Raw genomic sequence first — 54,340 nt, 5'->3', positions numbered from 1 at the left:
GTTTGTCGTTCTTTTTTTTCATTTTCTTCAACGAGTGGTGGGACTACGGGCGTTCGGGGGCCCAGGTGGGGGGCGGGACCCCCCCTTCTGGCATGGGTTCGGTACTCGCGCAAGCGATGTCAGCCGAGCACCGATTTCCAGGGTGAGGAGAGGGTGCCTGCGATGTCGTGGCCCGCGTCTTGTTCTACGAGCAGTACCGCGAGCCCGGCGTCGCTAGCGAGGGTGGTCAGGTGAGCCGATTCCTTACCGGCGAGCTCGAGGGGTGCGACCGCTTCTTCGACAGCTTTGGTCAGGACGCCCGCGGCGGGGCCCGCGTAGAGCAATGAGATCAGCTCGCTCGCTGACGCTCGTGCTGACGTAGCGGCAGGTTCGGTGCTGCCGGCGGTGGCACGCTGCGCGTCGGTCAATGTGGCGACCGTGTCGAGAATTTCGACGACTTTCGCGAATTGGGTGACGTTCTGGTCAGGCATAAGGACTCCTCGATGGCTGGTCGAACTCCAAACTCCGTCGTCGGTGAACGCGGTAACCGATGGGTGGTGCGTCCTCCGTGTTGGTACTGGACCGAATCTACCGTTCCGGCCGAGTGCTGGATGGAACCGCAGATCCCGGCGGGGGAGTCCACTGCGCAGGCTGAGTCGAACGATGGCAGGCGTGGGCCTGTCTCGGCGCGGGGCGCGCTGTCCGGTCAGTCGTGCTGCGCGCCCGCCAGCTCACGTTCGGCGACCGCGCTGAACGGACACTGCCAGTCCGCGGGTTTGGGGCGACCGGAGTATCGACGCGCTTCGGACAGAGTCTCGTACTCCATCAGATTCGGGTTGATGTCGCCCTGCAGGCTGATGTCCTGCCTGCGGATCTTGTCCGCCAACCGGTCCCACATCCCGTCGGCCTTGATCCGCGCGAACTGCTCGTGCGAGTTGAACGCCAGCATCGGAAACGGTGGACGACGCCCGAACCGTCGATGCGTCTCGTGCAGTCCGATCACGAAGAACGGATGCCCCGCCACGCTGTATCGGAACTCGCCGGACTGCGGATCGGACGAACACCCGTCCGCCCAGGCGAATCGATCGGCGTCCGCTTCGTGCAGCAGCTGCAGGTGCTCCCACAGCAACTCCTCGAACCGCAGCTCGTCCACCCCGCGCGGCTGCTCGAAGGTCGCGATGAAACTGGTGAACTTCCGCGAGCTCCAATCCGCCCCGTCGACGAACTCCGCCAGATCAGCAGCCATCAGTCGCGCCGACTCTTCGCCACCCATCACGTCGTAGTGCGAATGGGTGATCCCGCCCTGACGCCAGGCCGCGCGACCGGCCAGACAGGCGAACCGGTCTCCGAGAAGGAATTTCTCGAGCTCAGCTCGCGCATCCATTGTCATTCCAGGCGTTCCTTTGATCACAGCCGTACTCGAGCGGGAGCGCTGGCGATCCACTCGGCGTCCGCAGCAACCTCGCCCACATTGCAGGGGTGATCCTGTCAGCCGACCAGGCCGATACGCGAATCGGCCGCGTCGACACCGACGATCATTCCGGCCGCTCGACGGCTGAAACAGGCACACGGACGTGGTACGGATCACGCCCGTGCCGACGACAGCGGCCCGACTGACCGCGTGGCAGATCGGCCCTACCTCTCGGACGAACCGCTCGCCGATCCACTCCCGAGGATGCACAACGGGTTCGCCACCATGGCCGCCTGCGCCGAACCCGATGACGAACCGGTGATCCCGGCGTCGACCGGTGGCGTGTTCGGCACCGGTGCTGCCGGGTTGCCCGAGCCGCCTGTCAGCATCGACTCGCCGTCGAGGTTCGCGGGAGCCGGGACGTCGAGAAGGTCCAGGACGGTCGGGGTGATGTCGGCGAGGGTGTATCCGTTGTTCTGAGTTCCCGCCGCGAACCCCGGGCCGCGCGCGATCGTGAAACTTGCTGTCTCGTAAGCACTTTGCCCACCGTGCCCGCCGTCGGGCTTGTGTCCGTGGTCGGTGGTGACCAGAATCGTCCAGTTTTCGTTCGCATGCGAGGCCGCCCGCGCGTCCACCGCTGCCGTGATCTGCCCGACCAGACTGTCGACTCGGCCGATCGCCTCGCGATAGGCCTGTGGCCAGATTCCGCGCAGCGTGTGTCCCACGATGTCGACCTGATCGAGGTGCGTGAACAGCAGGTCGGTCCCTTCCTCGGTGATGGCGGAGACAACCTGCGCGGTGGCATCGGCATCGGCGGTGGTCTCACACACGCCCGCACCGGTGGGATCGATCTGGGTGACGGCCACCCGGTCGGCCTGCGGGCTGCCGGTGCGCGCGATCATGCCGATCTTGTCCCAGGTCCCGACGGCGGCCGTCGACAACGACGGACGCGCCCGCTCCAGCTGCGTGAAAACCGTCGGATACTGTGCGAAAGGTCCTGCGTTGCAGGTGGACTCGTTGTCGCGGATCCCGTGCTTGGTATCCCACACGCCGGTCAGCGCCGTGGCCCACGACACGCACGACATGGTGGTGTGCGGGGCGATGGAGGTGCGCGCCATGGTGCCTTCCGCGGCCAGGCGGTCGAGGTGGGGCGCATCGGCCGCCGACACCTCGCTCCACAGTGTGCCGTCGATACCGATGACCACGACCTTGTTCACGACCGGAGCCGCGGGGGCAGGCGCTGCCGTGGCGAACGGGACAGCGGCGAGAGCGACGGCCGCGAGAGCGCGGTGAGTGCGAGACATGCGGGCACCGTAGTTGCCGAGGGTCTACGCCATCCGCCGAATTGGACAATTGACCGATACGGTCCCGCCCACTGGGAAACCCCACAAGGCCGTCAGCCTGATGCGGTGCGGCTTCGTGCGCCCGATGCGCGACTTCTCGGCGACTACCGTCAGCGACGCGTTGCTGTTTCATGGAAGGGTGACGACCACTGCACCTCCCACCGAGACCGCTGCACCGATGTCCATGTCGAACCTGGGTGTCCTGATCGGCTATGCCCGACCGCACACTCGCACCCTGCTGCTCGGGCTCGTCCTCGCCCTCGGCAGTTCCGCGACGGTGATGGCGACGCCGATGGTGACCAAATCGATCCTCGACGCTCTCGGCACGGGCGCGTCGATCATGGGCCCGACCGTTGCCCTGTTGGTGCTGCTCGTCATCGGCGCGGCACTCGGGTGGGGCTACTGGATTCTGCTCGGGACCGTCGCCGAGAACATCGTCTTCGACGCACGCACGACGCTGGTTCGACGACTGCTCGGCGCGACGGTTCCGTCGGTGCAGGCGCGCCCCACCGGCGAGTTGGTCACGCGCGTCACGGCCGACACCTTGCTGTTGAAGGAGGCCGCGTCGTCAGCGGTGATCGGCATCATCAACGCCACCTTCCTGACGGTGGGCACCGTGATCCTGATGGGTGTGCTCGACATGATGCTGCTCGGCGTCACCGTGCTGGCCATCGTCGTCGTCGGCATGCTGTTCGGAACGCTGATGCCGCGAATTGCCAAGGCGGACGCGCAAACTCAGGAATCACTCGGCCGCCTCGGCGGAGTGCTGGAAGGCAGCCTGCGTTCGGTGCGCACTGTCAAGGCGGCCCGCGCCGAGCACCGCATCGCCACGTTGATCGGCGCCGACGCACGCGACGCCCGGACGCACGCGATCGAGTCGGTGCGTGTCTCGGCAACGGCATGGACCGTCGCGTGGACCGGCGTGCAGGGCGCCATCATCGCGATCCTGGCCATCGGCGCCTGGCGCGTCGACAACGGTTCGCTGACCGTCTCGACGCTGATCGCGTTCCTGCTGTACGCGTTCACCTTGATGGGACCGATCCAGGAACTGACCACACACATCACGGCCATGCAGTCGGGTATCGCGGCCGCCATGCGTATTCGGGAAATGGAGACGCTGCACTCCGAATCAGACGTGGCGCACGAGCCTGCGCCGACGGTGACCATCGAGCCCGACGCCGCCGTGCGTTTCGACGACGTCACGGTTCGCTACGCGCCCGATGCACCGCACGCGTTGAAGGGCTTGACGCTGCGAATTCCCGCGACGGGCCATACAGCCATCGTCGGCCCGTCCGGCGCGGGCAAGACAACGGTGTTCTCGACGATCCTGCGATTCGTCGAACCCGACAGCGGGACCGTTTCGGTGGGCGGTGTGGCGTACCGGAACCTCACGATGTCGGACGTTCGCGCGCGTGTCGCCTACGTCGAGCAGGAATCGCCTTTGGTGCCAGGCACATTGAACGACAACCTGCGCTTCCTGCGCCACGGTGCCACCGACGACGAGGTGGCCGAGGTTCTTCGGCTCCTCCGCCTCGATTCGGTTGTCGCGGCCCAGCCGAAAGGTCTCGACACCCACGTTCGCGACACCGACCTCTCGGGCGGCCAGCGGCAACGGATCGCGATGGCACGCGCGATGCTCGGTGACGCCGACGTGCTGCTTCTCGACGAAGCGACGTCGCAGATCGACACCCTGACCGAGGCATCGATCGTCGAAGCGATCGCGGTGCGGGCGCGCACCCACGCCGTCGTCACGATCGCCCACCGCTTGTCGACCGTGCGGCACGCCGATCGGATCGTCGTGATGGACGACGGCAGCGTTCGGGCGGTCGGGACGCACGACGAGTTGATGCGCGCCGACGAGCTCTACGCGCGGATGGTCCGCGCCGGCGGATTCGCGTAGGAGTCGAACGCTGCCGCTGGAGACGATCGGCCAGTCGCTGCTCGAAGTCGAGGCCGCGGGCCATCGAGATCGGAATCAGCAGAGTCCGGGATTCGCAGTGGTGGGGTGGCCCGTCGCTACGTGCGCGGTCCGAAGAACTCGGCTCGGGCGGCGTTGATGCGTGCCTGGGCTTGGGCGGCGCCTTGGAAGCTGACCGCGGCCGATCCGCCACCGGCGAGGCCGAGGGCGAGGAGACCGCCGATCACCGAGAGGAGGTTCGGCTCGGGGAGGATGCCGGTGTTGCTGGTGGGTTCGACTTGGTGGGTGGGAACCGCAGCACCGCCGCCGGGTGCGGGTGCGGCGGGTGGATCGCCTGTTCCGCCGGGGGTCGGTGATCCGGGTGACTCGCCGACTCCGTCGGGGGCGGAGCCGGCAGGGGGTGCGGTGCCGCCGCTGCCGGGTGAGTCGCTGCCGGGTTCGGGGATGTTCGGCTGGGCAGCCTCGGGCTCGGGCGGTGAGGGTGCAGGTGGTGTTCCAGGTGTTTCGGGGGCTGGTTCCTGAGCAGGCGCCTGCGGCGCGGGTGGATTTCCGGGGTTCGGGTTGTTGCCCTGGTTGCCGCCACCGTTGCCTTGATTGCCGTTACCGCTGCCCGGGTTCTGGTTCCCGTTGTTGCCCTGGTTGCCGCCACCGTTTCCCTGGTTGGCGTTACCGCTGCCCGGGTTCTGGTTCCCGTTGTTGCCCTGGTTGCCGCCACCGTTACCTTGGTTGCCTTCACCACTGCCTGGGCTCTGGTTGCCGTTTCCCGGATTCGAGTTGCCGTCGTTGCCGTGGTCGCCCGGACCCGCGACGAATCTGATCGCCTTGCCGAAACCAGCGTCGCCGGGAACCTCGGTGGAGCCGATTCCGCTGGTTACGGTGGTCTCGTTGCTGGGGACGACGTCCGGTTGGGCAGTCGCAAGTCCGCCGTAACCGAGAAGTCCGAGGGCACCTGTGACCCCGGCCAGCGCGGCTGTTCGTCTGATCCGACCGGCTGTCACGCGCCTTACATCCCGTCCTCGATTGCCCCGCCCACACCATTGCGGTCGGATCCGGGGCGCTCGGTGTTACGCCCGCCCGTCCCGGGACGCCCGCTCAGCGACTTCCTCCGACGATCACGGTTCGGCGAACGCGGCGTGATCGACTGCCGCCTGCGAAACAGTGATCGGCTTTTGGCCGAGAGTAGATGTCCCGCCGTCGCAGCGGTTCTCGCGGGCGCAGAACCGGCGCTGTCCTCATCGTTCAGCTCGGAAAGAGGCTGTCCCACAGTTTGGTCGGGGTGCGTTCGGGATCCATCAGGTCGTTCTCCGCCAGGAGGCTGTCCTCGTTCGCGACGGTTTCGGGGTCGAATCGGACCAGTGTGCGGCCCTCGCCGCGTAGTGCTTCGACGGTGCGCACGAGTGAGGATGTCTCGGCCAGGGTGGCGTCGAATTTCGCGGGGTCGGCGTCGAGGTGTTCGCAGAGCAGGCGGCGGCGGATGCCGAGAACGGTTTCGCGCAGGAGTTCGCCGTCGGCGGTTGTCGGGGTGACCTCGACAGCGAGGTCGCATTCGGTGTCGAAGCCCATCGACCGATTGTTGAGGTTCGATGATCCGACTCGCAGCAGGCGGTCGTCCATCACCAGCACCTTGGCGTGGACATAGATGGGCGTACCGGCGGCGGTGACCGGATAGTAGACGCCGAGCCGGTGATGGATGTCGGCTTTCCACAGCAGGTGCAGGAGGCGTCGGCGGGCGCCGTCCATCGCCGCTTGCTCGAGCCAACCGTCGGCATGGCGGGGGAGTACCAGCACGATCTCCGGGCCGTTCGGTTCGCGCAGGCGCGCGGCGATCGGCTCGGCGAGGGCGCGCGAGGCCAGATACTGGCTCTCGATGTACAGCGAGCGGGTGGCGCCCGCGATCGCCGCGCGATACAGCGCCTCGATCTCGCGGACCTCGGCGCGGTCGGCGAGCTCGGGGAGGGTCCGGGCGATCCCCACGTCGACCGACCGCATCGTCGGCTCCAGGTCCTGCGGCCACGGCCGGTCCCCGGTGATCTCGTCGACCGGGCTCAGTTCTTGCCCCGTGGCCGATTTCCATCTGGCGCGGGCCAGTTCGCCGATCGCCTTCGCCGCGGCGCCGTCCACGGCGGTGGTCGCATCGTGCCACGGGCCGTATCGGTTGCCGTTCGGCGCGGTTCGGTAGGTGTTGTCGTCGCGGTGGTCGCTGGTGTCCCAGCGGTCGACGGTCATGTCGATGCCCCCGCAGAACGCGAGTTGGTCATCGATCACGATGATCTTCTGATGGTGCGCCGAGCCGACGGGGTGCGCGCCGTCCATTTCGAAGTGCAATCGTCGGTCGGTCATCCAGTTGACGATGAAGATCGGTGTCATCCCCCGGCTGATCGCGGCGAACGCGCCGACATTCCATTTCAGCAGGTAGATCTCGAGATCCGGCCGTTGTTTCGGCAGCCAGGACAGGAACTTGCCGAGCTGATCGGGCCCTTCGAGGGTCTGGCCGTGGGGTTCGAAATGGATCCGGGTGTCGAAGTCCCAGCCGATCAGCACGATGCGTTTGCGCGCCCGCAGCATCGCGGCCTTGGCGTGCCGGAAGTAGTCCGCGGCGTCGATGATGCAGGCCAGCCGATCGGCCCTGGCGATCTGCCAGCAGGTTTCCCCGGGCGTGAGGATTTGTCGCGCGTCGCTCATGTGTCCTCAGCCCCTCATCCGGCACCCGTCGCCGCAGGTGAACGATTCACAATACTGGGTGGGCCGATGTCGAGTGGTGTGTGGAATCGGGCGGCGCGAACTTCCTGGCACAGTCCACGTGGCCGACGGCATCGTCAGAAGGTCGATGTGAGGAGCGCCCGCACGAACATGTCGGTCGATTCCGTCAGTTCCGCGACCGTGCCCGCGGCGAGAACTCGGCCCCGGTCCAAGATCACCATCTGGTCGGCGAAGCCGCCGTGGGCCAGGATCTGTACCTCGTTGCTGACCACGAGTACTGCGGCGCCGGAGTCGGCGTAGTCACGTAGTGAGCGCCACACTCCGTAGGCCGTTCCCGCATCGAGGGAGTTGGTGGGGCCGTCCGCGATGAGGACGGGCGGGGCGGGCAGTAAGGCGGCGGCGAGTGCGGCGCGTTGGATCTGACCACCCGAATGTTGACGGGGGAGCAGGTCCGAGGTGTCGGTGGGGTATTGCGCTGCGGCGCACGCTCGTTCGACGCTCCACGCCCCGTGTCGTCGTTGCAGCGACTGCAACTGTGCGCCCACTGTTGTGTCGGTCGCGAAGGCGGTGACGCCTTCTTGGGGCACGTAACCGACGACGTTCTCGCCCAGCGTCTGCTGACCGCCGACAACCGCACCGTTGATCGAGATGCGTCCCTCGTATCGCGCGGTGGTGGGCAAACGCCCAGTGAGGGCGCAGGCGAGCATGGTCTTTCCGGCGCCGGGTCCGCCGAGCACGGCGGTGATCCGACCCGGGGGCACGGTGAGATCGACGTCGGTGAGCACTGTTCCGCTCCAGCGGCCGGTGTCGATGCGGACGGTGAGGCCGGACAGTTCTGCGGTCACAGTTCGACCCTAGGTGATCCGCGCACACCCCAAGGCGCGAAGTGCGCGGAGTGATTCAGGCTCGGTACAGCTTGTCGATGTCGTCGGCGAATCGTTCGGCGACCACGTGCCGCTTCACTTTCATCGTGGCGGTGAGTTCGCCGGATTCCTCGGTGAGGTCGCGGTCGAGGACGGCGAACTTCTTGATCGATTCGGCATGGGAGACAGTGCTGTTGGCGTCGTCGATCGCCTGCTGCACTTCGGCCAGCAGCGCCGGATCCGTGCGCAGGTCGGCGATGGTGGCGTCGGCCGGGCGGTTGGCCGCGGTCTTCCAGGTCGTGAAAGCTTCCGGGTCGATGGTGATCAGTGCGGTGATGAACGAGCGACCGTCGCCGATCACGACGGCTTGCGAGATCAGCGCGTGGGAGCGGATGCGGTCTTCCATCGGGCCGGGGGAGACGTTCTTGCCGCCCGCGGTAACCAGGAGGTCCTTTTTGCGGCCGGTGATCGACAGGAACCCGTCGGAGTCGATGGCGCCGAGGTCGCCGGTGCGCAACCAGCCGTCGTGTAGCGCGGTGGCGGTGGCGTCTTCGTTATGCCAGTACCCGGCGAACACGATTCCGCCGGCCAACTCGATCTCGCCGTCGTCGGCGATGCGCACGGCGTTGCCGCCCAAGGGATGTCCCACCGAGCCGATCTTGACTGCTCCCGGCACGTTCACACAGTGCGCCGCGGTGGACTCGGTCAGGCCGTAGCCTTCGTAGACCGGCACGCCCATTCCGCGGAAGAAGTGTCCGAGCCGAGGTGTCAGCGCCCCGCCGCCGGAGATGACGTACTCGCAGTCACCGCCGAGTGCATCCCGCAGCGGGGTGTAGACCAGCCGGTCACACAGCGCGTACTGCGCACGCAGGAGCAGCGACGGCTGTTTCGCGAATCCGCCGGTGTGATCCAACGTTTCACTCCACCGAACCGCGGTCTGCTCGGCGAATCGGAACACCGCAGCCTTGACCTTGCCGCCTTCGCGCGCCGTCTTCTCCGCGCCGTCACGCACCTTCTCGAACACCCGCGGCACGCCCAGGATCGCATTCGGCCGGAAGCGGGTGAACTGTTCGGTGATCGTCTTGAAGTCCGACCAGTGCGCCTGAGTGGTGCCGGATTCGAACGCTGCGAGCGACACCGCCCTGGCGAGCACGTGCGCGAGCGGCAGGAAGGTGAGAATGCGCTGCCCGGGATGGGCGACCTCGCCGATACTGGCGGTCAGGATGCCGCGGACTTCCGAGAGGAAGTTGCGATGGGTGAGCATGCAGCCCTTGGGGCGGCCGGTGGTGCCGGAGGTGTACACCAGCGAGGCGAGGTCGTCGGCGCGCAGGCCGTCGAGCCGTTCTTGCAGGCGGTCGGCGGGGAGGTCGGTGCCGTCGGCGATCAGTGTGGCTTCGGCGCCGTCGTCGATGACCACCGTTCGTCGCAGCGTTTCCGGTGCGTCCGCGAGCAGGTCCTTGTGTCGAGTGGTCTCCACGATCGCGAGCGCCGCGCCCGAATCCTCGAGGATCCAGCGCACCTGGTCGGCCGACGACGAGTCGTAGACCGGGACGGTGACCGCACCGGCGGCCCAGATCGCGAAGTCGAACAGCGTCCACTCGAAGCGGGTCGCCGACAGCAGCACCACCCGGTCGCCGGGCTGAATTCCGTTGGCGATCAAGCCTTTCGCGACCGCCGACACCAGGCGCGCGAACTCCTCGGCAGTGATATCGAGCCAGCGATCACCGGCGGGCCGGGAGAATAGCACCCGCTGCGGGAACTGCTCGGCCTGGGTGTAGACCGAGGCGACGATGGTCTCGTCCTCGGTGATGGTGAATGTGGCCGGCGCGGTGAACTCACGCATGCTCGCCTCCAAGGGGTTGATCGGGATGCTGGAAACGCCGCAGCGCGTCGGCGAAGTCGGCGATGTCGTGGGCGGTCCAGTCGTTCATGCGCTCACTGAGCAGGGCGAGGTCCTGCTGGATCGAGGCCTCGTGCGCCTTGCGGCCCGCCGCGGTCAAGGTCAGGGGATAGCCCGCGCGCAGACTGCCCTCACCCGCCGTCACCCAGCCCGCGTCGATGCAGGTTCGCAACTGTCGCGACACCGTCGAGCGATGCACACCGAATGCCTCAGCGAGTTCGGTCGCGCGACAGCCCGGATTCCGCTCGATATACGACAACGCCGACCGCTGCGCGAACGAAGGGATTCCCTCCGTTGCGGGGTGCCCCGCAATGGTTTCGCGGACGATCTGGGTGAGCGCGTCGTGAACCGCGACGAGCTCGGGCGACCATCCACCCGACTGGTGTTGCATGATGCAACTATAACCCCGCCGCGCTACGAGAGGCAGCGACCCCCGTCTCAGCTCCGGAAATCCTCGAAATCGAAGCCCGGCGCGACCACGCAGCTGACCAGGACCTCCTCGCCGCCAGAGGGCCGGGCGGCCTGCCAGTTGCCTGCCGGGACGAGTTGCTGCACGCGATGCCCTGATTCGATGGCGGGTCCTAGGATCACGGTTTCGGTCGTGGCGGGTGCGTCGCCGTCGCCGCCGAGCAGAAGTTCCAGTGGTCCGCCGCGGTGCCACATCCAGAGTTCGTCAGAGCGCACTGCGTGCCAGATCGACTGCTCGTTCGGGGGCAGGAGGAACAGGATTCCGGTCGCGGCGGCGCGTGTGCCCGGATAGTCGGTGGGGGCGAAAGTGTGGGCACTGCGCCAGGTTTCGCGAAACCAGCCACCTTCGGGATGTGGCAGTAGATCGAGGGTTTCGGCGGTCGCCGGCCGGTGCAGGAGTTCGGTGTGGCGGCCTGCGGGGCCACGCCGTGCCCACCGGATGTCGCCGATGGATCGGTGTCCAGTGGTGACCGACGCATCGCGCGTGCCGACGAGGACCTGTTCGGTGGCGGGCAGCGTGTCGGCGATCAGGAGCGCGGACTCGTCGTCGGCGGCCCAGGTGGTCCGGTCGTCGTCGGGCAGTTGCTCACCTGCCGACCGCCAGGCGTCGAGAGTGGTGACCAGGAGTGGATCGGTGTCGGTCGCTTCGCAGACAAGGGGTTTCATGACATCGAGTGTTCCCGAAGATCGCGGGTATCACCGGTTTCCGTGCCGCAGCACCAGAGCGCTCGCCAGTAGGGCTGCGGCAACGGCGCACCACGGTATGGCGGCCCATGGGCCGTCGCTCGGCATCACGTCGACCAGGACCCCGATGACCACCGAGCCGACCAGCACGCCGATTCCGCCGATGGAGGCGAGGAGCCCGTAGTAGGACCCGAGGCGACGATTGCCGGCCATGCGCGGCACCAGATCTCGCGAGACCGGGATGACGATCATCTGCCCGAGCGCCAAGAGCAGGACGAACGCCGCGGCCGGGATCAGCCCGGCCACGCCGTGCAGGCGCGCGGGCGCGAGCAGTGCCATCACCACGAAGGCCGCGGCCATCACCGTCAGCCCCACGGGTAGGGCCGCGGCAGTGCGCGCCCGCCGGGTGACGGGCAACTGGGCGACGACGACGAACAGGGAGGACAGCGCGAAGTACCAGCCCAGCGGAGCCTGCGACCCCCACGCGCGCTCGACCTCCAGCGGCAGCAGCAGATACATCTGGTTGTATGCCACCAGTTGTGAGCTCATCGCGACCGCGAATATCAGGAAGGTCTTGTTCGCGAGGACTTCTCGCCAGCCGTCGACCCAGGTTCCGCCGGCGTGGGCGCCGGGTCGTGCGGGTAGCCACCGCAGGTGCGCCAGCAGGATCGCGACGAAGACCGCGGCCGCGACCAGGCACACGACAGCGAAATCGACCACCAGCAGCAGCGACCCGAGCAGCGGACCGGTGAACGCGCCGATCTGACCGAAGGCGGAGAACAGCGCGAAGGCATCGGTGCGGGACGGGCCGTCGCCCGCGGCGGTGGCGAGCGCGCCTTCGACAGCCGGGGAGAACAATGCCCCCGCGAACCCGATCAGGACGGTCGCGACCACGATGCCCGCAACGGAGGTGAACCACGCCAACCCGAGGAAACCGAGAATCCGGCACACGCACCCGGTGACCACCACCGGTTTCACACCCCACCGATCCGCGAGCGAGCCGCCCACGAAGAACAGCCCCTGCTGCGCGAAAGTCCGTAGCCCGAGCACCGCGCCGACGAACGCCGCACGCAGACCGAGGTCCTCCGACAGGTACACCGACAGATACGGCAGCACCATGAAGAAGCCCACATTGAACGCGAGCTGGGTGAGGACGAGCAGCCGAACGGCCGGGTTCGCGGCCGCCAGGTTCGTCAGCAGCGACCACCGGCTGCGGTGAGTGGTATCGGGCACGCCGGCCTCAGTGCACGACGACGGGAATCGGCCCCGGCTCGAACAGAATGGACAGCCGCCCCTTGGCCTCGTCGACGATCACCTCGGCGCGAACGTTGTAGACCTGGGCGATCAACTCCGACGTCAGCACCTCGGCGGGCGGTCCACCCGCCACGACGCGGCCGTCCTTCAGCACGATCACGGTGTCGCAGAACATGGCCGCGAGGTTGAGGTCGTGCAGGGCGATCACGCTGGTGACCGGCAGCCGGGTGACCAGTGCGAGCAACTCCAGTTGATGGTGGATGTCGAGGTGGTTGGTCGGCTCGTCGAGCAGCAGTTCGCGTGGTTGCTGGGCGAGGGCACGGGCGATCTGCACGCGCTGCTTCTCCCCGCCGGAGAGTCGGTGCCAGAGCCGGTCGGCCTTGGTGGTGAGGCCGGTGTGCTCGAGCGCGTCGGCCACCGCCGCGTCGTCGGCGGACTGATTTCCGCCGAACGTGCCGCGGTGGGGGATGCGTCCGAGGCGAACGACATCGCGGACCGTGATGTCGACGTCGGTGTCGGCGTGCTGGCTCACCACGGCCACCGCCCGCGCGATCTCCTTGCGCTTGGTGGTCGCGAGGTCGTTGCCGTCGAGGGTGACCACACCCGAGGTCGGTCGCACGACACCGTTCAGCAGGCGCAGCAGCGACGACTTGCCCGACCCGTTCGGACCGAGCAGACCGACGGTCTCGCCCGGCGACGGCGTCACCGAGACCCCGTCGACGACGAGCGCGCCGCCCCGATTCCAGGTGACCGCATCGGCGTGCAGGGTCATTGCGCACTCCTTCGCCGGGACAGGATGACGATGAACGCGGGGACACCGACCAGGGCGGTGCCCACACCCACCGGCAACGGGGTGGGCGCGAAGGCGACGCGCGAGCCCGCGTCGACCCACACCATGAACACCGCACCCAGCAATGCGGTCGTGGGAATCAACCGGCTGTGTCGGGGGCCGACCAGGAACCGTGCCGCGTGCGGGAGCACGAGTCCGACGAACCCGATCGCGCCCGCGACACTGACCAGAGTGGCGGTGATCAGCGCCGTGACCAGCAGGAGCATGAGCCGGACCCGCCCGACGGCGATGCCGAGCGAGGCCGCGACATCGTCACCGAACGAGAAGGCATCGAGCACATGGGCGAAGTACAGGCACACGGCCGTTCCGAGGAGAACCACCACCGCGCACAGCAGGACGTCGTCCCAGCGGACGCCTTCGAGCGATCCGAGCAGCCAGAACATCACGCCCCTGGTCTCGTCGGAATCGGCGAAGGCGAAGATGACGAACGAGGTCAACGCCGAGAACAACTGCGTGCTCGCGACGCCGGCGAGGATGACCCGGTCGTTGCTCCCGCCGGACATGCGAGCGAGCAACAGCACCAGCCCGAACGCGACCAGCGAGCCGATGAACGCACCGCCGGACAGACCGAGCGCGGCCCCGCCGACGCCGAGCACTCCGACGATCACGGCACCGGTCGACGCACCGGAGGAGATCCCTAGGACGAACGGGTCGGCGAGCGGGTTGCGCAGCAACGACTGCATGATCACGCCGCAGATGCCGAGTCCGGCACCGCACGCGGCGGCCACCAGCGCGCGGGGCAGGCGCTCCTCCCAGACGATGGCGTTCTTCGACACCCGCACCGGGACGTCGGTGAGTCCGAGGTGATTGAGCAGCACGTCGCGGACGTTCACCGCCGAGATGTCGGCCGGGCCGAGGATGACCGCGACAAGGATGGACAACGCGAGCGCGACGATGCCGCCGAGGATCAGCGCCGCGACGACCCAAGGGCGGCGCCGAACGGATTCGGGGGCGGTGTCGGCGCGGGTGGCGGTCAGTTCGGCACCTTCAGGTCGCGAAGGCCTGCGGCGACCTTCTCGAGGCCGTCGACCGCGCGGATCGACGGGTTCATCTCCGCGCCGTGCAGGGCGATGTAGCGCTTAGCGCGCACGGCCTGCAGATCCCGTGTCACCGGATCGGATTCGAGGAAGGCGGTCTTGTCGGCCAGTCGGTCGCCGGGGAAGCGGTTGCGCAGCAGATCGCCGAGGACGAGCACCTGCGGGTTGCGTTCCAGCACGGTCTCCCAGCCGACGGCGCTCCAGTCGTCGGTCAGATCCGCGAAGGCGTTGGTGGCGCCGACCGTGCTCGCGAGCAGGTTCGCCGAGCCGAGACCGCCCGCCATGTAGGGGCTCTGGGTGTCGGCGAACCAGAACGCCGTCGACACGTTCGACCGGTTGATTCCGGCGATGGCGGCGGCCTCGCGGGCGCGCAGTTCGTCGATGAGCTTCGTGCCGCGCGCGTTCACGTCGAACACCGCGGCGAGCTCGCGGATCTCCTGGTACAGCGACTCCATCGTCAGCGGTGTGGTGCGCTTGCCGCCGCCGTTGATGCTCACCCCGTTGTCGCAATCGGTGGGCGAGAGGTAGGACTCGATCCCGGTCTCGGCGAAGCGGGCGCGCTCGGCGACCCCGCCCTGCTTGAAGTGCCTGCCGAACGAGGCGGTGACGAAGTCCGGGTCGGCGTCGAGGACGACCTCATAGGTCGGTGCGTTGTCGGCGAGCCGGGGGACGGAGGCGTTCGCCGCCGCCAGGTTCTCGCGGATCGGATCCGTCCACGAGGCGGTTCCGACCACGCGGTCGCCGAGACCGAGGGAGAGCAGGATCTCGGTCGAGCCCTGATCCAGCGACACCACGCGCTGCGGTGCGGCGTCGAGGGTGATCTTCATACCGCAGTTGTCGACGGTGAGCGGGTAGCTCGTGCTGCCTTCCCCGCCGACCGCGGTGCCGGTCTCGCCGACCTGTTCGGATTGCCCACAGGCGACGAGCACACTCGCCAGTGCGGCGGTGACGCACACGAGGCCGATCCGGCCCACGGATTTCTTCACGTTCGTCAGTGCCTTCTGCTCGTCCAGTGGATGTCGCCCCGCACGATCACGCTTGGTCGAGGACCACATCCGTACCGGAGACGCACTGGGAACGTAGCAGAAGTAAACCTAACCTAACTAACCTGGGGTGCGCCCGCGTCGGCCTTCCACATTTGCATCGCAAGCCACAATGCAGCCACTGCCACGAGCGCGCCCCAGACGATCCGGCCTGCGTGCGGCAGGAAGTACTGCGGCAGCATGGTGACCAGCAGCGCGGCCAGTGGGACGCCGCTCCAGCGGTGGAGAGTGCCCGAACGCCACACCGCCATCGCGGCGAGCACCGCGGCGACCGCGATCAGTGCGAGGCCGATCACGAAGACGGAGACGGCGGTCGAGTCGTTCCGGAAAGCATTGCCGACCTCGGCCATCGTGGCATCGTTGTCGGTGACGGCACGCTGCCCGATCGCTTTGAGCCCGTACACTTCCGCGCCGTAGTACGAGATCGTCAAGGCCGACCCGATGTACCCGATAGTCGCGGCGAGAGCCGCCGAGTTCTCGTTGCGGGTGCCCTCGAAATACCTGCGCAGTGCGCCGTAGCCGAGCGGAATGAGGATCAGTCCGACAATCGCGGCAAGGTGTGCCACGGCCCAGCCCGCACTGGCCCATGACTCGGCGGCTTCGAGCGAGGTCTGGTCGGTGACGCGCGGCGCGGCCACCTCGTAGATCAGAAACAGGACTCCGGCGAACGCGAACGCCAAGGCGCCCGAGCGAACTCGTCGATTGGGACGTGATGCGAGATCAGAGACGGACAAAACGCGCTCCTCGAGATGGCCCGATCATCATTGCGAGATCAGTGCTCTCGTTTTAGAGTAGCGCCCTTCGTGACCGAGCGGTAGACACCGCCGCGAAACGTTCGGGGTCCGGTCAGTGTCGAATCGCCTGGGTCCGCAGGACGTCGACCTCGCATCTCGGCGCGTTCGGGTCGAAACCGTGCTCGACCAGCCATCGGACTCCGCGCAGGCTGCGCAACGACCACCACGCGCTGATCACGTCGAGGTCGACGTCGGTGCCGTACCCGGCGACGACGTCACCGAGGTGTTCTTCGTGGCCGAGCGTCAGGGTGGCCAGGTCGTACAAGGCATCGCCGCGGGCCGCCTCGGACCAATCGAGCACGCCGGTGACCTCGTCGCCGTCGACGAACACGTGGGCCACCTGGAGGTCGCAGTGGGTGAACACCGGCGCCCACGACCGGAGCGCGGCCTCGGCTATCCGGCGATTGTGGGCGACCAGGTCGGCGGGAAGAACCCCGTTCGTGAGAAGCCACTCGCATTCGCCGTCGAGTTCCAGCGTGAGGTCGTCGACGCTGCGACCCGGCCATGGCGGTAGCGGTGCGTCGTGCAGCATCCGCACCGCGGTACCCGCCGCGAACCACGCCGCCGACGACGCGGTCGACGGCACACCGAGGTGGCCGAGCGGCGTCCCAGGGAGGGCGGCGAGCGCGAGCACGGGCGGCTTGCGCCACAGGACTTCCGGCGTCGGGATCGGCGCCATGGCCATCGCGTCGACCTCGACGTCGGTGTTGCGCTGATCGGCGTCGATCTTCAGGAACACCTCGCCGACGCGTAAGGTCGCGCGCTCGTGGTGGGCGACAACGACTTCGACTGCTTCCACGCCGGTCATTATGGGCTCGGAGGAGGGCCGGCGTCGCCCGGTTATCGCGTGCGAGGGGCCGACGGGAGCAACCCGTCGGCCCCTGCCGGATCAGCCGGTGACGGCGCCGTGGGCGGCCGAGCTGACGAGCTTGCGGTACTTGGACAGCACGCCCGAGGTGTAGCGGGGTGGCAGTGGCTCCCAGCCGATCTTGCGGGCGGCGAGTTCGTTGTCGTCGATCTCGACGTCGAGGATGCGGTTGGCGACGTCGAGGATGATCGGGTCACCGTCGCGGACGAAGGCGATCGGGCCGCCGTCGACGGCTTCGGGGGCGACGTGGCCTACGCACAATCCTGTTGTGCCGCCGGAGAATCGGCCGTCGGTGAGCAGTAGGACGTCTTTGCCGAGGCCCGCGCCTTTGATGGCGCCGGTGATGGCGAGCATCTCGCGCATGCCGGGGCCGCCCTTGGGGCCCTCGTTGCGGATGACGACCACGTCGCCTGCCACGATCGTGCCGTCTTCGAGGGCGTTCATCGCCGCGCGTTCCCCGTCGAACACCCGGGCCGTGCCGCGGAAGACGTCGGAGTCGAAACCGGCGCTCTTCACGACCGCACCTTCGGGGGCGAGCGAGCCGTGCAGGATGGTGAGTCCGCCGGTCCGGTGGATCGGGCGATCGAGGCGGCGGATCACGTCACCGTCGAGGCCGAGTTCGATGTGGGCGAGGTTCTCGGCCATGGTCGCGCCGGTGACGGTCATGACGTCGCCGTGCATGAGACCGGCGTCCAGCAGGGCTTTCATCACGACGGGGATGCCGCCGACCTTGTCGACATCGTTCATCACGTAGCGACCGAACGGCTTGAGATCGCCCAGGTGCGGCACCTTGTCGCCGATCCGGTTGAAGTCGGCGAGGGTGAGGCCGACACCGGCCTCACGGGCGATGGCCAGCAGGTGCAGCACGGCGTTGGTCGACCCGCCGAGCGCCATGACAACGGTGATGGCGTTCTCGAACGCCTCCATCGTCATGATGTCGCGTGCGGTGATCCCCTTGCGCAGCAACCCGACAACGGCCTCGCCGGACTTCTCGGCGTAGTCGTCGCGGCGACGGTCCGGCGCGGGCGGAGCGGCCGACCCTGGCAGGCTCATCCCGAGCGCCTCGGCGGCCGAGGCCATGGTGTTGGCCGTGTACATGCCGCCACACGCGCCTTCGCCGGGACAGATCGCACGCTCGATCCGATCGACCTCGGCGGGGGTGATCAGCCCCTTGATGCAAGCGCCGACCGCTTCGAACGCGTCGATGATCGTGACGTCCTTGCCGTCGATATTGCCGGGCAGGGTCGAACCCGCGTAGAGGAAGACACTCGACAGGTCCAGCCGCGCGGCGGCCATCAGCATGCCCGGCAGACTCTTGTCGCACCCTGCGAGCAGCACCGACCCGTCGAGGCGCTCGGCCATCATCACGGTCTCGACGGAGTCGGCGATGATCTCCCGGCTGACCAGCGAGAAGTGCATCCCCTCGTGCCCCATCGAGATGCCGTCGGACACCGAGATCGTGCCGAACTCGAGCGGGAATCCACCCGCCGCGTGGACGCCGCGCTTGACCGCCTTGGCCAGCCGGTCGAGCGAGAGGTTGCACGGGGTGATCTCGTTCCAGCTCGAGGCCACCCCGATCTGCGGTTTGACCCAGTCCTCGTCACCCATTCCCACCGCGCGAAGCATGCCGCGCGCGGCAGTTTTCTCGAGTCCGTCGGTGACATCGCGGGAGCGCGGCTTGATGTCCACGGGCTGTTCGGAGTCGTGTGCCATAGCGCAAGCCTACGAGCCCGAGCTACGAGATCACTACGTCGGACGGTGTCGTTTATCCGGCGGCGAGGCTGGATGACGGAGTTCCGATAGCTCCCAGGTCGGCGGGACCGTGGGCATTGGCGATGGAACTTACTGTGGCGGTGCCGAATACGCCGTGCCGGTCGTACATCGCGGCAGTGCCTACCGAGATTCCGTCCTCGGCCATCCGGTCGAGGGTGACCAGTCCTGCTTCCTCTCCCTCGGGAAGCCGAGACAAGGTGAGAGTGGCGTCGGCATTGATGTATTCCAGGCCGCAGCTGCCGAGGTTGGTGACCACATTCGTCACATCGGCCAGCCCCGCGACGAACTGGAAGGGAGTCGGTCGTTCACCGACCACAACCGTGATCGGACGGTGCCAGATCCCGGTCCGCGCGGGGTTGTGGTGAGTGTGGGCCTGCGGACTCCACCCTTCTACTTCGCTGAAGTACACGCGATCCTGATCGGGCGAGGGCTCCCGGCCAGCAGGCGGCGGTGCGGCGGTCGTTGTCGGCGACCAGCAGCTGCCCTCCGGTGTCGGCCCGGGGCGTAGACAGAGCGCGCTGGCGCGGGCGACCGGTCGATCGTCTTGGATCAGGATCGCATCCAACAGTGCCAGGCGGCGCCCGTCTCGAACGACGTCGACGCGAATTGTGCAGGGCCGCATGAACACTGGGCGGAACAGATCAAGTGTCCACCGCACCGGTCGCAAGTCGGTCCGCTCACGAACGAACAGTTCCCGTTCCACCGCGCGAGCCAGGACCGCTCCCACCGCCATACCGCGCAACTGCCCGCCGACCCAGCCACTACCTGCCTCGGGTTCGGGATGAAGGACCTCCGTGCGACCACTAGGTACTGCCCGAAAGAATGCGTGACTCATCGGCGGACTCCTCGAAACATGGGCAGCCTCGCCGGATACGCGGCATCGATGGCACGGGACCGGCAGATGCCCCAGGTCTGCGAGTCGGCGATCTCTCCATGATGCGACCATCGGAATCGGGCGGCCACTCGGCTGTGGCAGATCACAGAGACGAACGTGCCTGTGACAATCCCGTCGGCACGTCGGAAAGCAGCGGGTTACGGTCGGTTATGGCCTACCGATCGGCAGTACTCGGGGCGATGCTCATCGTGATGTCGTTGCTCAGCGCGTCCAGTCCGTCCGGTCGAGGGGAGGACGATCCGCCGCCGGCGCGTGCGGCGGATGTGTTGGTGTCGGTGACGGAGTCGCCCGGGTTCCTGCAGACCGAGCTGGTCGGGAGTCAGCGCGCACCCTTCTTCGAATTGCGCCGTGACGGCACGGTTTTCACCACCGTGGGCCGCGGTGCCGAGCCGAGCATGCTCGGTGTCTACTGGGCGCGGCTCACCGAGAAGGGCATCGAACAGGTGCGTGCGTGGATCGGTGCTGTCTCGTTCAACGATGCCCACTACCGCGAGCGCACGACCTGGACGGACCAGCCGACGACGTCGGTGTACGCGAACTTCGACCAGCCGGTCGGTGTGTCGGTCTACGGCTTGGACACCAAGCCCGGTTCGCGATCGGACAATGGTGAAATGCGCCGGTTGGCAGGGGTGATCGACCGTTTGCGAGAACTTCCCGACAACGAAGAACTCACGGAGCAGCGACGCGCGCCGTACACGCCGGCCGCCATCGATATCGGGTTCCAGCCCGCGGTGCCCAGAGATGGCGATCGGCTGCCCGTACCGATCAGATGGCCGTTCGCTACGCCACTGACGCAGCGCGCCCTTGGCGTCGGCGGTTACGGGCGGGTGCTGTGCGCGACCATCGAAGGCTCCGAAGTGGCCACGGTGATGGAGCTGATGGCCGGACAGAACAAGTACACCCGACCCCACTGGACGACGGGGGCGGCACCGGGGTCCGGACAGCCCACCTCGGTCTTCGTGACGATGAACGCACTGTTGCGCGGTCAATCCGGTTGCAGTGCGCCGGCATCCGATCGGGCCCCGTCGGATCGTGCTGTCGTGGAACCGCTCCAGAAGGTGGTGCTCGCCGATCCGGCTACCTGGACCGGCCTGTATCCGGCGGACAGATTCGTCGGCGCGAGCAGCCTGGAACTCTATGCGGCGGTGCCGATTCTGGTCCGTGAACTCGAGGCCAGAGATGCGAGCGACACCGGAAACAGCACCGAATTCCACGTGCCGACCGGGTCGACCCTCTCCTGGTACGACTACCGATTCGTGGCCGCCGAAGTGGACGGTGCTCGCTATATCGACCTCGAGGCCCGCTACCAGGGCAGTGCTCCCGATCGGTGGAAGCCGCCGACCTGGCACGCCCGCATCGCACTCGGTCCCGAGACCGTCACCGACCTAGACCTGCGATGAGCGCGCTCAACGCAATTGGATCGGGCCGCGGAGTTGGCGGGCGACCGCGGTGAACCAGCCGAGGTGATAGTTGCTGCCTTCGGCGTCGAATCGGGTGCGCAGTTCGTACCAGCGCAGGCCGGGGTGTCGGTGATGCACGTCGTGGAGGTTGAAGCTGAGGGCGAAGTGTTCGAGTGTGCGGGGGAGACGCAGGTTCATTGCCGCTCTGGGTGATTCGAGGTCGGTCGCGTAGTGGTAGGCGTTGTCGGAGAGGGAGATGATCAGTGCGCGGGCGCCGATCGCGGCGAGCAGCATCCAGCTGTGCGGGCCGTAGGCGAGGAAGGCGGCGGTGTGGACGGCGACGATCGCGGCGGCGTCGGTGCGGAACTTTCCCAGCACCGCCGGTCGCGCGACTCGTTCGAGCACCAGGCCGCCGATCGAATCCGGTGCGTCCACCCAGCGTCCCAGCGCGCGAATGGCGCGTTCAGGCAGCACCCCGAGCAGCAGGGTGACCACTTCGAGCGCGTATAGGCCGCCGAAGAGGGTGAGATAGAAAGGGACAGCGGCACGCCGTCGACTGATCTTCGCCGGATCGTAGATCTCGCTGCGCTCGCGGACCCGGCTGTAGCGATGATGCAGCAGGTGGCCGACTTTCAGCATCGCGAACGGTGACCCGTACACCACCGCCAGCAGTCGTCCCATCTGGTCGTTGCGGGTCCGATCCCGTAGCAGCGACCCGTGTACGGACTCGTGGATCAGCGACCAGAACGGGGTGGTGGTGAACGCTAGCGGTAACAGCAGCCAGCCCCACGCGGTGTCACGTGGCAGCAGCACCAGCGGGACAACGAACAGCTGAATCGCACCAATTGTCAACGCCAGCACGATGAGTCGGATATTGACCAGGTCGCCGCCGAGTGTTCGCAAGCTGCCGGAGGAGCCCGGTCGGCGGGTTTCGGTCATGGTGCAGCGTCGCTCCGTGTAGATCAGCCAACTCCCACCCCCATCGTGCCACCAGCGGACGGTCGGCGACAGGTTCGAAGGCGCGATGAACCAGGTGTTGGCCGAGAATTCAGAATCGACGTGTCAGGGGCCGGGCGCTAGTCCTGGAGGTCGGTGTCCAGTGCGAGAACGGGAAGCTGGGTCACGGTCCAGGCTGCCAGTGCGGTCGATGCCAGCACGTGCACCAGGTAGATCGAGCACACCAGGCCGATGCCGTAGTCGCGCATCCAGGCGCCGAGCGGTATCAGGGCCACCAGATCGAGACCGAGCATCAGGATCGACAAGAGGAGGGCAGGGGCTGCCCACGAGGGCGGTTCCGGCGCGGCGGGACCCTGGATCTCGGGTACGGGCGGGCTCTCGGGTGCGGGGGATGCGAGCGGGGTATCGCAGTGGTTCTCGGTGACCATTGTGTCCTCACGGGCAGTACCGGTGGATGCGGTCGACACCACGTCGTGTGCGTCCGGCGCAGGGATGCTGTGTACTTGCTGATCTGTCAAATATTCGATGTCGCGGATGTCTTGGATCGGCGTGCGAAGTGAAAACTTCGGCATCTGCAATCTGTTGGCAACTCTACCAAGACGGCCCGTCAGGCGGCTGTTCTGTGTGTGAAAACTGTTGTCCCACAGTGCAGCAACCACTCGCGGCTGGACGCCGATCGGGTCGCCCTCCGGATCGGAAACCGGGAAGGTGCGGTTTGCCGCCGGTACAGACAGTGCGGGTGTGCCATGATCGGGAGGGTGGACAGCGTCGATGATTCCGCTGCTGCGCGCGCCGAGTTCGATCGCCTCGTCGGTCCGCTGCGCGCGGAACTGCACGTGCACTGCTACCGGCTCCTCGGCTCGGTGCACGATGCCGACGACGCGCTGCAAGAGGCATTGCTGCGCGCGTGGCGCTCGCGCGAGAACCTCGCCGATACACAGAAGTTCCGGCCATGGCTGTACAAGATCGCCACGAATCGCTGCCTGACCATGCTCGAGCGGCGTGGCCGTCGCGAACTTCCCATGGACACCGCACCGGATTCGCCTGCGGCCGAACGGATCTGGCTCGAACCCTATCCGGGTATCGGCGCCGAGCCCGGACCGGAAGCCCGGTACACCGCGCGCGAGTCTGTCGAATTGGCCTTCGTGGCCATGGTCCAGCAGCTTCCTGGAGTGCAGCGCGGTGCGTTGCTGTTGCGCGATGTCCTCGGGTTCACGGCGAGTGAGACCGCCGAATTGCTCGACGTGACCGTGGCCGCAGCCAACAGCGCCCTGCAACGCGCCCGCGCCGGTATCGGACAGAATGCGCCGTCGCAAGCGCCCGACGATCCGCAGGCCCGACAACTCGCCCAGCGCTACGCCGCCGCCTGGGAGGACGCCGACGTGGACGGCATCGTCGCGCTGCTCGCCGCCGACGCCCGATACGCCATGCCGCCGCTGCCCGAATGGTTTGCCGGGCACGCCGCGATCCAGGACTTCCTGGTCACCGGCCCGCTGCGTTGGCGGTGGCGTTTCCTGCCGACGGTGGCGAACGGCCAACCCGCGTTCGGCACCTACTGGTGGGACGACGAACAGTCGGTCTTCGCGGCAATGGCCCTCGATGTGCTGACCCTGCGCGACGGCGCGATCACCGAGGTGGTGTCGTTCCTTGACCCGGCGCTGTTTCCCCGTTTCGGGCTTCCCGCCGTCGTAGCCGAGTAATTTTGCGCCCGACGATTACTTCGGCGCCCCACGCGGGGTCATATCGGTAGTGGGACCTTCCCACCTGCCGAGACCTCGGCACACCGAAGGGAGACCGTCATGTCGCACGACGAAACCCAGATCCGCACCCTGATCCACGAGTGGGCCGCCGCCGTCCGCGAAGGCGACCTCGACACCGTGCTGGCCGACCACACGTCCGACATCGTCATGTTCGACGTTCCACCCCCGCAGAACGGCGTCCGCGGCATCGACGCCTACCGCCGGACGTGGCCACCGTTCTTCACCTGGCTCGCGAACGGCGCGGCGTTCGACATCGTCGAACTGGAGGTGACCGCAGGCGCCGACGTGGCCTTCGCGCACGCACTACTGCGGTGCGGCTCGCCGGAAGAGCTTGCCGCCGAACCGGATACGCGCCTTCGCCTCACCCTCGGCCTTCGCAAGGAAGGAGACCGATGGGTGATCGCCCACGAACACCATTCGTTCCCGGACACAACCGCCGACCCGACCGCCGACGTCGAGGAGATCCGCGCCCTGCACCAGCGGTGGTTCACCGCGACAGCGCAAAAGGACCTGGACAGCCTGATGGTCGAAATCGCCGACGACGTCGAATCCTATGAACACGACGCGCCGCTGCGCTACACCGGCGTCGACAACGTTCGCGAGGTATGCCGCCGCGGACTCGAGTCCGCACCCGGTCGCGTCACCTGGGATGTTCCCGAGATGCAAGTGCAGGTCCGCGGCGATCTCGCCGTGGTGTGGGGTCTGAACTTCATGACCGCCGAAGGCGCGAACGGCCACCTCGACCGCTCCTGGTCACGCGGCACCCGGGTCTTTCGCCGCCGCGGCGGCCGCTGGGTCCTCGTCCACCAGCACGTGTCGTACCCCTACGACTCGGCGACAGGCGCGGCGGTCACCGATCTCGTGCCTGACGGAGAGGTGTTGCAACAGTAGGGAAATCGCGACGCTTGCCGCTTCAGTGCGATTCACCCACGGCGGCAGGCCTCGCGATGAGCTGGTGCCGGAAGGTCTTACCGAGGCTGTCGACATCGACCTCCCGTGTGTCCATCGGTGGCCGCGGGCGGCGAGCTCGATGGCGTCGAGGCCGTTGCCGCCGGCGACATCGAGTACCCGCAGGCCGGTGCGGGGGAGATGAGGCGTCAGATTGGCGGCCGCCGTGGTGTATCGGAGTTTGCCCCAAGGGCCGGCTTGCCACTGACGGAAGGTCGTCAGCTTCTCGACTCGTCGTCGCTTCCCCCTTCTACTGTATACACGATTTCAGGCCCTCATGAGACGCTGAATCGTGGTCCATAATCGCTCGCGAAAGACCGAATCGGCAGGTGAGGAGTGGCGAGATGGTTTATGTGCTCGGGTTCGGTGAGGTCGATGCGACGCAGGGGGCGATCGTTGGAGGGAAGGCGGCGAACCTCGGTGAGTTGTCGCGCATCGGTGGGGTGGAGGTGCCTGCGGGATTCTGCGTGACGACGGAGGCGTTCGCGCGCACGGTGGCGGGAGTGGACGGGCTCGATGATCGGCTCGACGAGTTGTCACGGCTCGAGCCGGGGGAGCGGGAGGCGATTTCGATGGTGAGCGGGCAGCTTCGGCATGCGCTCGAGGAGGTGGTCGTTCCTGACGAGGTGGCGGCCGCGATCCTCGACGCGCATGCCGGGCTCGGCGTCGACGGCGCCTATGCGGTGCGGTCGAGTGCGACGGCCGAGGATCTGCCGACGGCATCGTTCGCCGGTCAGCAGGACACGTACCTGAATATTGTGGGGCCGGAGGCGATCCTCGAACATGTCAAGCGGTGCTGGGCTTCGTTGTTCACCGAGCGGGCTGTGACCTATCGGCTGCGAAACGGGTTCGACCAGAAGAACATTCAGATGGGTGTGGTCGTGCAGCGGATGGTGTTCGCGCGCGCCGCAGGCATTCTCATGACGGTCGACCCCGTTACCTCCGATCGGCGGGTCGTGACCATCGACGCTGGTTACGGCCTCGGCGAGGCGCTGGTGTCCGGTCTCGTGAACGCCGATCTCTACCAGGTCCGCGACGACCACATCATCACCGCGACGATCGCCACCAAGAAGGTCGCCGTCGAGCCGGTGCCGTCGGGCGGAACGCGTGTGCGCGACATCGCACCGGAGCGACAGAACGAGCCGGTGCTCTCCGGCGACGAGGTGCTGCGGCTCGCGCAACTCGGCCGCCGCATCGAAGCGCACTTCGGCACACCCCAGGACATCGAATGGTGTTGTGACGGAGAGCAGTTCCGCATCGTGCAGAGCAGGCCGATCACCACCCTGTTCCCGATTCCGCACGCCGACGACGGCGAGAACCACGTCTACGTGTCGGTCGGCCATCAGCAGATGATGACCGACGCGATGAAACCGCTCGGCCTGTCGGTGTGGCAGTTGACGAGCAATGCGCCCATGCGCGACGCGGGCGGTCGACTGTTCGTCGATGTCACCGCGATGATGTCCTCACCGGCGAAAGGCGCCGCCCTGGCTGCGGGCCTCGGCAAGTCCGACCCGCTGATGGGCGACGCACTGCACACCGTGCTCGACCGCAAGGATTTCATTCGCCAAGTGCCAGAAGAGCATTCCGCCGCACCCGAGGGCGACGCACCGCCACCGATCGAGACCGATCCGGGCATCGTCACCGAGCGGATCGCACAGAGCGAGGCCTCCCTCGCGGCACTGAAGCACGACATCGGCGACCTGTCCGGACCGGCGCTGCTCGACTTCATCCGATCCGACATCCAAGGCGAATTGCGACGAGTCCTGTTCGCACCGCCGGGATTGCAGATGATCACGGCCTCGATGGACGCCACGGAATGGCTCAACACCCAACTGCTCGAATGGCTGGGGGAGAAGAACGCCGCCGACGTGCTCAGCCAGTCGATTCCCGGCAACGTCACCGCCGAAATGGGCCTGGCGCTGCTGGATGTCGCCGATGTGATCCGCCCGCATCCCGAGGTGGTGACCTACCTCGAGCAGATCGACAACGACGACTTCCTCGACGGGCTGACCGACTACCCAGGCGGCGGCGAGGTACGCGCCGCGGTCGAGGCATTCCTCGACGAATACGGCATGCGATGCGCAGGCGAAATCGACATCACCCGCCCACGGTGGGCCGAAAGTCCCAGCACCCTCGTACCGACAATCCTCGGCAATATCGAGAACTTCGAGCCCGGTGCGGGCAAGCGGCGTTTCGATGACGGCCTGCGCGCCGCCGAACACTGGAAACACGAAGTCCTGCAACGCCTGCGCACCCTCCCGAACGGAGAACAGAAGGCCGCCGAAACCGCGCGAATGATCGAGCGCGTCCGCACCTTCGCCGGATATCGCGAATACCCGAAATACGGCATGGTCAGCCGCTACTTCGTCTACAAGCAGGCCCTCCTGCGCGAGGCGCAACGGCTGGTGCAGGCAGGCGTGCTCCGCGACCCCGACGACATCTACTACCTGCGATTCGACGAACTGCACGAGGTGGTGCGCACGCACCGAGCAGACCAGGAGCTCCTCGACGAACGCAAAGCCGCGTTCCGCTCGTACCAGTCGCTCAACGCACCGCGCGTACTCACCTCCGACGGCGAGGCCCTCACCGGCGTGTACCGGCGCGAGGACCTACCGACCGGCGCACTGCCCGGCATGGCGGTCTCGGCCGGGACGATCGAAGGCCGCGCCCGCGTGCTCTCCGATATCGCCCAGGCCGCCCTCGATCCCGGCGACATCCTGGTCACCGCCTACACGGATCCGAGCTGGACCCCGCTGTTCGTCGGTATCGCGGGCCTGGTCACCGAAGTCGGCGGCCTGATGACCCACGGTGCGGTGATCGCGCGCGAATACGGACTCCCCGCGGTGGTCGGCGTCGAACACGCCACCGAGCTGATCCGCGACGGGCAACGCATCCGCGTCCACGGCACGGACGGTTACGTGGAAATCCTGGCGCAGAGCCGCTGACCTCCCGGACGGCACGCCGGTCGAACCGAAAGCCGAAGGCACGGGCTCACGCCCGGTGCCGATGCCGAACCTTGCGCGAGCCCCGGAATTCGTCGAAGACTCGATTGGAGGCGGCTAAATCCCGCAGGTCGGGGCATTTGTGCGCCAGAATGTCGCCATGCGGACATTCGCCAAGATGGTGCACGCCGTCACCGCCGGAGTTCTGATCGTCGCTGCAGGTCACGGTGTCGCCGGTGGTGCGCCGTCGGGGAGTGCTGATGGTCTGCTGCCATGGCCGGCGGGCGGGCCGGAAGGCGTGCAGGCGTCGGGCGCGGCGCTGGCCGAGGGGCTCACTGGGACGGTGGTGTGGTCGCGCGAGGCGAACACCCCGGTCCCGATCGCCAGCATCGCGAAGGTGATGACGGCGGTGGTCGTGATCGTCTCCGGCGACCTCGAACGACCGGTGACCGTGCCGCAGGAAGCGGGCGCCTACTGCGCCAGGGAGAACGGCAGCACCGCCGGGTTGGTGGCGGGCGAGGTGCTCACCGCGCGCCAGCTCCTGTACGCGCTGCTGCTGCCCTCGGGCTGCGATGCCGCCTACGCCGTCGCCGAGTCGTTCGGACCGGGCCAGGGTGGGTTCCTCGCCAGAATGAACGACACAGCACGCGTAATGGGTCTGGCGGGAACACATTTCAGCGATCCGGCAGGCATGCCGTACCCCACCGACAACTCCACCTATTCCACCCCGGCCGACCTCGTGGCACTGGGCGTGCGGGCGATGAACCTGCCGCTGTTCCGCGAGATCGTCGGCTCACGCCACTTCCACGTCCCCGCCGGACCCGCCAACCGCGAGCACCACTGGGAAACGACGAACCGCATGCTCGACGAGTACCCGGGCACCATCGGCATCAAGACCGGCAGCACGAACGCCGCGGGTCACTGCCTGCTGTTCGAGACGGTCCGCGGGGGCATTCCGATGATCGGTGTGGTGCTGCACAGCTCCGATCACAGCAGCGCTGTGGCCCGCGACGATGCCGCTCGCATGCTGAACTGGGCCTACGACCCCATCCTGCGCGTCCTGCAACCGCTCGGCGGCTGACAAACCCGCACGATCCGGGGGCAGCGCTTAGCATTCGGGTGTGCGCCGAGGGTTGCTGGTCTTGATCTGCCTGGTCGTGCTGGGCAGCACCGGTTGCGTGGGCGCGGTGGACCGGGCCGATTTCGAGGACCGGATCCGCACCCGCGGTGGCGGTTTGGTGAGCGCGCTCCCGCAGGAAGCCATCGCCGCGCTCGCCCAGCGAACCGGCGCCACCGACCTCGAAGTCAACGTCATCGTCCTCACCCCGCCGAATTCGACCCAGTTCCGGCTGACGTTGAACAACCAACCCGCCCAGATCACCAGGTTCCTCGCCGACGACGAAGTGCTGGCCGCCCGATCGCCCACGGTCCGCCTGCGTGTTCGTCCGCCGGATCGCTCTCGGCAGCTCGACGATTACTCGTTCACTCTCGGCGCGCTGAGTGCCCCGCGCCCGGTCCGGGTGTCCGCGTTCGACGACCTCGACGGCGAGGATTTCACCGTCAGCGAGGTGCCGGGACTGTCGAGGATCGAGGAGATCGTCGACACGGCCCTCCTGCGGAGCGAACTGCACGACGGTCAGGTAACCGTCCTCGTGGTGAGCCGGTTCGGTCGCGAGATCCGCATCGTCGCCAATGTCTTGTCGCCCCGCTCGGAGATGGTCGCCGAATTCGACCGCGCAGGCGCGTTCCTGCGCATCGAGCAGGTGTAGCGCATGCGACGTGTTCTGACATCAGCGGTGTCGATCGTCGTCACCGCGGCGTTTCTCACGATTATCGTCGCCGTCGCGATCTGGCCGGGCGAAGCGAAACTCACCGCACCGCTGTTCTGCGCGCCCCCGGCGACTGAACCCGTGGTCGTCTCGGACACGTTCCACGACTCCGAGGGCACCTCGACCAACTACACCCTCTACTGCGTCAGCGATCGCGGCGTTCTCACCGACGAGGGCTTCGCACTGCCCATGCTGGCGCTCCTCGTCGCGCACGCACTGATCTTGACCGTCGTATTCCTGCTCGCCTCGCTGATCGGTCGTGTCGGACACCGACCCGACGAGGTCGAGCGTTTGCGCGACAGCTGACGGCTTCTCAGCCGATCGCGGGAACTTGCTCGGCGGGCATCGGAGGAGGCGGCGGGGTGCCGTCGCCGAAGGGCCGCCCACCCAGTTCCTCGCGGTGGTGCGGGGTCAGCCAATTCGACAGCTCCGGTCCCGCGGGAATGATCCCGGTGGGGTTGATGTCGCGGTGCACGGCGTAGTAGTGCTCTTTGATCTGCCCGAAGTCGACCGTGTCGCCGAAGCCGGGTGTTTGGAACAGGTCGCGGGCATAGGCCCACAGCACCGGCATTTCCGTGAGTTTGGTGCGGTTGCATTTGAAGTGGCCGTGATAGACCGGGTCGAAACGGACCAGCGTGGTGAACAGTCGCACGTCCGCTTCGGTGATGGTGTCGCCGACCAGATAGCGCTGGGTGCTCAGCCGCTCGGCGACCCGGTCCAGCGCGGCGAAGAGCCGGACGTAGGCAGCGTCGTAGGCGTCCTGATCGCCGGCGAAACCGCACCGGTAGACGCCATTGTTGATGTCGCGGAACACTTCCCGGTTGATCTCGTCGATCTGCGCGCGCAGCGGTTCGGGATACAGCTGCGGTGCGCCCGGCCGGTGATAGTCGGTCCACTCGGTGGAGAAGTCGAGGGTCATCTGCGCGTAGTCGTTGGTGACGACCTGCCCGGTCGCGATCTCGACCATCGCGGGCACGGTGATGCCGCGCGGATAATCCGGGAACCGGGCCAGGTAGGCGTCGCGCAGGTGGTGGATGCCGAGAACCGGATCGACCTCGCCCGGATCCAGATCGAAGGTCCAGCTGAGCTTGTCATGGGTGGGCCCGCACAATCCCAGCGACAGCACCGGTTCCAGCCCGAGCAGCCTGCGCACGATCAACGTCCGATTCGCCCACGGGCATGCCCTTGCCGCGACGAGCCGATACCGCCCGGGTTCGACGGGATAACCGTCGCGCCCGTCCGCGGTGATCCGCGTGGTGATGTAGTTGGTGTCGCGCCGGAATTCGCCCGGCTCGACATAGCTGCCCGCATCAGCATCGTTCACCGTCACAGTCTCGCATAGTCCCTGGTCGACGAGCTGCCTCCGCGACCGCAAGTCGAAACCTGAACCACCGCGGCGGGATTCGCTGATTGCCTCACCGAATCCCGGGTAGGCGGTCTATGGGTCCCACGGACGGCCCACGACCACCACGGTGGTCGAGCGATCTGTCTGGAAGGAACAAACTATGAGTCTCGCGGACAAGGCCAAGCACAAGGCCGAAGAGCTCGTCGGCAAGGCCAAGGAAGCGACCGGCAAGACCACCGACGACCGCTACCTCGAGCACGAGGGCCGCACCGATCAAACGAAGGCGAACCTGAAGGGTGCGGGCGAAAAGGTCAAGGACGCCTTCCGCGACTGACCCGCTGTACCCCCGGCCTCGGTGGTGGACTGTGAAGTTCCACTACCGAGGCCTTCGGTATTCCAGGTGGTGACGCCAACTTTTCGGGCCACGTTTACCCAAACCCTCCAGCGCGCATCGGGCGCGGACTTCGGTTCGCACCGTGGGGAATTCACCCAGTACCCTGTGGCCGTGAGACCGATGGGTAAAGCGGGGGGCGGGGTGGCGCGGCCGCGCGTTGCTCTGACCGCAGTTGCTGTAGTTGTGTTCGTGACCTTCCTCGACACCACGGTGGTGAGTGTGGCGTTGGGGGACATCCGGCGCGATCTCAGTGCCGATGTGACGATGCTGCAGTGGGTGGTCAATGCCTACACCGTGGTGTTCGCCGGGTTGATGTTGGCGGGTGGGTCGCTGGGGGACCGGTTCGGGCGTAAGCGGGTGATGATCATCGGGCTGGTGATCTTCTGTGCCGGGTCGGTGGTTTCGGCGTTGGCCAGTAGTGTCGCGATGCTCATCGCCGGGCGCGCGATCATGGGTCTCGGAGCGGCGGCCTCGGAACCGGGGACGTTGTCGGTGTTGCGTCACGTGTTCCCCGATGATCGGGCTCGCGCGAAGGCGATCGGTGTGTGGGCGGCGGTGTCGGGGCTGGCGTTGGCGGCGGGGCCGGTGCTGGGTGGGGTGCTGGTTCACGCGTACGGGTGGCGTTCGATCTTCTGGTTCAACCTGGTGATCGCGGCGGTGGCACTGGTTGCCGCGATGTGGTCGGTTCCGGAGAGTGCCGATCCACGGCCCGAGCCCATCGACTGGGCTGGCGCTGTGCTGGGCGCACTGGCCTTCGGGTCGGTGATCTATGCCGCGATCGCCGGGCAGGATCGCGGCTACACCGCGCCGTCGGTACTCGCACTGTTCGCGGTCGGTGGTCTCGCGTTCGTCGCGTTCATCTTCGTCGAAACACGTGCGCGCGCGCCGATGCTCGACTTCCGCTACCTGCGTCTGCCCGGCGTGCGCAGTGCGCTGGTGGTCGCGTTCGCCGTGTACTTCGGCATCTTCTCGATCTTCTTCTTCACCGCGCTGTATCTGCAAGTGATGCAGTCGTATTCGGCTGCGCGCACGGCGGGTGTCTTCGCGCCGATGGCGGTCACGATCGTGATCGGGTCGCTGGTCGCGGGCTATTGGGTGGCCAAACGCGGCGCGCGCATGCCGATGATCTTCGGTTGTGTGGTCGGTGCGGGCGGCATTCTGCTGACCCGGTACATGCTGGCGGGCGAACTCCACGATCCGTCGCTGGCGGCCGCGATGGGCCTGGCCGGCTTCGGATTCGGGATCGCGGTGGTGCCGCTGACGTCGGCGGTGATGTCGGGCGTGCCGTCGGAGCACTCGGGAATGGCTGCGGCAGTGACCAATACGATGCGCCAGGTCGGCTCGGCCTTCGGTGTCGCGGTGCTCGGCGCGCTGGTGAGCGGGTTCCTGTCGGCGGACCTGAAGGCCCGCATGACCGAACTCGGCCTGCCGACCTCCCTGCAACCCGACGCCATTCAGGCCGTGGAACTCGGAAAGATCCCCGAAGGCGTCGACATCGGCCCGTACCTGAAATACCTGTCGAAGGTGACCGAGGTGCTCAACACGGGCAAGGCGGCGTTCCATCACGGACTCGACGTGGCACTGCTGGTCTCGGCGATCATGATCCTCGCCGCGGCGGCCTTCACCGCGCTCGATCGTGGACGGCGCGACGAGCGATCGGATCAGGCCGGTCCGCCGACGGGTCCGGCCACACCGAGCAAGGTCGTCTGAACCTGCAACAGGTGGTCGATGTCGCCGTCGGCCTCGGTGACGGCATTGCTGTAGAGGAAGCTCTCGCCGAGGCGGACCAGGGCGAAGGCCAGGGTGGTGCGGTCGATCGGCGGGCGGTAGCCGTCTTGCTCCTTGGCACGCTGGATGAGACGTTCGACCAGCGCGACCGAGCCGCGGTGCACGGGTCCGTCGGCCTGGGTCACCAGCCGCAGCGCCGCTGGTGATTCGTTCTGGAGGTAGGTCCGCAGCGCCGGGTCGGCCGCCAACCGGCGCAGCACCTGGTCGAACACCTCGGAGATGCGGTGGGCGCCGCGGCTCGTGCAGCGGCTGTCGACGGTGGTGAAGACATGTTCGAACTGGCGGGCGATGACCACTCCGAGCAGGTCTTCCCTGGTGCCGAACCGGCGGTAGATCGTGGTGCGACTGATCCCGAGTTCGGTCGCCACCGCGTGCAATTCGATGCGCTCGCCACGCAGGAACATGCGGATCGCCGTGTCCAGCACGTCATTTCGAGGGGGCGCGTGCTGCAGCGGTGTCAGCTCGCCGGTCGGCGGCGCACCAGGTTCAGCGGCCGGTCCGGCATCGGCGTCGACCGCGCGCACAGCGGCGGGATCGAGATGGCGCATCGCCGCGACGATGATCGAGACCGTCAGATCCGCGGCCGCGGTGAAATCGAGGTCCTGTGCCAGCGCCTGCTGCACCCCACGCACGCCGATATCGGTGATCGCCGCCGCGCAGAAATCGGCGCTGGCGCCCCACGCGAGGTCGGCGCCACCGTATTCGTGCCGGATCAGCTCGGCGACGGTGTCGGCCACCGATCCGATCGCGGCGGCCCGCACCTCGTGGGAACGCCCCGCCGTCGGTGCGCCGAACAGGACGTGGAAGCCCTCGGCGTGGGTGGCGGCGAAATCGAACAGCGCGCGCGTCGTCGTTGCCACGTGCCGGTCGAGATCGAATCCCCGTGCACGCCGGTAGCTTTCGCGCATCCACTCCAACAGGCGCGCGGCCTCCCGGCGCACACAGGCGTCGAAGAGTTGTTCCTTGGTGCCGAAATGCGCGTACAGCGTCGGTTTGGAGGTTTCGGCCGCGGCGGCCAGTTGATCCATGGTGACGTTGTCGAAACCGTGCGCGGCGAAGACCGAGAGCACGCCGTCGAGCAGCGTGTCGTCGGACGGCCGCACCGCGGTGGAGCGGCGGCGCGGCCGGACGTCGGCCGGTTCCGAATCGGACCTGGTCATGATGGAGCAGACTACCGTCAGCCGTTGCGGGGTCGGCCGGCCTTCGGCACCTTCTCCGACATCGACCGGGGTCCGAAGATCGGCTCGGTCGGCAGCGCGACACCGTTCACCCGGATCGAGGTTCGCGACGAGGCAGGCGATGCGTGCCCGCCCTCGACCGTCGGCGAGATCTTCATCCGCGGTGCGACCGCCGCGCACTCGTCGAAATCGGCACGCAGTAACCGTGTTACTCTCTGTCGGCGCTGGTGTGACGGGCATCATGATCTGCTTCTCCGGCGACCTGAGTCACCGTGGCGACGATGCCGGTGGTGGTGTCGACTGAGAGGTTCTCGATGAAGCGACAGAATCGGCGATGGGTGCGGGCCGGGCACGTCGGCGCGGCATTGATCCTGGCTACCGCCACGGTGGTGGCCGGGGTGGCGACGCGTGAGGCGGCGGCCGAGCCGATGAGCTCGTTCTACACACCGCCGGATCGGATTCCGCAAGAACCGGGCGCGATCATCAAGACCGCGCCGATGTCGTTGTTCGTGACCCCGCCCACCGAGCAGGGGTGGCCGGGCCGCGCGCAGCACGTGATGTACACCTCGCGGTTACAGGACGGGTCGGCGGTCGCGGTGAGCGGGACCTACCTCGAACCGACCGGACCGTGGCGGGGTGCGGGATCTCGTCCGACCGTGGTCATCGGCCCCGGCACGTCCGGTCAGGCCGACCGCTGTGCGATGTCGGTGGCCTTCTCGACCGGTGTGTCGGTGTCCGCCGAACCCCTTGGTCTGTCGGCGAACCAGGAACTGCCGTCGTCGACGGTGTGGAGCGGGCTGGGCGCGCGGGTGCTGGTGACCGATTACGTCGGCCTCGGCATCCCCGGCATCCACACCTACGCCAACCGGTTCGAAAGCGGACACGCCATCCTCGACGGTGTCCGCGCGGCCAACAACTTGGCCGGCGTCGGACCGGAGACACCGGTCGTGCTCTGGGGCTACTCCCAGGGCGGTGGCGCCACCGCGGCCGCCGCGGAGATGCAGCCGACCTACGCGCCGGAACTGAATCTCAAAGGCACCTGGGCCGGGGGACCGGTCGCCGACCTGGCCGCGATCCTGGAGAAGATCGACGGCGCGCTGATCGGTGGCGCCATCGGCTACGCCGTCAACGGCATGCTGGCGCGCTACCCCGAATTGCAGCGCGCGGTCGACCAGGTCACCAGTCCGGCCGGTCGCGCCATGCTCGAGACGCTGAGCGATTCCTGCATCGCCGACGTGATCACCCACCACCCGTACCTGAAGACCACGTCGCTCACCAAGGACGGTCGATCGCTGTCGGCCCATCTCGCCGAATTGCCCGAAGCCGCACCGGTACTGGAACAACTGCGCATCGGCAATTCCACCCCGGCCACACCGGTGCTGATCACGAGCGGTCGCAACGACGACACCGTCCCGTACGGCCAGGCCCGCCGCCTCGCCGAAGACTGGTGCGGCAAGGGCGCGACGGTCACCTTCCGCACCAATGACCTGCCGCCGATCCTGCCCGGCACCACCATCCCGAACCATTTCGGTCCCGAACTCATCGACGGATTCGGCCCCGACAACGCGTTCACCTATCTCCTCGATCGTCTTGCCGACAAACCGGTTTCCGGCTGCAGCCTGGACTGACCAGCGTCGAATCGGCTCGGTGGCAGGACAAGTCGAATGGATTACTGTGGCGTGGTGGCCAAAAAGGGCGAAGGTGATCCCGCGCGCAAGATCACCGAGACCACCCTGTCGCTGCTCGAATCGGAGGGTTACGACGCGGTTCAGCTGCGCCGGGTGGCCCGCGTCGCGCACGTCTCGCTGACCACGGTCTACAAGCTGTATCCCACCCGAGACGAGCTCGTCCTCGCCGCTGTCGCCCAGTGGATGGCCACCAACACCTACACCGAACTCGACCCACCGCGCGTCGGCGAATCACTCGCCGACGTGCTGAACCGGGTGACCCGCTACGTGTTCGAACCGTGGGAGCGCCACCCCCGGATGCTGGCCGCCTACTCGCACGCCCGTTCCGGACCGGGCGGGCAACGGCTCGACGCGCAGGGTTTCGCCGCGGTGCTGCCCGCCGTCAGCACGATGTTCGCCCGGCTGGATTCGGAGTACGCCGCCGATCTCGCGCTTGTGCTCACCAATCTGGTCTACGCGCTGCTGGCCCGCTTCGCCCACGGCGATCTCGCGATCACCGAGATCCTGCCCGCCCTCGAACGCACCATCGCGCGATTGACCCAAAACAACGAGCCCTTCGCCGCGGCCGCCGAACGGAGCGCCGATCCGGATGCGGCGTTCGAATGGGTGGCTGGATTCGGCTCGCCGTATTCCCCGGGGACCGTGACCGGCGAGTCGTAGCGGGCCGAACGTTTTCACGGCGAACCGGAGCAGTTCAAGCTCTGGTAATCCCGGCGTGGGATCCTGGGGATTCGGTGCCATGGGCGTTGTCCAGTAGGAGGAGTCCGAGCGGATGGATCGCCGGGACCAGGAGTTCAGTCGGCGCGGTCTGCTGTGTGCGGCGGGGGCGGCGATCGCGCTGACCGTGGTGGCGCAGCCGACACAGGCGGGGACGATCACCGCCAAGCGGTCCGCTGTACTCGGTGCGGGGGAGCGGGCCGATCTGGCGGAACGGGCGATCGTGGAGCGACATGTGCGATCGCTGTGGGGGCTGTCGCATCGTCAGTTGGGCACGCTCGTGTGGCCGGCGGATGTGGTGGAGCGTGCGGTGCTCGGTCGGTGGTGTTACTGGTGGCAGGCGCATCTGCTCGACTGTGCGGTTGACGCGGCGCACCGGGCGCGCACTCCCGAACGCATCGCCCGGGTCGTCGCCCTTGCGTGCGGAATCCGCACCCGCAATGTCACCGGGTGGACCAATCGGTACTACGACGACATGGGCTGGCTGGCACTGGCGCTCGACCGTGCCGAGCGGCTACTCGACATCCCGTTCGACGACGCGCTGGGGGATCTGCGGGCAGGTTTGCTCGAAGGCTGGAACCCGGAGGTCGGTGCGGTGCCGTGGCGGTCCGGCGACGACTTCTACAACACTCCCGCGATCGGTCCGACCGGTATCGCGCTGGCCCGGCTCGGTGAGGTGCCCCGTGCCGAGCAACTGGCCGACTTCCTGCACACCCGATTGCGCGACGCCGAGACCGGCCTGATCCTGGACGGTGTCCACGAACCCGGCGGACGAGTGGACGCAACCGTGCACACCTACTGCCAGGGCGTGACCATCGGTCTGGAAACCGAATTGGCTGTGCGCACAGGCGAATCCGTCCACCACCGCCGCGCGACAGCTCTCGTCGCCGCGGTCGGGAACGGGCTCACCGAGTCGGGGGTGATCGCCGCGGCCGCCGCGAACGACTCCGGACTTTTCATGGGAATCCTCGCCCGCTATCTCGCCGAAACCGCACTGGCACTGGACAATACGACCGCGGCGAACATCGTGCACGCCTCCGCCGAAGCCGCCTGGACCAACCGCGCCGAGGTCGACGGCCTACCGCTGTTCGGCGCCGACTGGGCCCGCCCGGTGGTGGTGCCGGAACAGCCGGGCACCTTCCTGCAGCTGGCCGACGCTGCCGCGGCCTCGTCGGCCAACCTGAGCCGCGACCTCTCGGTGCAGCTGAGCGGCTGGATGCTCATGGAAGCCGACTATCGCCTCACTGTTGCCGGTCGCTGACCTGCGGGGTGGATAATGTTCGTCGTGAAGTCGAATGAACAGTCCGTGCCCGAGGCGGTAGCCGTGATCAACACGGTGATCGGCGCCGAAGCGTGCATGGGCGTCGGAACGTTTCGCTACTGGTTTGCCGACGGCCGGTGGGAATGGTCCGACGAGCTCGCCGCGATCTACGGCTACCAGCCCGGTGAAGTCGAGCCGACCACCGAGCTGCTGCTCTCCCATCAGCACCCCGACGATCAGGAAGAACTGGGGTCGGCCGTCACCGCCGCCGTGAACGCGGGCGATCCGGTCTGCGGTCGGCATCGGATCGTGGACACCGAGGGCCGGATCCACGAGGTCTTCGTCGTCGGCGACCACATGACCGACGAGGACGGCACGGTGATCGGCACGACGGGCCACTACATCGACGTCACCGAGCGGCTCGAGGAAGAACGCCGCGACACCCTCGACGAGACCGTGCCCGAACTCGTCGAGGCACGAGCCGAGATCGAACAGGCCAAGGGCGCGCTGATCCTCATGTACGGCATCAGTGCCGATCAGGCGTTCAAGGTGCTGCGCTGGCGTTCGCAGGAAACCAACATGAAGTTGCGCGATATCGCCGCCCAGATCGTCGCCGACGTCAGGTCGATCAACCCGCACCTCCCCGGTTGCCGGACCCGCTTCGACCATCTCCTGCTGACAGTGCACCAGCGCCGAAGCGAGAGCTGAACCCGGCGAACGAGTCTGCTGCTCAAGGCATTTCGACGGTTTCCGCCCTCTCGATCTCGTTGATCGCGCGCTGAACCGGTTGCTGGGGCGGCGTCCGGGTCAGGTCGGCGAGGTAGTCGATGAGCAGGACCGCCGCCGGGTGGGGATCGGTCTGAACGCGGTCCGGATCCTCGGACTCATCGACCCCGAGTGCCCCGGCGAGCGCGCTGAACACCGCGGCAGCATCGAGTCGAGGCAGCCATGCCGCCGATCGCCGCACGACCGTTTCGAGTACCGCGCGCACGTCGTCACCGGTGAGACCGTCGGGGTGCGCGGTTTCCAGGAGTTCCCGAACGATCGCGGACAGGACCGCGGTGACCTGGTCGGCGGGGAGCTGGGCCAGGTCCGCGGTGGCCTCGCCGAACGCTGATTCGTCAGCGGCCCGCGCGGCAGTGACCGCGGCCTCGACGGCGGTCGCGATCGCACGGGCGGACGAGGGCCAATCAGACGGCCACATGGGTAGGTCTCCTCGCGGGTCGGTGCACATCACTGCCCGGACGCGGGCTGCTGCCAGCGTAGTCAGTGCTGAGCCATGCCTCGCACAGGTGTCATAAGTTACTGAGCATTTCTGTAGAAATTAACTTGTAAACGGCGGTTGATCGATTGAGCAAAGCGGATACAGCTCACCGAAATGGCTGTTAAGTTACTGACCATTCTGGACCGTGAGCTGCTGGTGCGCCACCCGCATCGCACGCGGTCGAGGTCAGTTGTGCTCGACGAGGAGTGACGTCATGGATGGACTCAACAGGCGGAATGCGTTGAAAGCCGGTGGGATAGTGGGGGCGCTGGGCGCGTTGGCGATGGTGACGCCCGCGCGGGCGCAGCCGTGGACGTGGTCACCGGAAGGGTCGGTAGCCGGGAGCGGGTCCGGTGCCGACCCGATGACCGTGTGGGATCCCGAGGCCGACGGTCTCGTCGCCGGACTGATCGACCGCGGGGACGTGCCGAGAGTCAACGAGCTGTTGCGCACCTGGACCAGGAACGGTCAACCGCTGCCGGGCGGTTTGCCTTCGGACCTCCGGGATTTCATGGAGTACGCCCGGCAACTCCCGCACTGGACCGACCCGGTCGCCCTGAGCACCGCGATCGAGTTCAACAAGAAGCGCGGACTGTATCTCGGTGTTCTCTACGGGTTCGCCAGCGGGATGATGAGCACTGTCATTCCGAAGGAGGCGCGGGCGGTCTACTACTCCAAGGGCGGTCACGACCTGAAGGACCGTATCTCCAAGACCGCCAAGCTCGGCTACGACATCGGCAGCGCGAATGCCTACGCCGCCGACGGGGAAATGATCGTCACCTGCGTCAAGACCCGCCTCGTTCACGCGGCGGTGCGTCACCTGCTGCCCCAGTCGCCGCACTGGGTGCACTCGGCCACCGAGGACGTCCCGATCAGCCAGAACGACATCATGGTCACCTGGCACAGCCTGCCCACCACCGTGATGAAACACCTGACCGCCTGGAACGTGCCGATTCCGGTGCACGAATCCGAAGCGTTCCTGCACTCCTGGCAGGTGGCCGCACACCTGCTCGGCGTGCGCGACGAATACATCCCCAACACCTGGCCGGACGCGAATTCCCAAGCGGCGCAGGTCCTCGACCCCATCATCGCGGCGACACCGGAGGGCGCGAAACTCGCCGACCGGCTCCTCGGCTTGGGCGCCAACATCGACTTCGCCCTCCTCAGCAAGCCGATCCTCGGCGCGTTCACCCGCTTCCTGCTCGGCGACACCATCGCCGACGGACTGGCGATCCCGCGCGAACCCGTCTGGGACCCACTGCTGCGCGTCAGCTGGGGTCCCTTCATCGCCGTGCGCGAGGGCCTGCTCACCGCCGCGCCCCCGCTGTCGGATCCCTACTGGCTGCTCGACGAATTCCTCCGCAAGGCGGCGCTGGTCTACCTGGCCGAACTGCGCCTGCCGATCAGCATCGAAATTCCGACGATGAACCGCGACATGACCCAGCCACCTCGCTGAAAACAGGAGCTCGATATGCGCACCACCCTCGCGGGCACTTTCCTGGCCGCAACCCTCGTACTGGCCCCGACCGCGACCGCCGACCCCACACCGGTCGACGGCACCGGCTCGTCAGCGCTCGACTACGGATCGGCGGCCGTCGACTCGGCCGGAGAATTCCTCCGACACGGCGATCTCATCGGCATCCTCGTGCTGTTGGGCGTCACCCCCATCCAAATGCTGACCAGCGGCATCTGCGACCTCGCCACGATGTCGGCACTGGCGAGTCCGTGCACCCCACAGCCCCGATACCGGTAGCAGCCCTCGGCTACCCGGTGAGGTGATCGGGTAGCCCGCTACTCGCGCGTGGTGGGTCGACATCGGCCCACCCTTGCTGGGAGAGGCGACGGAATGCGCCGTCGCCGAACCTGACACAGGAAGCGCGAGTCCCATGATCATCGACGACACAGTTCCGTCGGCCGGCGACACGATCGACACCGGCGAATTCCATTCCGGCCCGGAGGCGGGCTCAGCACTGATCGGCAGCGTCGCACACGGTGTGCGCGAGCTGCGCTACGCGGCGGTCGACGATCTGGCGATCTTCGAAGGCGACATCGTGCTCGGCACCGTCGAGGAGCTTGACGCCCGCAGGCGCCAGGAAGGTGTGGTGATCTCCGGTGCGGTGTTCCGCTGGCCGAATGCCGTTGTCCCCTTCGAGGTCGACCCGGCGCTGCCTGCCCCGCAGCGGGTTTTCGACGCGGTCGCGCACTGGAATTCGCGCACCAGGATCCGGTTCGTCCCGCGCACCGGCGCCCACGGCGACTTCGTGCGGTTCGTGCCGAGCACGTCGAGTCGTTCGCCGGTAGGGCGGCGGGGTGGCCGGCAGACGATCGAACTCGCCGCCACCGCGCCCGTCGGCACTGTTGTCCACGAGATGGGGCACGCGCTCGGACTCTGGCACGAACAGAGCAGGGAGGACCGGAGCAATTTCGTCGCGGTGCGGCTGGACCGTGTCGATCCGGCCCACCGCCACAACTTCGACCAGCACATCACCGACGGGGACGATGTCGGCGGCTACGACTTCGGCTCGATCATGCACTACCCGGCGACGGCGTTCAGCACCACCGGTGAGCCGACGATCCTCGCGCGCGTGCCCGTGCCGCCCGGCGTGACGATGGGCCAGCGTTCCGCGCTCTCGGCAGGCGATGTCAACGCCGCCCACACGATCTACCCGTGACAACACGCGGGCGTGCGGTGAAGTCGAGTGGTCCACTACTCGTGATCGCCGACCACCCTCGCGCCCACGCTGAATACCCAGCACACATTCTCCGGGCGAGGTGACCCATGGATACCGAGAGCGAAACACGCACTGCCGCATGGCACGAACAGATCGACGCCGCATCCCAGCGGTTCGACGACACCGCGGCACAACGCGACGAGGTGACCCGCCGCCGCGCGGTGAGCGAGTCCGATGTCGTCGACACCGAGGAACAGATTCTCGCCCGCGCCGACCGGCTGCTGGTCACCGGCGAGGTCCCCGCCCAGGCGGTGATCGAGCTGGGCAGGCACGACCCGATGGACAGTATCGGCTCGCTCGAGCGGGTGATCGGCTTCGCCAACGAACTGCAGGCCGCGAACTTCCTCACCCGCGGTGCCCGCGCCGCCGCGGCGGTAGCGCGAATCTCGTTGGCCGACAACGGCCGTGAGGTCCCGATGGGTACCGGTTCGATGGTGTCACCGCAACTGCTGCTCACCAACAATCATGTGCTGCCGACACCGGAGGCGGCCGAATCGGTTGTGCTCGAGTTCCGCGCCGAGGTCGACATCGACAATGTCCCCACCGCCACGGTGCGCTACCGCCTCGCGCCTGCCGACTTCTTCGTGACCGACAAGCACCTCGACTACACCGTGGTGCGGGTGGCGCCGGGCCCCGACGGGGTGGCGCCCGGCACGACGTTCGGCTGGAACCCGTTGATCGCCAAGCCGGGCAAGATCGTGATCGGCGAGGCGATGAACGTGGTCGGGCACCCCTCGGGGCGGCTCAAGGAAATCTCGATCCGGCACAACCGCCTGGACCTGCAACTGGACGACTTCCTGCACTACGCCTCCGACACCGAGCCGGGAAACTCGGGCTCGCCGGTCTTCAACGACCAGTGGGAGATCGTGGCGCTGCATCACGCCGGTGTCCCGAAGAAAGACGACAAAGGCCGAGTCCTGCGCAAGGACGGCAAACTGTGGCAGTCCGGCGACGGCGACGACGCCATCGACTGGATCGCCAACGAGGGTGCGCGGGTGAGCGTGCTGCTGCACGACCTGGGATCGCGACAGTTCGATGCGGCGCAGCGCGCCCTGCTCGATGAACTCGGGCTCGCGGCACTCCCGCCGCGCGCGGCATCGACGGAAACTGCTGTGCCGCGAGATGTTCCGGCCGTCGAGAGTCTGGTGCGCGGTTTGCGCGGCAGATCGTCGGCGTTCGGTGGTCACCGCAGCGTGCTGTTCCTGCACGGACGTGGACAACAGGGCCGCGACCCGGTCGAATTGCGCCGCAACTGGACAGCCGGTTTGAACAAGGGACTCACCCTGGCCGGTCTGAGCCCGATCGACCCCGCCGACGTGTATTTCCCCTTCTACGGTGACCAGCTCATCGAGAGCATGGACACCCGCGAGGCCGTCGACACCGGCCCGGAACTGTACGAGACCCTGGTCGCCGAGGCGGCCCACCGGGCAGGTATGCCCGACGCCGACGAACTGCCCGCCGAGCGCGAGCTCTTCGGTGGATTCGGGGCCGTGGTGCTCGGGCGACTGCACGACCAGCTCAGCTGGATCGCCGCCCGCAGCGGCCTCGATTCCGCGCTCATCGGCGCCATCTTCAAAGACGTCGCCGCCTATCTCGACGACGAACGTGTCCGCAAGAGCGTGCTGGACACGGTGCTCACCGACACGCCCACCGAGGGTGAACTGATCCTGGTCAGTCACAGCCTCGGCACCGTGGTCGCGCTGGATCTGCTCACCCAACTGCCCCGCGAACTGAACGTGCGCCTCCTGGTCACCGCCGGTAGCCCGCTCGGCCTGGACGGGGTGTACCGCAAGCTGCTCAGCGGCGGCGCGACCAGGCCGGAACGGGTCGGCGAATGGCTCAACACCTGGTACGCCGGCGACCCGATCGCCATCGGCTGCCCCCTGCGTCAGGCCTGGGGCCCGGATCTGCGCGAACTCCCGGTAGAGAACCCCAAGGAGCGGGCGCACGACATCGCCGAATACCTCGCCCACGCCGCGGTGGCGGCGACCATCGGGCACACGCTGTCCGCCTGAGCGGCATCACGATTCACACAGCAATCACTCGACACAGGTAGGTGGAAGATGACACTCGAACTCGGCGATCACGTCTGGTACTGGAACGGCAGAATGTCCCTCGATAAGAACATTCCGCGGGCCACCTGGTTTCCCGGCACCAATCCGAACGATCCCACCGATTACGGCGGCCACGGCAAGGAGATCTTCAACTATGTGATCCATTCCGACGAAATAGCCCGTGGCAGACCGCATATGCGCAATCACGAGGGCAGTTTCGCGTGGCTGAACAACAACCCGGGCAATATCACCGGAGTGGCCGGCGGCCCGGACTTCGGGCAGTACCCGGGCAAATTCAATTGGCACAACTTCCTGATCTTCCCGACCTGGAGTGACGGATACTTCGCGATCGCGCAATTGTTGCGGTCGGCCTCCTATCGCGACCTGTCCATTCTGAACGCGTTCGCCCGCTACGCACCCGCCTCCGACGGCAATGATCCGGCCACCTACGCCAATTCCGTGGCCGCCGCGCTCGGCATCGGCGTGGACACCCGCATCGGCGACCTCGACGACGAGCAGATGCGGGTGATGCAGGACAAGATCCAGGAGATCGAAGGCGCGGTCCCCGGCGCCAGCCTCGCCTGGGATTCCGAAGAGGTGCCGCCTGAGATCGCTGCCGAACTGCCGGCTTTCCGCCGCGTCGGCCGTCCCCGGGCGCTGGCCCGTGCGCGGGGCGCGTTCACGATCGACTTCTCGGCGCCGGTCGATCCCGCCGGATTCACCAACGGTCTCGGCGGCCCGCATCAGGGTGGCCACCAGGGGCCGAATTGGTACATCGAGTACGGCATGGATCTCGGTGGCCTTGCGGGTACCCCGGTGTTCGCGGCCTTCGACGGCCACATCACCCGGTTTCAACCGCACAACCCGGGAGCCGACAGCGGAAAGGTCTACGGCGCACAGATTTTCGTACGCGCGCACAACGACATGATGGGTGCCTTCTACACGCACCTCGCTGACGTGCCTGCCGGAATCGGACCGGGCTCGACGATCTCGCGTGGCGATTTCCTCGGCACCGTGTTCGGTTTCGGCGGAATTCCCCCGCATCTGCATCTGGCGCTGGTCGAGATCATCGGCGGCGCGCCGGGCGGGCAGTACACCGGTGTGGATCTGTATCAGACCTTCCTCGGACTGGAGGTGTCGGAGCCGGGCGCGGTGGTCTCGGTGACCTTCCGCCAGGACGGTGGTGCACCCGAGGACGGGTTGCGCGCCGCGCCGCGAGGGCTGAGCAATGCCGCCGCGGTAGTCGACTGAGCCAACGCGTCGGCACGAGAAGAGGCATGGGCTGATGGGCGAGGCGAAAGGCATGGGCTGATGGACGAGGCGAAAGGCATGGGCTGATGGACGAGGCGAAAGGCATGGGCTGATGGACGGCGAGGCGTTGCTGGTCCGGTCGGCGGACCACCTGGTGATCGGAGTCCGCTGGTCGGACTGCACCACCGACGGGACCGGTGTGCTCGTCGCGGGGGAGCAGGCCCGGCTGTGGCTGCTGTTTCCGCCGCAGCACGTGGGTGAGGAATGCTCACCACCGCAGTCGGATGCCCCGCTCTCGTTGGCGGCGGGCAGCACGGGAGCGGAGGTGCCAGGGTGGCGCGGAGTGCTCGCCGGTCCGAGCCGGATCGTCGCGGCGATACCACCAGGTCGGCGAATTCCGTTGACCGCCAACGGAATTCTCGACGCCATGGGTTCGGTTCCGCTCGCGGTGGCGTCGGCGCAGGAGACCGCCGTGGAAATCCCGTGGCGCACGATGCTGGTGCCGGGTGCCAGGACTGACGGCGGCACGGTCGTGTGCAGACATGGCTCGCACACCCCGGCCGCCGGTGTGCACGGGCTGTGGCGAACCAGGCTCGTCGACGCCGAAGTGCCTGCCGTGGCGGCACTGTCGGACGCGCACCTCACCGTTCGGGTCATCGAGCACGACATCGCGAACACCGCCGATCCCGACTTCGGACCGAACAACACCATCGGACTGCCGCGAGCACTCCGTACCCGGCTGGTGGCGGAGACCGCCGTACGACCGGCCACCGCAGCTCGACTCGAACTCAGCTCCCTCGGTGGCACCCTGCACGCCAAGGGGGCCTGGACAGCTTTCGAATGGGAACAACGCACCGTGCTCGGCCGCGACATGCTGGTCCGGGCGCGGCTCGAAGGCGTGCTGTACCCGCTGGGACACCGGGCCGAATACCTCGAGGTCGTCACGCGGGAATTCGATGCCACAGCAGGCGGAGCGGCGGTGTTGCGCCGGGTCGGCGTGCTCACCGTGGTCGAGCCGGTACGTCGCCCACCCGACGACCCCGGGTTACGCCGCCGATTCCCGCTCGGCGACATCGAGATCGAGCAGACGACGTTCACCGACCTCGCCTCACCGAACGCCGCGGTCCCCGGCGCGGGCTGGCAGCGGACCGCACTGCCCGGGATCGGCGAACAGTCCACGCACTTCCGGCCGACCACCGCGGCGGGTGCGCCGGTACTGTTCCCGATCCGGTGCACGACCAGCACCGGTGTCGTCACCTTCGCGATGCCGCTGTTCTTCGTCGCCGAGATCGCCGTCGGCGCAACCACCTCACTCACCGATCCCGGCCTGGCACAGCGCCTTTCCAGCGATTACGGCGCGGAGGCGGTGGCCTTCGCCCCTACCCCGATCGACATCACGGGCACAGGTGGACGTGCCCGCGGCGATATCCACGAAGTGCACGGTCTGACGATCGCCGGCATCGCGAACCAGTCACTCGCCGACGGTTACCGGGCGGGCCTCGCCCAGCTCGAGATCGCGTTGCCCGCGCTGCGGGTATTGCGCGGCGACGACCAGGTCACCTCGGTGCGACTGGCGGACAACTACTTACGCGACGGCGCCGCCGATGTGCTCATGGAGATGGTGGCGAATCAGACCCGCGAAATCGACTTCGCCCGCGACGCCGGGCGATCGGGTGGCCTGCTCGCCCCGAAGTACATCGCCAACGCGATCTCACGCAGCCTCGGGCCGGTCAATCTGGGTGCCCTGCCGCATCCGGCGACCGGGTTGATCGACCCCGCCGCACTGTTTCCCTCGGATCAGGCTGCCCTGCTCGGCTTTCCGTTGAAAACACTGGTGACCCAACTGCGTCTGCCGCCGGAGATCACCGCGGTGCCAAGGCTCGGCGCGGCACCGGAAGTGCGCATGCAGTGGCGCGATGTCACCCTGCGATCGACGGCCGCGTTCGTGGCCCGCCCCGGCACCCGGCTCGATCTCACGGTCGTCGCCTCACCGGAGACGAACGAGACCACCTGCTCGGTCAAGGATTTCAGTCTCGAGCTACCGCCGGGGCCGCGCCGAGTGCTTCGCCTGAATTTCGCGGCACTGACCTTTACCCAGCGGGTAGGATCCGCACCCGATGTGTCCGTTGACGGCATCGGTGTCGAATTCGTCGGCGAGCTGACCCTCCTGAAAGAACTCCAGGACCTGGTGCAGCTCGGCGACACCGGCAAGCTGCTCGACATCACCCCCCGCGGCATCGCGGTGCGCTACGCACTGCCCCTGCCGCCTGTCACCGCGGGCGCCTTCGTCATGCGCAATATCGCGCTCACCGCGGCCGTCGACATCCCCTTCAACGGCGACCCGGTCGGCTTCACCTTCGGGTTCGCCAGCCGGGTCAGCCCGTTCCAGCTCAGCGTGATGATGTTCGGCGGGGGCGGCTACCTCGAGATCCAGCTCGACCGCGACGGATTACGGCGACTCGAGGCGGCCCTGGAATTCGGTGCGTTCGTCGCGGTCGATTTCGTCGTCGCCTCGGGCGAAGTGCACGCGCTCGGCGGGGTCCGGTTCACCCTCGAACGCGACGGCGCGGTGACTCTGTGCGGCTATCTGCGCATCGGCGGCTGCGTCGAGGTACTCGGGCTCATCAGCGTGTCGATCGAGCTGTGCCTGTCACTGACCTACCGCTCCGAACGCAACGCGCTCGTCGGCCGGGCGACCCTGGTCATCGAGATCGACCTGACCCTGTGGTCGGACAGCGTCGAACTCGACAGCGGGGAATGGGTGCTGGCGGGCGGTGCGGCGCGCAGGCCGGCGCTGCGGGATCGGGATACGGCAATGGCGCAGTGGCTCGAATATCGGGCCGCGTTCGCGGGAGTAGGGCGAGAGTGATGGACGAATCCGAGTTCTTCCGAGTGGTGCTCGATGCCGAGCTGACGCACGGGGTCGGCCGGGTGGCCACGACCCACGACGGACGGTGGATCTGCGCGGGCGCGCTGACGATAGGTCCCTTCGGCGTCGGCGGCGGCGGTACGGTGCTCGGCCTGAGCATGATCGACACCCAGACCGGCCTGCCTGCCTGGACGGTGCCGGGCCTGACCTGCTTCGACATCGTCTTCGCCCCCGACGGCGCCTCGGTCGCGGTGTCTGTCCAGGACCAGGACTCCCGGCTGCGTATCTGCTTGCTGCGGACCGCGACCGGCGAGCAGATCTGGACGGTCGACAGCTTCGGCTACCTGACGTTCGGTCCGGACGGAACACAACTGGGTGTCGTCGGTGTCCGTGATCAGGCCCTCGGTGAACCATCGCACGTCTTCGTGCTCGACGCGGCCACCGGCGCACTCCGATACGAGCTGGGAAATACGGTGGCGCGTCCCCGGTTCCACCGCGAATCCCCGTTGATGTGCACCGGCAGTCCATCGTTGGTCGACGCGCCTACGGGCGCAGCGAGGTGGGAGCTGGACGACCACGAGAACGTCCCGTCGGCCGCGGTGTTCAGTGCGGCCGGCGATGCGGTGGTCGTCGCCAGCGCCGGGTGGGCACAGATCGTGACCTACGAGCTCCGCGCCGATGCCGACGGTGCGCCCATCCGGCGCGGGGTGATCGACGTGCCCGAATTGGCGAGCACCAAACTCTGGATGGACCCGCTCGCGTTCGGCCCCGATCTCAGCACGCTGATGCAGATCGGGACCGAGCAGGTGGCCCTGCTGTCGGTGGTCGACGGCAGTGTTCGGAGACTGCTGCCGCTACCGTTGACCGGAAAGCCCTTCGCCGGTGAATTCCTTTCCGAGGGTGCGCAACTGGCCGTGAACGTCACGCTGACCGGATGTGTGGGCATCAGTGTCGTCGAGACCACGGGTGAGGCGTTGGTGTGGTCCGATCCCGGACGAGACGTTTCCCACCTGGCGGTGACCGACGACGGCTCGCGGATCGTCACGGGCGGTGAGTCCAGCGTTCGCGTCTACGAACTCGGCACACCCGCGCGCTCGCGCCGCGACTGCCAGGCCCGCATCGCCGCGGTCGCCGCGAGCGACGGTCCCGCCGGAATCGTCGCGGCCGCCGCCGAATCCCGCCTGGTCGTCTTCCGGGCGGGCGGCGGTGAGCTCATGCTCGAGCGCGTTCACCCCGGCCCGATCGGCGCGGTCGCGGTCAGCCCCGACGGGCACAGCGTCGTCACCGGCAGCAGCGACGGCAGGGTCCGGCACTTCGACACACTGACCGGCGCGCGCTGGACGGCCCGCCACACCGGCCCGGTCAACGCGGTCGCGTTCAGCGACAACGGAACCCGCGTGGCGACCGCGAGCGCCGACAGAACCGCACGACTGTTCGACCGAGTGCCGAGCGGCGACCTCGAGGACGTGGGCGCGCTCTGGTCGCACCCGCATCCACTGGCGGTCACCCATCTCGCGATCGGTCCCGGCGGCGCCTGGGTCGCGACCGCGGCACTGGATCGCAAGGTGCGCATCCTGTCCGCGACGACCGGTACCGAACTGCACCCGCCGTTCGAGCACGATGCGAAGATCCGCGCGCTGCGTGCCGGTGCCGGAATCGTGGTCACGGCGAGCGAGGACGGCAGCACCGTCGCGATCGATGTGGCGACCGGCCAGCGGCGATGGCGCATCGAGCACCCGGGTTCGGTGACAGTTCTCGCTCTCTCGGCCGACGCCACCCTGCTCGCCACGGCGGGTACCGCGAACACCGTCGATATCTGGCGCATCGACGGCGATCAGCAGGTGCTGGTGCACCGGATCCCGACCAGGGCCGCCGTCAACGACTTGGTGTTCGCGGCGAGTGGCGGGCTGGTGGTGTCGGCCGACGACTCGGTGGTGGCGGTCATCGATCCCGTCACCGGACGCGAGATCGATCGGTTCCTGCATCCGATGCCGATGAGCCACTTGGCATCCGGACGTGATCGTCAGATCGTTGTCGGCGCCTGCACCGACAATGTCGCGCGCGTGTACGAAATGGGTCAGCGATGAGCGAAATCCTGTGGGTCGCCGTGCCCGACGGCCGCGACGGCGCGGAGCTGTCGCTGCGGGTGCTGGTGGTGCCGAGGCTCGCGGAAGGCATGCTGAGTGACTTCGGGCTGACGGACTGGCCGTCGATCCTCACCGACCAGGTCGGTTTCGAACTGCGCGTACGCACCGCGGCGGGGGAGCGGGTGATCGGCCGGTCGCCGCGTCTGATCGCCAGGGCGAAGTCGGAACTGTGGACCGAATTCTTCGGCGGGGACGCCGGTTTCGTGCGGCAGTGGGAAGATCGCACCGTCCAACCACCCCGCGTCTCCGATACCTCGACCACGGCACACAAGGTCGCCGCCACCCTGCGCACCGTCACCCGAGCCGGAGCCGAACGCACCCCGGAAGAGACCGAGGCCGCGGTCCGCGACCAGATCTCCAGCTGGAACGGCGCCCCGACACCCCCGATCCCGGACGAGATCGCACCGCCACCACCGGTCGTCACCGACTTCCACCGCACCGTCTCGAACCTGCGCGAACATCCGGCGGTGCTGCTCGAACTCGGTCTGATCTTCGAACTACGGTGCGAGGCAGTCGATCTGGATCCGGGCACCGCGCAACTGAGTGTGCGCTGTATCGATCCGCCGTTCCTGCGTAACCTCGTCACCTCCCCGTGGACGCGCTACGAACTCACCGCGACCAGCTTCCGTCCCGCCCCGACAGCCGAGGGCTCCTCCGGCATCCGCGCGGGCCTGCTCGATCTCTCCGATTCCGCCTCCCTTACCGACCCGACCGCCCCCGCCGCTCAACGTCGTTGGGCGATAGCTACTTTCGACATCGACGGCAGTGCGGACGGATTCCGGCAGGCGGCACACGACTTCGCGCTGAACCCACCCGAGAACGCCACCCTGCCGCCGGTCCGCTCCACCGGCATCTCGCTGATCCGGCCCGGCCGTGCCCGTGAGTTCGCCGCGCGCAGCGGTGCCGGCCGTCGCGCCAGGGCGATCGGCGATGCCGTGTTCTCGGCCGAGGACCTCGTGCTCGGCTACCGCGTGGACATCCGCCGCGAGGGCACCCCGTGGCTGTCGGTGTGTGAACGCGACGCCGACTATCGCGTCAACGGAGTCGACATCGTGTCGGGGCGCGAAGAAGGGCACGTCAAGCCGTTTGCGGCGGTCCGCGGCGCCGACGGGCAGTTGCGCGCCGACGAGGTCGTGGTCCGTTGGGACGGCTGGAGCCTGGCGCTGCCGTCACCGAACCTGCGCGGTGACACCGCGGGCCCGGCGCGAAATCCGGCCCAGCCCTTGCCGTTCGACTTCCGCTGGACGTTCACGGTTCCCCCACGCAGCATGCCCGCCCTACGCTTCGCCGATCTGTACCAGATGCGGGTGCGGATCGCGGATATGGCAGGCGGCGGGCTCACCGCCGCCGAACTCGCCGACGCGACGGTCGCCAGCGCCGGCGTGAGCTACCTGCGCCACGACCCGGTACCGCCACCCGAACTCCACGGACCGGCCGCGCTCGCACCGGGTGCCGCCGTCGCACGACTGGTGATCCGCAGCGACTTCGACCGCACCGTCGACCAGCTCAGCGCCACCGAACCGGCCTATCCCGCGGTCGACGCGCGCGTCCTGCGGCCCCCGACCGCGCCGTTCTCGGTGATCGAACAGCACCGTGTGCTCGACGAGATGAGCAACGAGGAATCCTTCCGGCTGGCACAGCGCGCGATGGACGCCGACGGCAGCGGCTCCGGCCTGCCCGACCCGGTCGCCAGCGGCGTGCGGGCACACGTGCGCGCGGGCGAGGCCGGGCTGGCCGTGCCGATCGGTGACCACAGCGCATGGGCCCCCGACTGGCCGGACTTCGCGTCCAAAACCATAGAGCTGCGCGAACATTCCGGTGAACCGTCGATCGCAGTGGGCTGGATCGGCGACCGGTTGGTCGTCGCGCTGGCCAAGGGAAAGGAAGCGACGATCGAGCTGAGCTCCACCCTCGACGGGGAACTGTCCAACCACCTGGCCATCAGTGACTTCCTCGCCGGTGGGGCGGGCGAGGCGGCGATCTCCCCGGACAGCACCAAGCTCGGTCGCAATCCGGCGGTCACGCCACCGATTCGGGTCGCGGTGGTGCACGCCGTCAAACGCCCACTGCGCCAACCACTGTGGGCCCTGCCCGCGACCGCCGTCATTCGCGGCAAGCACGATCCCACCGTGCTGCTCACACCGGGCTTCCCGCCCATCGGCCCCGACGCCGGTCTCGACCCCGACAGCACTGGACGCCTCGAAGTGGCCGCCGCGTGGACCGAGATCGGCGACACCGGCCCCGAAGCAGGCGTCGATGCTCGCCCAGCGGGGATCGCGCAATTGCACAGCCAGACGATCGCGCCCGGCGCGGAACCGCAGGTGCGGATTCGGCACGAGTTCGGCGACACTCGGCACCGCACCATCGACTACACGCTCACCGCGGTCAGCCGATTTCGGCAGTACTTCACCGCCGACGAACCCGAAGCTGCGTTCAGCGTCAGCCGCGCGCAGACGCCGGTCATCGTCCCGTCCAGTGCGCGACCGACCGCGCCCGTGGTGCTCGGTGTGGTGCCGGCCTTCGGTGTGCGCAGCGAACGGGTGGGGCCCGATCGACTCGAATTCCGCAGGGACAGTGGGCGATTGCGCGTCGAAGTGGCGCGTCCCTGGTTCGAGACGGGCGAGGGTGAACAGCTGGCTGTCGTTCTCGCACCGACCGAGGATCCGTCGCCCGCCGTGCGCGAGTCGGTGAGCCGGATGGGGCGCGATCCGCTGTTCGGCACACCGGCGACCAGGCCCTTTCCACCAGCCGCGTGGTTCCCCGCGTCGACGGGCCAGGCCGAGGTCTTCGTACCGGAGCTCGGTGAGTCGGTCATGATCGCCCCACATGGGGTCTCGCCCGGCGGTGACCGCTGGTTCGCGGACGTGGAAATCGCACCGCCACAGGATGATCGGTCGTACAACCCCTTCGTGCGTCTGGTCGTCGCCCGCTATCAACGCCACAGCTTGGACGGGATGAGCCTGTCGCCGCTCGTCGTCACCGAGAGCGTCCCACTTCTGCCCGATCGGCACGTTGTCGTCGAGCGAGTGGGAGCCGAGCTGCGGGTCACGGTGACCGGCACGTCACCGAATCCACTCAACCGGCTGACGGTGCTGCTCGAATCCTGCCCGGAGGCGCACGCGCCGGACACGGTCGACATCGTCGTCGCCGATCCCGCCGCGTCTCCGGAGCTCGCGGCTTGGCGGTCGGTGCACGCCGTCGAACGCACAGCCGACGGGCAGATCCCCCCGCTGCCGTTGCCAGTCGAGAGCGGTCACCTGCGACTTCGCCTGCGCGAGGCCGAGAACCTTCCCGGCTCCACCGCCGCCGACCTGCCGGAAGATCTGCGCCTGCGCAATGTCTTCGTCGCCACGATCGTCCTGCCCGCCGAATGGCACCGCCCGTGACGGTGCGGGGCGAACCCCGCACCCTCGGCGGCTACGGCGTGAACGGGCGCTGATCGACGAAATCGGCGCCCGCGTTGATCGTGAACAGGTTCGGAACCTGGTCGGGCGGCATGATGTTCATGATCTGCCGGTGGAACTGCGAATACCCGGCGGTGAAGGTGCCATTGCCCCAGACCTCGAGCAACGACCCCGTGAACTGGCCGTTGACCGGCCCGTCATAGGACAGTTGCGAATCCTGGCAGCCGGACAGCAGCAGCACCCCCGCCCGGATATCGGCCCGCGCCTGCGGACCACTGAGCCGCTGGACGAACGAGTACAGCTGCCTGCGCCGCTTGTTGTCCTCGGTCTGCACCTCGCGCGGCATCGCCTTGGGGCTACCCGCGACGACGGTGAGTCCCGCCGGATCGGCGGCGCGCTCGGCCACGTCGATGATCGCCGCCCGCGCGTCGCGAGTGAACACGTCACGGACCACCGACCCGCTGTGACAGCTGTCCGAGCACACGACCACGCGCACACCCGCGGCGAACTGACGCCACATCTGATACAGCTCGTCGTCGACGATCTGGCGATCGAAGGCCACCCAGGTCTCGTCCTGGCTGTCGTCCTCCTCGCCGTCGACATCCCAGGTCTGGCCACCGTGACCCGAATAG

General features: G+C 67.6%; 46 protein-coding genes (1 of these 46 running past the window's edge). 22 read left to right on the top strand and 24 right to left on the bottom strand.

Annotation, left to right across the window (positions count from 1 at the left end):
• Window positions 1–119: 119 nt before the first annotated feature.
• The 3 genes from ACFW6D_RS01585 to ACFW6D_RS01575 form a co-directional block, all read right to left on the bottom strand.
• Window positions 120–470: a hypothetical protein gene (locus tag ACFW6D_RS01585; RefSeq protein WP_379323668.1), complete on the bottom strand. Its 351-nt coding sequence runs from the start codon at window positions 468–470 to the stop codon at window positions 120–122.
• A 215-nt stretch (window positions 471–685) separates the two neighbouring features.
• Complete coding sequence (gene gntA, locus ACFW6D_RS01580) at window positions 686–1,369, bottom strand: guanitoxin biosynthesis heme-dependent pre-guanitoxin N-hydroxylase GntA (protein WP_379323666.1); 684 nt, start codon at window positions 1,367–1,369, stop codon at window positions 686–688.
• 245 nt (window positions 1,370–1,614) lie between these two features.
• Entirely contained in the window at window positions 1,615–2,694 is a 1,080-nt protein-coding gene (locus tag ACFW6D_RS01575; RefSeq protein WP_379323664.1) for an alkaline phosphatase family protein, read from the bottom strand.
• A 178-nt stretch (window positions 2,695–2,872) separates the two neighbouring features.
• On the opposite strand from ACFW6D_RS01575, the gene ACFW6D_RS01570 reads away from it, so the two are divergent.
• The gene (locus ACFW6D_RS01570) at window positions 2,873–4,633 is read left to right on the top strand and encodes an ABC transporter ATP-binding protein (protein ID WP_379323662.1); all 1,761 of its coding nucleotides are present in this window, start codon (window positions 2,873–2,875) and stop codon (window positions 4,631–4,633) included.
• A 116-nt stretch (window positions 4,634–4,749) separates the two neighbouring features.
• On the opposite strand, the gene ACFW6D_RS01565 is transcribed toward ACFW6D_RS01570, so the two are convergent.
• The 14 genes from ACFW6D_RS01565 to ACFW6D_RS01500 all read right to left on the bottom strand — a co-directional run bounded on the left by ACFW6D_RS01565 (window position 4,750) and on the right by ACFW6D_RS01500 (window position 19,720).
• Entirely contained in the window at window positions 4,750–5,649 is a 900-nt protein-coding gene (locus ACFW6D_RS01565) for a hypothetical protein (RefSeq protein WP_379323660.1), read from the bottom strand.
• A gap of 241 nt (window positions 5,650–5,890) precedes the next feature.
• A complete protein-coding gene (locus tag ACFW6D_RS01560) occupies window positions 5,891–7,333 on the bottom strand; it encodes a phospholipase D-like domain-containing protein (RefSeq protein WP_379323658.1) in 1,443 nt (480 codons plus the stop codon).
• A gap of 134 nt (window positions 7,334–7,467) precedes the next feature.
• Complete coding sequence (locus ACFW6D_RS01555; protein WP_379323656.1) at window positions 7,468–8,196, bottom strand: ATP-binding cassette domain-containing protein; 729 nt, start codon at window positions 8,194–8,196, stop codon at window positions 7,468–7,470.
• Between the two features lie 55 nt (window positions 8,197–8,251).
• The gene (locus ACFW6D_RS01550; protein WP_379323654.1) at window positions 8,252–10,057 is read right to left on the bottom strand and encodes an AMP-dependent synthetase/ligase; all 1,806 of its coding nucleotides are present in this window, start codon (window positions 10,055–10,057) and stop codon (window positions 8,252–8,254) included.
• Entirely contained in the window at window positions 10,050–10,505 is a 456-nt protein-coding gene (locus ACFW6D_RS01545) for a MarR family winged helix-turn-helix transcriptional regulator (protein WP_379323652.1), read from the bottom strand. The genes ACFW6D_RS01550 and ACFW6D_RS01545 overlap by 8 nt, the downstream gene beginning before the upstream one ends.
• A gap of 47 nt (window positions 10,506–10,552) precedes the next feature.
• Window positions 10,553–10,978, bottom strand: coding sequence for a cupin domain-containing protein (locus ACFW6D_RS01540; protein ID WP_379324215.1), 426 nt, complete (start codon window positions 10,976–10,978; stop codon window positions 10,553–10,555).
• Between the two features lie 300 nt (window positions 10,979–11,278).
• A complete protein-coding gene (locus ACFW6D_RS01535) occupies window positions 11,279–12,499 on the bottom strand; it encodes an MFS transporter (protein WP_379323650.1) in 1,221 nt (406 codons plus the stop codon).
• 7 nt (window positions 12,500–12,506) lie between these two features.
• Window positions 12,507–13,292, bottom strand: a complete 786-nt coding sequence (locus ACFW6D_RS01530; protein ID WP_379323648.1) for an ABC transporter ATP-binding protein — start codon at window positions 13,290–13,292, stop codon at window positions 12,507–12,509.
• Complete coding sequence (locus tag ACFW6D_RS01525; RefSeq protein ID WP_379323646.1) at window positions 13,289–14,251, bottom strand: FecCD family ABC transporter permease; 963 nt, start codon at window positions 14,249–14,251, stop codon at window positions 13,289–13,291. Before ACFW6D_RS01525 ends, ACFW6D_RS01530 begins: the two co-directional genes overlap by 4 nt.
• 92 nt (window positions 14,252–14,343) lie before the next feature.
• A complete protein-coding gene (locus ACFW6D_RS01520; RefSeq protein WP_379323644.1) occupies window positions 14,344–15,393 on the bottom strand; it encodes an ABC transporter substrate-binding protein in 1,050 nt (349 codons plus the stop codon).
• Window positions 15,394–15,506: 113 nt separating this feature from the next.
• Entirely contained in the window at window positions 15,507–16,184 is a 678-nt protein-coding gene (locus ACFW6D_RS01515; RefSeq protein ID WP_379323642.1) for a hypothetical protein, read from the bottom strand.
• Window positions 16,185–16,296: 112 nt separating this feature from the next.
• Window positions 16,297–17,043: a phosphotransferase family protein gene (locus ACFW6D_RS01510; protein ID WP_379323640.1), complete on the bottom strand. Its 747-nt coding sequence runs from the start codon at window positions 17,041–17,043 to the stop codon at window positions 16,297–16,299.
• Between the two features lie 90 nt (window positions 17,044–17,133).
• On the bottom strand, window positions 17,134–18,825 hold the full coding sequence (ilvD, locus tag ACFW6D_RS01505) for a dihydroxy-acid dehydratase (RefSeq protein ID WP_379323638.1): 1,692 nt from the start codon (window positions 18,823–18,825) through the stop codon (window positions 17,134–17,136).
• A gap of 52 nt (window positions 18,826–18,877) precedes the next feature.
• Window positions 18,878–19,720 carry an acyl-CoA thioesterase domain-containing protein gene (locus ACFW6D_RS01500; RefSeq protein ID WP_379323636.1) on the bottom strand — a complete coding sequence of 281 codons (843 nt, stop codon included), beginning with the start codon at window positions 19,718–19,720 and terminating at the stop codon, window positions 18,878–18,880.
• Between the two features lie 209 nt (window positions 19,721–19,929).
• Between ACFW6D_RS01500 and ACFW6D_RS01495 the strand changes: the two genes are divergently transcribed.
• Window positions 19,930–21,180 (top strand): hypothetical protein, encoded by a 1,251-nt coding sequence (locus ACFW6D_RS01495; protein WP_379323634.1) that lies wholly within the window; start codon window positions 19,930–19,932, stop codon window positions 21,178–21,180.
• A gap of 6 nt (window positions 21,181–21,186) precedes the next feature.
• Here ACFW6D_RS01495 and ACFW6D_RS01490 read toward each other — a convergent pair whose 3' ends face one another.
• Together ACFW6D_RS01490 and ACFW6D_RS01485 are read right to left on the bottom strand one after the other, a co-directional pair.
• Window positions 21,187–22,119 (bottom strand): fatty acid desaturase family protein, encoded by a 933-nt coding sequence (locus tag ACFW6D_RS01490; protein ID WP_379323632.1) that lies wholly within the window; start codon window positions 22,117–22,119, stop codon window positions 21,187–21,189.
• A gap of 137 nt (window positions 22,120–22,256) precedes the next feature.
• Window positions 22,257–22,709 (bottom strand): hypothetical protein, encoded by a 453-nt coding sequence (locus tag ACFW6D_RS01485; RefSeq protein ID WP_379323630.1) that lies wholly within the window; start codon window positions 22,707–22,709, stop codon window positions 22,257–22,259.
• Between the two features lie 186 nt (window positions 22,710–22,895).
• Between ACFW6D_RS01485 and ACFW6D_RS01480 the strand changes: the two genes are divergently transcribed.
• The 6 genes from ACFW6D_RS01480 to ACFW6D_RS01455 all read left to right on the top strand — a co-directional run bounded on the left by ACFW6D_RS01480 (window position 22,896) and on the right by ACFW6D_RS01455 (window position 29,922).
• Complete coding sequence (locus tag ACFW6D_RS01480) at window positions 22,896–23,837, top strand: sigma-70 family RNA polymerase sigma factor (RefSeq protein WP_379323628.1); 942 nt, start codon at window positions 22,896–22,898, stop codon at window positions 23,835–23,837.
• Between the two features lie 99 nt (window positions 23,838–23,936).
• On the top strand, window positions 23,937–24,788 hold the full coding sequence (locus ACFW6D_RS01475; RefSeq protein WP_379323626.1) for a YybH family protein: 852 nt from the start codon (window positions 23,937–23,939) through the stop codon (window positions 24,786–24,788).
• Between the two features lie 401 nt (window positions 24,789–25,189).
• Window positions 25,190–27,790 (top strand): rifamycin-inactivating phosphotransferase, encoded by a 2,601-nt coding sequence (gene rph / locus ACFW6D_RS01470; protein ID WP_379323624.1) that lies wholly within the window; start codon window positions 25,190–25,192, stop codon window positions 27,788–27,790.
• Between the two features lie 157 nt (window positions 27,791–27,947).
• Window positions 27,948–28,868: a D-alanyl-D-alanine carboxypeptidase family protein gene (locus ACFW6D_RS01465; protein ID WP_379323622.1), complete on the top strand. Its 921-nt coding sequence runs from the start codon at window positions 27,948–27,950 to the stop codon at window positions 28,866–28,868.
• Window positions 28,869–28,908: 40 nt separating this feature from the next.
• The gene (locus tag ACFW6D_RS01460; protein WP_379323620.1) at window positions 28,909–29,556 is read left to right on the top strand and encodes a hypothetical protein; all 648 of its coding nucleotides are present in this window, start codon (window positions 28,909–28,911) and stop codon (window positions 29,554–29,556) included.
• 3 nt (window positions 29,557–29,559) lie between these two features.
• The gene (locus ACFW6D_RS01455) at window positions 29,560–29,922 is read left to right on the top strand and encodes a hypothetical protein (RefSeq protein ID WP_379323618.1); all 363 of its coding nucleotides are present in this window, start codon (window positions 29,560–29,562) and stop codon (window positions 29,920–29,922) included.
• Between the two features lie 7 nt (window positions 29,923–29,929).
• Here ACFW6D_RS01455 and ACFW6D_RS01450 read toward each other — a convergent pair whose 3' ends face one another.
• Window positions 29,930–30,940 (bottom strand): glutathione S-transferase family protein, encoded by a 1,011-nt coding sequence (locus tag ACFW6D_RS01450; RefSeq protein ID WP_379323616.1) that lies wholly within the window; start codon window positions 30,938–30,940, stop codon window positions 29,930–29,932.
• 181 nt (window positions 30,941–31,121) lie between these two features.
• Between ACFW6D_RS01450 and ACFW6D_RS01445 the strand changes: the two genes are divergently transcribed.
• Both ACFW6D_RS01445 and ACFW6D_RS01440 read left to right on the top strand, forming a co-directional pair.
• The gene (locus tag ACFW6D_RS01445) at window positions 31,122–31,295 is read left to right on the top strand and encodes a CsbD family protein (RefSeq protein WP_379234506.1); all 174 of its coding nucleotides are present in this window, start codon (window positions 31,122–31,124) and stop codon (window positions 31,293–31,295) included.
• A 180-nt stretch (window positions 31,296–31,475) separates the two neighbouring features.
• The gene (locus ACFW6D_RS01440; RefSeq protein ID WP_379324213.1) at window positions 31,476–33,065 is read left to right on the top strand and encodes an MFS transporter; all 1,590 of its coding nucleotides are present in this window, start codon (window positions 31,476–31,478) and stop codon (window positions 33,063–33,065) included.
• Here the strand turns inward: ACFW6D_RS01440 and ACFW6D_RS01435 are convergent.
• Together ACFW6D_RS01435 and ACFW6D_RS01430 are read right to left on the bottom strand one after the other, a co-directional pair.
• Window positions 33,017–34,303 carry a QsdR family transcriptional regulator gene (locus tag ACFW6D_RS01435; protein ID WP_379323614.1) on the bottom strand — a complete coding sequence of 429 codons (1,287 nt, stop codon included), beginning with the start codon at window positions 34,301–34,303 and terminating at the stop codon, window positions 33,017–33,019. The genes ACFW6D_RS01440 and ACFW6D_RS01435 overlap by 49 nt on opposite strands.
• A 17-nt stretch (window positions 34,304–34,320) precedes the next feature.
• Window positions 34,321–34,479, bottom strand: a complete 159-nt coding sequence (locus ACFW6D_RS01430) for a hypothetical protein (protein ID WP_379323612.1) — start codon at window positions 34,477–34,479, stop codon at window positions 34,321–34,323.
• A 156-nt stretch (window positions 34,480–34,635) separates the two neighbouring features.
• On the opposite strand from ACFW6D_RS01430, the gene ACFW6D_RS01425 reads away from it, so the two are divergent.
• From ACFW6D_RS01425 to ACFW6D_RS01410, 4 genes are all read left to right on the top strand, one after another.
• Entirely contained in the window at window positions 34,636–35,949 is a 1,314-nt protein-coding gene (locus ACFW6D_RS01425) for a lipase family protein (RefSeq protein WP_379323610.1), read from the top strand.
• A gap of 54 nt (window positions 35,950–36,003) precedes the next feature.
• Window positions 36,004–36,669 (top strand): TetR family transcriptional regulator, encoded by a 666-nt coding sequence (locus tag ACFW6D_RS01420; protein ID WP_379323608.1) that lies wholly within the window; start codon window positions 36,004–36,006, stop codon window positions 36,667–36,669.
• A gap of 112 nt (window positions 36,670–36,781) precedes the next feature.
• Entirely contained in the window at window positions 36,782–37,987 is a 1,206-nt protein-coding gene (locus tag ACFW6D_RS01415) for a glycoside hydrolase family 76 protein (protein WP_379323606.1), read from the top strand.
• Between the two features lie 15 nt (window positions 37,988–38,002).
• Window positions 38,003–38,695, top strand: coding sequence for a PAS and ANTAR domain-containing protein (locus ACFW6D_RS01410; protein ID WP_379323604.1), 693 nt, complete (start codon window positions 38,003–38,005; stop codon window positions 38,693–38,695).
• A 22-nt stretch (window positions 38,696–38,717) separates the two neighbouring features.
• Here ACFW6D_RS01410 and ACFW6D_RS01405 read toward each other — a convergent pair whose 3' ends face one another.
• Window positions 38,718–39,191 (bottom strand): hypothetical protein, encoded by a 474-nt coding sequence (locus ACFW6D_RS01405; protein ID WP_379323602.1) that lies wholly within the window; start codon window positions 39,189–39,191, stop codon window positions 38,718–38,720.
• 274 nt (window positions 39,192–39,465) lie between these two features.
• Here ACFW6D_RS01405 and ACFW6D_RS01400 point away from each other — a divergent pair, with 274 nt between their 5' ends.
• The 8 genes from ACFW6D_RS01400 to ACFW6D_RS01365 all read left to right on the top strand — a co-directional run bounded on the left by ACFW6D_RS01400 (window position 39,466) and on the right by ACFW6D_RS01365 (window position 53,690).
• Window positions 39,466–40,707 (top strand): oxygenase MpaB family protein, encoded by a 1,242-nt coding sequence (locus ACFW6D_RS01400; protein WP_379323600.1) that lies wholly within the window; start codon window positions 39,466–39,468, stop codon window positions 40,705–40,707.
• 15 nt (window positions 40,708–40,722) lie between these two features.
• Window positions 40,723–41,004 (top strand): hypothetical protein, encoded by a 282-nt coding sequence (locus ACFW6D_RS01395; protein WP_379323598.1) that lies wholly within the window; start codon window positions 40,723–40,725, stop codon window positions 41,002–41,004.
• A 133-nt stretch (window positions 41,005–41,137) separates the two neighbouring features.
• Window positions 41,138–41,923 carry a Dot/Icm T4SS effector Zinc-dependent metalloprotease LegP gene (gene legP, locus ACFW6D_RS01390; protein ID WP_379323596.1) on the top strand — a complete coding sequence of 262 codons (786 nt, stop codon included), beginning with the start codon at window positions 41,138–41,140 and terminating at the stop codon, window positions 41,921–41,923.
• Between the two features lie 107 nt (window positions 41,924–42,030).
• Window positions 42,031–43,998: a trypsin-like serine peptidase gene (locus ACFW6D_RS01385; protein ID WP_379323594.1), complete on the top strand. Its 1,968-nt coding sequence runs from the start codon at window positions 42,031–42,033 to the stop codon at window positions 43,996–43,998.
• Between the two features lie 48 nt (window positions 43,999–44,046).
• Window positions 44,047–45,288 (top strand): peptidoglycan DD-metalloendopeptidase family protein, encoded by a 1,242-nt coding sequence (locus tag ACFW6D_RS01380; RefSeq protein WP_379323592.1) that lies wholly within the window; start codon window positions 44,047–44,049, stop codon window positions 45,286–45,288.
• Window positions 45,289–45,400: 112 nt separating this feature from the next.
• A complete protein-coding gene (locus tag ACFW6D_RS01375; RefSeq protein ID WP_379323591.1) occupies window positions 45,401–48,157 on the top strand; it encodes a hypothetical protein in 2,757 nt (918 codons plus the stop codon).
• A complete protein-coding gene (locus tag ACFW6D_RS01370; RefSeq protein WP_379323589.1) occupies window positions 48,157–50,244 on the top strand; it encodes a WD40 repeat domain-containing protein in 2,088 nt (695 codons plus the stop codon). Before ACFW6D_RS01375 ends, ACFW6D_RS01370 begins: the two co-directional genes overlap by 1 nt.
• Window positions 50,241–53,690, top strand: coding sequence for a hypothetical protein (locus tag ACFW6D_RS01365; protein ID WP_379323587.1), 3,450 nt, complete (start codon window positions 50,241–50,243; stop codon window positions 53,688–53,690). Before ACFW6D_RS01370 ends, ACFW6D_RS01365 begins: the two co-directional genes overlap by 4 nt.
• Before the next feature lie 31 nt (window positions 53,691–53,721).
• On the opposite strand, the gene ACFW6D_RS01360 is transcribed toward ACFW6D_RS01365, so the two are convergent.
• Window positions 53,722–54,340: the 3' portion of a caspase family protein gene (locus ACFW6D_RS01360; protein ID WP_379323585.1), read on the bottom strand. 239 nt of this gene lie beyond the right edge of the window; only the last 619 of its 858 coding nucleotides appear in the window; its start codon lies beyond the right edge, outside the window; it ends in the stop codon at window positions 53,722–53,724.

The organism is Nocardia sp. NPDC058705 (genome assembly GCF_042749305.1).
Taxonomy (GTDB): domain Bacteria; phylum Actinomycetota; class Actinomycetes; order Mycobacteriales; family Mycobacteriaceae; genus Nocardia.
The sequence above is the reverse complement of the archived record's forward strand: the minus strand, read 5'-3'. Positions and strand labels throughout refer to the sequence as shown.

Bases quoted from the DNA above. Each gene is read 5' to 3' on its own strand.
- ACFW6D_RS01585 (WP_379323668.1), bottom strand. From the start codon at position 470: ATGCCTGACCAGAACGTCACCCAATTCGCGAAAGTCGTCGAAATTCTC.
- gntA (WP_379323666.1), bottom strand. From the start codon at position 1,369: ATGACAATGGATGCGCGAGCTGAGCTCGAGAAATTCCTTCTCGGAGAC.
- ACFW6D_RS01575 (WP_379323664.1), bottom strand. From the start codon at position 2,694: ATGTCTCGCACTCACCGCGCTCTCGCGGCCGTCGCTCTCGCCGCTGTC.
- ACFW6D_RS01560 (WP_379323658.1), bottom strand. From the start codon at position 7,333: ATGAGCGACGCGCGACAAATCCTCACGCCCGGGGAAACCTGCTGGCAG.
- ACFW6D_RS01550 (WP_379323654.1), bottom strand. From the start codon at position 10,057: ATGCGTGAGTTCACCGCGCCGGCCACATTCACCATCACCGAGGACGAG.
- ACFW6D_RS01545 (WP_379323652.1), bottom strand. From the start codon at position 10,505: ATGCAACACCAGTCGGGTGGATGGTCGCCCGAGCTCGTCGCGGTTCAC.
- ACFW6D_RS01530 (WP_379323648.1), bottom strand. From the start codon at position 13,292: ATGACCCTGCACGCCGATGCGGTCACCTGGAATCGGGGCGGCGCGCTC.
- ilvD (WP_379323638.1), bottom strand. From the start codon at position 18,825: ATGGCACACGACTCCGAACAGCCCGTGGACATCAAGCCGCGCTCCCGC.
- ACFW6D_RS01500 (WP_379323636.1), bottom strand. From the start codon at position 19,720: ATGAGTCACGCATTCTTTCGGGCAGTACCTAGTGGTCGCACGGAGGTC.
- ACFW6D_RS01495 (WP_379323634.1), top strand. From the start codon at position 19,930: ATGGCCTACCGATCGGCAGTACTCGGGGCGATGCTCATCGTGATGTCG.
- ACFW6D_RS01490 (WP_379323632.1), bottom strand. From the start codon at position 22,119: ATGACCGAAACCCGCCGACCGGGCTCCTCCGGCAGCTTGCGAACACTC.
- ACFW6D_RS01485 (WP_379323630.1), bottom strand. From the start codon at position 22,709: ATGCCGAAGTTTTCACTTCGCACGCCGATCCAAGACATCCGCGACATC.
- ACFW6D_RS01475 (WP_379323626.1), top strand. From the start codon at position 23,937: ATGTCGCACGACGAAACCCAGATCCGCACCCTGATCCACGAGTGGGCC.
- rph (WP_379323624.1), top strand. From the start codon at position 25,190: ATGGTTTATGTGCTCGGGTTCGGTGAGGTCGATGCGACGCAGGGGGCG.
- ACFW6D_RS01465 (WP_379323622.1), top strand. From the start codon at position 27,948: ATGCGGACATTCGCCAAGATGGTGCACGCCGTCACCGCCGGAGTTCTG.
- ACFW6D_RS01455 (WP_379323618.1), top strand. From the start codon at position 29,560: ATGCGACGTGTTCTGACATCAGCGGTGTCGATCGTCGTCACCGCGGCG.
- ACFW6D_RS01445 (WP_379234506.1), top strand. From the start codon at position 31,122: ATGAGTCTCGCGGACAAGGCCAAGCACAAGGCCGAAGAGCTCGTCGGC.
- ACFW6D_RS01440 (WP_379324213.1), top strand. From the start codon at position 31,476: ATGGGTAAAGCGGGGGGCGGGGTGGCGCGGCCGCGCGTTGCTCTGACC.
- ACFW6D_RS01435 (WP_379323614.1), bottom strand. From the start codon at position 34,303: ATGACCAGGTCCGATTCGGAACCGGCCGACGTCCGGCCGCGCCGCCGC.
- ACFW6D_RS01430 (WP_379323612.1), bottom strand. From the start codon at position 34,479: ATGAAGATCTCGCCGACGGTCGAGGGCGGGCACGCATCGCCTGCCTCG.
- ACFW6D_RS01425 (WP_379323610.1), top strand. From the start codon at position 34,636: ATGAAGCGACAGAATCGGCGATGGGTGCGGGCCGGGCACGTCGGCGCG.
- ACFW6D_RS01415 (WP_379323606.1), top strand. From the start codon at position 36,782: ATGGATCGCCGGGACCAGGAGTTCAGTCGGCGCGGTCTGCTGTGTGCG.
- ACFW6D_RS01410 (WP_379323604.1), top strand. From the start codon at position 38,003: ATGTTCGTCGTGAAGTCGAATGAACAGTCCGTGCCCGAGGCGGTAGCC.
- ACFW6D_RS01405 (WP_379323602.1), bottom strand. From the start codon at position 39,191: ATGTGGCCGTCTGATTGGCCCTCGTCCGCCCGTGCGATCGCGACCGCC.
- ACFW6D_RS01400 (WP_379323600.1), top strand. From the start codon at position 39,466: ATGGATGGACTCAACAGGCGGAATGCGTTGAAAGCCGGTGGGATAGTG.
- ACFW6D_RS01395 (WP_379323598.1), top strand. From the start codon at position 40,723: ATGCGCACCACCCTCGCGGGCACTTTCCTGGCCGCAACCCTCGTACTG.
- legP (WP_379323596.1), top strand. From the start codon at position 41,138: ATGATCATCGACGACACAGTTCCGTCGGCCGGCGACACGATCGACACC.
- ACFW6D_RS01385 (WP_379323594.1), top strand. From the start codon at position 42,031: ATGGATACCGAGAGCGAAACACGCACTGCCGCATGGCACGAACAGATC.
- ACFW6D_RS01380 (WP_379323592.1), top strand. From the start codon at position 44,047: ATGACACTCGAACTCGGCGATCACGTCTGGTACTGGAACGGCAGAATG.
- ACFW6D_RS01375 (WP_379323591.1), top strand. From the start codon at position 45,401: ATGGACGGCGAGGCGTTGCTGGTCCGGTCGGCGGACCACCTGGTGATC.
- ACFW6D_RS01370 (WP_379323589.1), top strand. From the start codon at position 48,157: ATGGACGAATCCGAGTTCTTCCGAGTGGTGCTCGATGCCGAGCTGACG.
- ACFW6D_RS01365 (WP_379323587.1), top strand. From the start codon at position 50,241: ATGAGCGAAATCCTGTGGGTCGCCGTGCCCGACGGCCGCGACGGCGCG.